53 protein-coding genes and 2 pseudogenes (2 of these 55 only partly in view) are annotated in these 55,190 nt (G+C 70.4%); 26 read left to right on the top strand and 29 right to left on the bottom strand.

Annotation, left to right across the window (positions count from 1 at the left end):
• From ACGFRG_RS03605 to ACGFRG_RS03565, 9 genes and pseudogenes are all read right to left on the bottom strand, one after another.
• On the bottom strand, positions 1-1,235 hold the 5' portion of the coding sequence (locus ACGFRG_RS03605; RefSeq protein ID WP_393261000.1) for a tetratricopeptide repeat protein. The gene continues 1,015 nt to the left of window position 1, outside the view; only the first 1,235 of its 2,250 coding nucleotides appear in the window; it begins with the start codon at positions 1,233-1,235; its stop codon lies off the left edge, out of view.
• Positions 1,232-1,942 (bottom strand): hypothetical protein, encoded by a 711-nt coding sequence (locus tag ACGFRG_RS03600; protein ID WP_393260998.1) that lies wholly within the window; start codon positions 1,940-1,942, stop codon positions 1,232-1,234. The genes ACGFRG_RS03605 and ACGFRG_RS03600 overlap by 4 nt, the downstream gene beginning before the upstream one ends.
• Before the next feature lie 50 nt (positions 1,943-1,992).
• The gene (locus ACGFRG_RS03595) at positions 1,993-2,622 is read right to left on the bottom strand and encodes a hypothetical protein (protein WP_393260996.1); all 630 of its coding nucleotides are present in this window, start codon (positions 2,620-2,622) and stop codon (positions 1,993-1,995) included.
• Between the two features lie 186 nt (positions 2,623-2,808).
• On the bottom strand, positions 2,809-3,186 hold the full coding sequence (locus tag ACGFRG_RS03590) for a hypothetical protein (protein ID WP_361418020.1): 378 nt from the start codon (positions 3,184-3,186) through the stop codon (positions 2,809-2,811).
• Positions 3,187-3,528: 342 nt separating this feature from the next.
• The gene (locus tag ACGFRG_RS03585) at positions 3,529-5,013 is read right to left on the bottom strand and encodes a peptidoglycan D,D-transpeptidase FtsI family protein (protein ID WP_393260994.1); all 1,485 of its coding nucleotides are present in this window, start codon (positions 5,011-5,013) and stop codon (positions 3,529-3,531) included.
• A gap of 174 nt (positions 5,014-5,187) precedes the next feature.
• Positions 5,188-6,420, bottom strand: a complete 1,233-nt coding sequence (locus tag ACGFRG_RS03580) for a cytochrome P450 (RefSeq protein ID WP_393260991.1) — start codon at positions 6,418-6,420, stop codon at positions 5,188-5,190.
• Complete coding sequence (locus tag ACGFRG_RS03575; RefSeq protein WP_393260989.1) at positions 6,417-7,010, bottom strand: cupin domain-containing protein; 594 nt, start codon at positions 7,008-7,010, stop codon at positions 6,417-6,419. The genes ACGFRG_RS03580 and ACGFRG_RS03575 overlap by 4 nt, the downstream gene beginning before the upstream one ends.
• Positions 7,011-7,053: 43 nt before the next feature.
• The gene (locus ACGFRG_RS03570) at positions 7,054-8,283 is read right to left on the bottom strand and encodes a cytochrome P450 (RefSeq protein ID WP_393261809.1); all 1,230 of its coding nucleotides are present in this window, start codon (positions 8,281-8,283) and stop codon (positions 7,054-7,056) included.
• A 51-nt stretch (positions 8,284-8,334) separates the two neighbouring features.
• Positions 8,335-9,381 (bottom strand): annotated as a pseudogene (locus tag ACGFRG_RS03565) (type III polyketide synthase); the annotation flags it as partial.
• Between the two features lie 282 nt (positions 9,382-9,663).
• Between ACGFRG_RS03565 and ACGFRG_RS03560 the strand changes: the two are divergent.
• The gene (locus ACGFRG_RS03560) at positions 9,664-10,485 is read left to right on the top strand and encodes an SDR family NAD(P)-dependent oxidoreductase (protein ID WP_393260987.1); all 822 of its coding nucleotides are present in this window, start codon (positions 9,664-9,666) and stop codon (positions 10,483-10,485) included.
• Between the two features lie 13 nt (positions 10,486-10,498).
• On the opposite strand, the gene ACGFRG_RS03555 is transcribed toward ACGFRG_RS03560, so the two are convergent.
• A complete protein-coding gene (locus ACGFRG_RS03555; RefSeq protein WP_361418008.1) occupies positions 10,499-10,915 on the bottom strand; it encodes a MerR family transcriptional regulator in 417 nt (138 codons plus the stop codon).
• 154 nt (positions 10,916-11,069) lie between these two features.
• Here ACGFRG_RS03555 and ACGFRG_RS03550 point away from each other — a divergent pair, with 154 nt between their 5' ends.
• Both ACGFRG_RS03550 and ACGFRG_RS03545 read left to right on the top strand, forming a co-directional pair.
• Positions 11,070-11,921, top strand: coding sequence for a MerR family transcriptional regulator (locus tag ACGFRG_RS03550; RefSeq protein ID WP_393260985.1), 852 nt, complete (start codon positions 11,070-11,072; stop codon positions 11,919-11,921).
• The gene (locus ACGFRG_RS03545; RefSeq protein WP_393260983.1) at positions 11,884-13,125 is read left to right on the top strand and encodes a glycosyltransferase; all 1,242 of its coding nucleotides are present in this window, start codon (positions 11,884-11,886) and stop codon (positions 13,123-13,125) included. The genes ACGFRG_RS03550 and ACGFRG_RS03545 overlap by 38 nt, the downstream gene beginning before the upstream one ends.
• A gap of 14 nt (positions 13,126-13,139) precedes the next feature.
• On the opposite strand, the gene ACGFRG_RS03540 is transcribed toward ACGFRG_RS03545, so the two are convergent.
• The 3 genes from ACGFRG_RS03540 to ACGFRG_RS03530 all read right to left on the bottom strand — a co-directional run bounded on the left by ACGFRG_RS03540 (position 13,140) and on the right by ACGFRG_RS03530 (position 15,073).
• Entirely contained in the window at positions 13,140-13,703 is a 564-nt protein-coding gene (locus ACGFRG_RS03540) for a PadR family transcriptional regulator (RefSeq protein ID WP_393260981.1), read from the bottom strand.
• Between the two features lie 88 nt (positions 13,704-13,791).
• On the bottom strand, positions 13,792-14,619 hold the full coding sequence (locus ACGFRG_RS03535; protein WP_361417996.1) for a VOC family protein: 828 nt from the start codon (positions 14,617-14,619) through the stop codon (positions 13,792-13,794).
• A 127-nt stretch (positions 14,620-14,746) separates the two neighbouring features.
• A complete protein-coding gene (locus ACGFRG_RS03530) occupies positions 14,747-15,073 on the bottom strand; it encodes a DUF2087 domain-containing protein (RefSeq protein ID WP_393260978.1) in 327 nt (108 codons plus the stop codon).
• A 248-nt stretch (positions 15,074-15,321) separates the two neighbouring features.
• Here ACGFRG_RS03530 and ACGFRG_RS03525 point away from each other — a divergent pair, with 248 nt between their 5' ends.
• Positions 15,322-16,290: a helix-turn-helix domain-containing protein gene (locus ACGFRG_RS03525; RefSeq protein ID WP_361417990.1), complete on the top strand. Its 969-nt coding sequence runs from the start codon at positions 15,322-15,324 to the stop codon at positions 16,288-16,290.
• On the opposite strand, the gene ACGFRG_RS03520 is transcribed toward ACGFRG_RS03525, so the two are convergent.
• Complete coding sequence (locus tag ACGFRG_RS03520; RefSeq protein WP_393260976.1) at positions 16,250-17,587, bottom strand: AMP-binding protein; 1,338 nt, start codon at positions 17,585-17,587, stop codon at positions 16,250-16,252. The genes ACGFRG_RS03525 and ACGFRG_RS03520 overlap by 41 nt on opposite strands.
• A 357-nt stretch (positions 17,588-17,944) precedes the next feature.
• Here ACGFRG_RS03520 and ACGFRG_RS03515 point away from each other — a divergent pair, with 357 nt between their 5' ends.
• The 4 genes from ACGFRG_RS03515 (at position 17,945) to ACGFRG_RS03500 (ending at position 20,909) form a co-directional block, all read left to right on the top strand.
• Positions 17,945-18,301, top strand: coding sequence for a hypothetical protein (locus ACGFRG_RS03515; protein ID WP_361417984.1), 357 nt, complete (start codon positions 17,945-17,947; stop codon positions 18,299-18,301).
• A 310-nt stretch (positions 18,302-18,611) separates the two neighbouring features.
• Positions 18,612-19,505 carry a peptidoglycan-binding domain-containing protein gene (locus tag ACGFRG_RS03510; RefSeq protein WP_361417981.1) on the top strand — a complete coding sequence of 298 codons (894 nt, stop codon included), beginning with the start codon at positions 18,612-18,614 and terminating at the stop codon, positions 19,503-19,505.
• 163 nt (positions 19,506-19,668) lie between these two features.
• Complete coding sequence (locus ACGFRG_RS03505; protein ID WP_393260972.1) at positions 19,669-20,391, top strand: hypothetical protein; 723 nt, start codon at positions 19,669-19,671, stop codon at positions 20,389-20,391.
• Positions 20,388-20,909: a histidine phosphatase family protein gene (locus ACGFRG_RS03500; protein WP_361417976.1), complete on the top strand. Its 522-nt coding sequence runs from the start codon at positions 20,388-20,390 to the stop codon at positions 20,907-20,909. The genes ACGFRG_RS03505 and ACGFRG_RS03500 overlap by 4 nt, the downstream gene beginning before the upstream one ends.
• 7 nt (positions 20,910-20,916) lie before the next feature.
• Here ACGFRG_RS03500 and ACGFRG_RS03495 read toward each other — a convergent pair whose 3' ends face one another.
• On the bottom strand, positions 20,917-22,857 hold the full coding sequence (locus ACGFRG_RS03495; RefSeq protein WP_393260970.1) for a glycoside hydrolase family 5 protein: 1,941 nt from the start codon (positions 22,855-22,857) through the stop codon (positions 20,917-20,919).
• A gap of 155 nt (positions 22,858-23,012) precedes the next feature.
• Positions 23,013-23,543 (bottom strand): FBP domain-containing protein, encoded by a 531-nt coding sequence (locus ACGFRG_RS03490; RefSeq protein WP_393260968.1) that lies wholly within the window; start codon positions 23,541-23,543, stop codon positions 23,013-23,015.
• A 153-nt stretch (positions 23,544-23,696) separates the two neighbouring features.
• On the opposite strand from ACGFRG_RS03490, the gene ACGFRG_RS03485 reads away from it, so the two are divergent.
• Positions 23,697-23,864 carry a hypothetical protein gene (locus tag ACGFRG_RS03485; RefSeq protein ID WP_361417970.1) on the top strand — a complete coding sequence of 56 codons (168 nt, stop codon included), beginning with the start codon at positions 23,697-23,699 and terminating at the stop codon, positions 23,862-23,864.
• A gap of 200 nt (positions 23,865-24,064) precedes the next feature.
• Entirely contained in the window at positions 24,065-25,702 is a 1,638-nt protein-coding gene (locus ACGFRG_RS03480) for a phospholipase D-like domain-containing protein (RefSeq protein WP_393260965.1), read from the top strand.
• 7 nt (positions 25,703-25,709) lie between these two features.
• Here the strand turns inward: ACGFRG_RS03480 and ACGFRG_RS03475 are convergent.
• The 3 genes and pseudogenes from ACGFRG_RS03475 to ACGFRG_RS03465 form a co-directional block, all read right to left on the bottom strand.
• A pseudogene (locus tag ACGFRG_RS03475) lies at positions 25,710-25,889 on the bottom strand (lipase maturation factor family protein); the annotation flags it as partial.
• Positions 25,890-25,911: 22 nt separating this feature from the next.
• The gene (locus ACGFRG_RS03470) at positions 25,912-26,115 is read right to left on the bottom strand and encodes a hypothetical protein (RefSeq protein WP_393260962.1); all 204 of its coding nucleotides are present in this window, start codon (positions 26,113-26,115) and stop codon (positions 25,912-25,914) included.
• A 4-nt stretch (positions 26,116-26,119) separates the two neighbouring features.
• The gene (locus ACGFRG_RS03465; protein ID WP_393260959.1) at positions 26,120-26,755 is read right to left on the bottom strand and encodes a hypothetical protein; all 636 of its coding nucleotides are present in this window, start codon (positions 26,753-26,755) and stop codon (positions 26,120-26,122) included.
• A gap of 217 nt (positions 26,756-26,972) precedes the next feature.
• Between ACGFRG_RS03465 and ACGFRG_RS03460 the strand changes: the two genes are divergently transcribed.
• Positions 26,973-27,641, top strand: coding sequence for a pentapeptide repeat-containing protein (locus ACGFRG_RS03460; protein WP_393260957.1), 669 nt, complete (start codon positions 26,973-26,975; stop codon positions 27,639-27,641).
• Positions 27,642-27,645: 4 nt separating this feature from the next.
• Here the strand turns inward: ACGFRG_RS03460 and ACGFRG_RS03455 are convergent, their stop codons facing one another.
• Entirely contained in the window at positions 27,646-28,518 is an 873-nt protein-coding gene (locus ACGFRG_RS03455) for an aKG-HExxH-type peptide beta-hydroxylase (protein WP_393261807.1), read from the bottom strand.
• Positions 28,519-28,613: 95 nt separating this feature from the next.
• Complete coding sequence (locus ACGFRG_RS03450; RefSeq protein WP_393260955.1) at positions 28,614-28,787, bottom strand: hypothetical protein; 174 nt, start codon at positions 28,785-28,787, stop codon at positions 28,614-28,616.
• Positions 28,788-29,665: 878 nt separating this feature from the next.
• On the opposite strand from ACGFRG_RS03450, the gene ACGFRG_RS03445 reads away from it, so the two are divergent.
• The gene (locus tag ACGFRG_RS03445; protein ID WP_393260953.1) at positions 29,666-30,679 is read left to right on the top strand and encodes a DNA-binding protein; all 1,014 of its coding nucleotides are present in this window, start codon (positions 29,666-29,668) and stop codon (positions 30,677-30,679) included.
• Here ACGFRG_RS03445 and ACGFRG_RS03440 read toward each other — a convergent pair.
• The 3 genes from ACGFRG_RS03440 to ACGFRG_RS03430 all read right to left on the bottom strand — a co-directional run bounded on the left by ACGFRG_RS03440 (position 30,676) and on the right by ACGFRG_RS03430 (position 34,171).
• Positions 30,676-31,689 carry an NAD-dependent epimerase/dehydratase family protein gene (locus tag ACGFRG_RS03440; RefSeq protein WP_393260950.1) on the bottom strand — a complete coding sequence of 338 codons (1,014 nt, stop codon included), beginning with the start codon at positions 31,687-31,689 and terminating at the stop codon, positions 30,676-30,678. The two genes, ACGFRG_RS03445 and ACGFRG_RS03440, sit on opposite strands and share 4 nt — an antisense overlap.
• A 241-nt stretch (positions 31,690-31,930) precedes the next feature.
• Positions 31,931-32,347: a GNAT family N-acetyltransferase gene (locus tag ACGFRG_RS03435; protein ID WP_393260948.1), complete on the bottom strand. Its 417-nt coding sequence runs from the start codon at positions 32,345-32,347 to the stop codon at positions 31,931-31,933.
• Positions 32,348-32,560: 213 nt separating this feature from the next.
• Entirely contained in the window at positions 32,561-34,171 is a 1,611-nt protein-coding gene (locus tag ACGFRG_RS03430; protein ID WP_393260945.1) for a lipase maturation factor family protein, read from the bottom strand.
• A gap of 182 nt (positions 34,172-34,353) precedes the next feature.
• On the opposite strand from ACGFRG_RS03430, the gene ACGFRG_RS03425 reads away from it, so the two are divergent.
• From ACGFRG_RS03425 to ACGFRG_RS03415, 3 genes are all read left to right on the top strand, one after another.
• Positions 34,354-35,493 (top strand): DUF5954 family protein, encoded by a 1,140-nt coding sequence (locus tag ACGFRG_RS03425; protein ID WP_393260942.1) that lies wholly within the window; start codon positions 34,354-34,356, stop codon positions 35,491-35,493.
• A gap of 233 nt (positions 35,494-35,726) precedes the next feature.
• Positions 35,727-36,077, top strand: a complete 351-nt coding sequence (locus ACGFRG_RS03420) for a VOC family protein (RefSeq protein WP_361417940.1) — start codon at positions 35,727-35,729, stop codon at positions 36,075-36,077.
• Positions 36,078-36,205: 128 nt separating this feature from the next.
• Positions 36,206-36,367, top strand: coding sequence for a hypothetical protein (locus ACGFRG_RS03415; RefSeq protein ID WP_361417937.1), 162 nt, complete (start codon positions 36,206-36,208; stop codon positions 36,365-36,367).
• 15 nt (positions 36,368-36,382) lie between these two features.
• Here the strand turns inward: ACGFRG_RS03415 and ACGFRG_RS03410 are convergent, their stop codons facing one another.
• Positions 36,383-36,844, bottom strand: a complete 462-nt coding sequence (locus ACGFRG_RS03410; protein WP_393260938.1) for a pyridoxine 5'-phosphate oxidase C-terminal domain-containing protein — start codon at positions 36,842-36,844, stop codon at positions 36,383-36,385.
• A gap of 612 nt (positions 36,845-37,456) precedes the next feature.
• Here ACGFRG_RS03410 and ACGFRG_RS03405 point away from each other — a divergent pair.
• Positions 37,457-37,990, top strand: coding sequence for a hypothetical protein (locus ACGFRG_RS03405; RefSeq protein ID WP_361417932.1), 534 nt, complete (start codon positions 37,457-37,459; stop codon positions 37,988-37,990).
• Positions 37,991-38,081: 91 nt separating this feature from the next.
• On the opposite strand, the gene ACGFRG_RS03400 is transcribed toward ACGFRG_RS03405, so the two are convergent.
• The gene (locus tag ACGFRG_RS03400) at positions 38,082-39,191 is read right to left on the bottom strand and encodes a substrate-binding domain-containing protein (RefSeq protein WP_361417929.1); all 1,110 of its coding nucleotides are present in this window, start codon (positions 39,189-39,191) and stop codon (positions 38,082-38,084) included.
• A 552-nt stretch (positions 39,192-39,743) separates the two neighbouring features.
• Here ACGFRG_RS03400 and ACGFRG_RS03395 point away from each other — a divergent pair.
• The 6 genes from ACGFRG_RS03395 to ACGFRG_RS03370 all read left to right on the top strand — a co-directional run bounded on the left by ACGFRG_RS03395 (position 39,744) and on the right by ACGFRG_RS03370 (position 46,841).
• Positions 39,744-41,978, top strand: a complete 2,235-nt coding sequence (locus tag ACGFRG_RS03395; protein ID WP_393260934.1) for an RICIN domain-containing protein — start codon at positions 39,744-39,746, stop codon at positions 41,976-41,978.
• Between the two features lie 220 nt (positions 41,979-42,198).
• Positions 42,199-42,726, top strand: coding sequence for a hypothetical protein (locus ACGFRG_RS03390; RefSeq protein WP_393260931.1), 528 nt, complete (start codon positions 42,199-42,201; stop codon positions 42,724-42,726).
• A 235-nt stretch (positions 42,727-42,961) separates the two neighbouring features.
• Complete coding sequence (locus ACGFRG_RS03385; RefSeq protein ID WP_361417923.1) at positions 42,962-43,807, top strand: DUF4097 family beta strand repeat-containing protein; 846 nt, start codon at positions 42,962-42,964, stop codon at positions 43,805-43,807.
• A gap of 93 nt (positions 43,808-43,900) precedes the next feature.
• Positions 43,901-44,893 (top strand): ATP-binding cassette domain-containing protein, encoded by a 993-nt coding sequence (locus tag ACGFRG_RS03380; RefSeq protein ID WP_361418344.1) that lies wholly within the window; start codon positions 43,901-43,903, stop codon positions 44,891-44,893.
• Positions 44,890-45,672 carry an ABC transporter permease gene (locus ACGFRG_RS03375; RefSeq protein ID WP_361417920.1) on the top strand — a complete coding sequence of 261 codons (783 nt, stop codon included), beginning with the start codon at positions 44,890-44,892 and terminating at the stop codon, positions 45,670-45,672. Before ACGFRG_RS03380 ends, ACGFRG_RS03375 begins: the two co-directional genes overlap by 4 nt.
• Positions 45,673-45,833: 161 nt before the next feature.
• The gene (locus ACGFRG_RS03370; RefSeq protein WP_361417917.1) at positions 45,834-46,841 is read left to right on the top strand and encodes a helix-turn-helix transcriptional regulator; all 1,008 of its coding nucleotides are present in this window, start codon (positions 45,834-45,836) and stop codon (positions 46,839-46,841) included.
• A gap of 26 nt (positions 46,842-46,867) precedes the next feature.
• Here the strand turns inward: ACGFRG_RS03370 and ACGFRG_RS03365 are convergent, their stop codons facing one another.
• Positions 46,868-47,686 (bottom strand): SDR family NAD(P)-dependent oxidoreductase, encoded by an 819-nt coding sequence (locus tag ACGFRG_RS03365; RefSeq protein WP_393260925.1) that lies wholly within the window; start codon positions 47,684-47,686, stop codon positions 46,868-46,870.
• Positions 47,687-47,858: 172 nt separating this feature from the next.
• Here ACGFRG_RS03365 and ACGFRG_RS03360 point away from each other — a divergent pair, with 172 nt between their 5' ends.
• On the top strand, positions 47,859-49,415 hold the full coding sequence (locus tag ACGFRG_RS03360) for a cellulose binding domain-containing protein (RefSeq protein ID WP_393260922.1): 1,557 nt from the start codon (positions 47,859-47,861) through the stop codon (positions 49,413-49,415).
• A gap of 33 nt (positions 49,416-49,448) precedes the next feature.
• Here the strand turns inward: ACGFRG_RS03360 and ACGFRG_RS03355 are convergent, their stop codons facing one another.
• Positions 49,449-50,072, bottom strand: a complete 624-nt coding sequence (locus ACGFRG_RS03355) for a histidine phosphatase family protein (protein WP_393260919.1) — start codon at positions 50,070-50,072, stop codon at positions 49,449-49,451.
• Positions 50,073-50,601: 529 nt separating this feature from the next.
• On the opposite strand from ACGFRG_RS03355, the gene ACGFRG_RS03350 reads away from it, so the two are divergent.
• Positions 50,602-51,372, top strand: a complete 771-nt coding sequence (locus tag ACGFRG_RS03350) for a helix-turn-helix domain-containing protein (RefSeq protein WP_361417905.1) — start codon at positions 50,602-50,604, stop codon at positions 51,370-51,372.
• A 62-nt stretch (positions 51,373-51,434) separates the two neighbouring features.
• On the opposite strand, the gene ACGFRG_RS03345 is transcribed toward ACGFRG_RS03350, so the two are convergent.
• On the bottom strand, positions 51,435-52,220 hold the full coding sequence (locus tag ACGFRG_RS03345) for an alpha/beta fold hydrolase (protein ID WP_393261804.1): 786 nt from the start codon (positions 52,218-52,220) through the stop codon (positions 51,435-51,437).
• Positions 52,221-52,424: 204 nt separating this feature from the next.
• Here ACGFRG_RS03345 and ACGFRG_RS03340 point away from each other — a divergent pair, with 204 nt between their 5' ends.
• Both ACGFRG_RS03340 and ACGFRG_RS03335 read left to right on the top strand, forming a co-directional pair.
• A complete protein-coding gene (locus ACGFRG_RS03340; RefSeq protein WP_393260915.1) occupies positions 52,425-53,570 on the top strand; it encodes a serine hydrolase domain-containing protein in 1,146 nt (381 codons plus the stop codon).
• Between the two features lie 121 nt (positions 53,571-53,691).
• A protein-coding gene (locus ACGFRG_RS03335) for an amidohydrolase family protein (RefSeq protein ID WP_393260913.1) crosses the window boundary here: on the top strand, positions 53,692-55,190 show its start. 1,699 nt of this gene lie beyond the right edge of the window; only the first 1,499 of its 3,198 coding nucleotides appear in the window; the start codon lies at positions 53,692-53,694; the stop codon falls past the right edge of the window.

Here is a 55,190-nt window from a genome sequence, read left to right as displayed (position 1 = left end):
CCGAGGTTGTTGAAGGCCACGGCGACGCGGTGCTCGACGGCCCGGCGGTACCAGCGTTCCGCACCGGCGAGATCACCCCGGTCGTGCAGCAACTTGCCGGCCATGAAGGCGGCTTGGCCGCTGCCGGCCTCGGCAGCCGCCGTGTACGCCTCGACGGCCTCATCGAGCCGGCCCGCCGCCGCGTGCCGGTCGCCGAGCTCCCGGTGGTGCAGGCTCTCGCGCGGCTCGGGGTCCGGGCCGGACCGTGAGGGACCTCGCATGAGGCCGGTGCCGTCCCTCGACACATGGGCGGCGATCTCGAAGTGCCGTTCCCCCTCCTCCTCCCGGCCCGGGCCGCTGTCGGGGGCGGCCGGGTCCCAGTGGTCGGGGAACTGTTCGTGCACCGACGCCGGGGTGCGGGCGCCGCCCGGGTGGAAGGCCGACAGGCCGGTCTGGGCGGTGACGGTCAGGCTCCAACTCGGCGTGTACGTACGGCCGTCGCAGACGATCTCGGCCGTCAGCCGCCAGTGCACCCAGTGCTGAGCCCCGGTGACGGGTGCGAGCACGACGGTGGCGGCCCCGCCCGCCGGGACCGTCAGCGGCAGCGCGGGCGCGGTGTCCCCGAGACGGCGTACGGCCCCCGGATCGCCGTCGAGCAGCACGTCGAAGTCCGGCCGCGCCAGCGGTTCGTACGCCTCGACCGAGCGCTGGATCGACTCCAGGAGGTCGGGGCTGAAGACCATGTCCGGTACGCGTCGGTGCGCCATGCTGATGCCGTCGACCGCGAGCGGGCGGTGCTCGGTGACCTGTGCGTCGAGGCGTACCAGCGTGACGTCGCGCGACCCGTCGGCGGTCAGGGAGAGCACCACGTTGTGGCCGGTCAGCGGGATGTGGACGGCTTCGGCGCCCGTCCCCGAGCCGGGCGCCGCGACGAGGGCGAGATGGGTGCGCGTCACCACCCGCAGGGCGAACGGCGCGTCCCCGGCGAGCCCTTCGGCGGGTACCCCTCGGACCGGCCGCTGCATCGCGTAGACGGCGGTGCCGCCCTCGTCGGGCGCGGGCTCGGCCCGCCGGGGAGGGTGTGCCGCTCTCGCGGCCCGGCGCAGCGCCAGGGCGCCGGACGCGGCGGACACCCCGGCGACGGCTGCCCACGGCGGCCACTCGGACAGCCCGCCCGCGAGCAGCACCGCGCTCCCCAGGACGAGCGGGACACCGGTGGTCAGGGCCGCGCCGCGCAGCGCGCGTGCCGTCGTCATCGGGCGGCCGGACGGGGGTGGCGGGCGGCGGTCCGCAGCGGACGGCCGTCGAGGTCGACCCGGACGCTGCCGCTGCGGCCGCCGCAGGACCAGTCGAGCCACAGCACCCACCGCACGTCCCCGGCCTCGGTCCTGACCTCCAGATCCAGCACCTCCACCTCGTCCGTGCCCACCTGGTACGGGAAGTCGCTGGACGACAGGGCCCGTACCCGCGGCGGCTCCTCGTCGAGCAGCACCACGAACCGCCGCACCGGGATTTCCGCTGCGTGCCGCGACAGATCGCCCGACCGGTCGGCGCGGGAGACCACCTCGACGCGCAGGTCCGTCAGGACGACGGGAAGGGGCCCGGCTCCGGTGACGACCAGCCGGACGGTGTGGCCGCTCGCGGGGATCTCCAGGGTCTGCTCGCCGTCGTCGAGCACGACGTAGTCCTGGTTCCTGATCGTCATCGAGACGAGCAGCGGCTCGGAACTGTCCGACTCCCGCCCCGCCCGGCGCCGTTCCAGCCGGGCGCCGAGCTGCCGGGGCAGGTCCTGGCTCAGATACGCGGCGGCCGCCGCGGCGGCGACTCCGCCCGACCACGACAGCACCCCGCCCGGCGCCCAGAGCAGGACCGCGCCCGCCGCGCCCGCTCCCGCCCCGCCGATCAGCCAGGCGCGAGCGCGCCCCCCGAGCCCCACCATCGCACCCCGTTCCGGACCGTCCACACGGTTTCGCCAGGACACGGTAGCCGCGCGGTGATCGCGGTGTCAGGGACTCAGGGAATCAACTCCTTCTTGACATCGGCGACGTGCGGGCCGGAGTCCGTGGCCGGGACGGTCCAGCGGTCGGCGGACGCGGTGCCGTCGATGTAGTCGATCCGGCCGCCATTGGCCTGGGCGGGGGTGAGGTCGAAGACCTTGGCGCGGAGCTGGTGGGCGCCCGGCACGATGGCGTCGCCGTGCCGGAACCTGGCCAGCGCCACCCGGCCGGCGTTGCCCGAGTCCTCGGCGATGCGGTGTCCGTCGGGGGCGATCCAGTGCCAGCCGCCGCCCTTGGCGAGGCGCGTCTCGCTCGCGGGGTTGGCGCTGAGCGACTTCTCGTCCATGGTGACGATCGCGAACGTGCCGTACTTCGCCGTCTGCCCGCCGCCCTTCTTGACGTAGACGACGGAGTTCGGCGTGATCTCCAGGATGCCGACGGTGCCGGCGCCCACGGTCCGGGACGGCTCACCGAAGGCCTGGGCGGCCGGCCCCGTGTCCGGCGCTGTGGGTGACGGCGCGGGGGTGGTCGGCGAGGGCGCGGTGGGCGGCGGAGTCGTCGGCGACTTGGTGGCGTTGTTGTCGCTGTGGCAGGCGGTCAGGGCGAGGCAGGTGGCAGCGGCGGTCGCGAGCAGGATCTTGCGCATGGTTCGTCCCCCCAAGGTCTGGTACGCACTGTGAACGTACCGCCACACAGTGGTCATCAGGGGTGCCGGTCATCGAACCGGGACGAAGAGGGGACGGGGTTGGCGCAAGGGAATCCACCCGGTGCCACCGAGGGGTGGTACCGGGCGGTGTCGCGCCTGTCCTCCGTGCCTATCTCCCGCGCGCGATCAGCACTGCGGCAGCCCCGCCGGCGGGTCGTGCGGCGTGTTGACGTTGCCGCCCCACACGTACACCTCGTCGAGGTAACGGCTGCCCGTCCACACCGAGCCCTCGTACCAGACGCTGGTGTGGAACCCGCCCGAGTCGACGTAGTCGCCGCGCACCCAGCACTCGACGTCCATCGGGCGGCTCTGCGTGGTCGTGTAGACGACCGTGCCCGCGCGGACGTGCGGGGTGGTCCGCACATTGCTGTTGCCGTCGACGCTGTACGTCCCGCTCAGCGCGGGCCGTTGGGTGGCGGCGGACGCCTGTCCGACGCTGAGTCCCGTCACCGCGCACACCGCCACCAGGGCGCCGGCGAGCGCGCTCCTGCGCACATTGAGCATGGTGTTCCCCCTCGTATCCGTACGGCGTGGCGGGTCGGTGCCACGTGAGCCCCATGGTGCGCCGGGCGTACGGCCGCGCGCGTCCACCCAGCGCGGTGATGGGGGTAAACCTGGGCGGTAGTCGCGACGGATCGAACACCCCGCCCCGGCCGCCTAGGGCCTGTCCGGTGGATCTTGCCTGGGACGTGGGGGTGTGGCATGCCCATCTGCGGCGTTGTCGTCGGTTGCCGACGCTCCGCGTCGCCGCCCTCCTCCGCCTTGCAGTTGGACGCACCACACCCCCACTCACCAGCACCGAAACGGCGTCCTGGACCGAAGGCGGCCAGATCCACCGGACAGGCCCTAGTCGAGCACCGCCTGCATCACCTTCTTGGCGATCGGCGCGCCCAGCTTGCCGCCCGAGATGTCCTCGCGGGAGATGTCCATCGCGGTGGGGTCGATGAACACCGCGACCGCGACCACGGGTTCGTCGCCCTTCTTCGCGTAGCTGACGAACCAGCCGTACGGGACTTCCTTGTTGACGTCGACGCCCCGCTGGGCGGTGCCGGTCTTGCCGCCGACCGTGACCCCGTCGATCAGGGCGCGCTTGGCGCTGCCCTCCTTGGCGGTGAACTCCATCATCTCCTGGACCTTGCGCGCGGTCTGCGGCGAGACGGGCTTGCTCATCTCCTTGGGGTGGTGCTTCTCGATGGTGGAGAGGTCGGGGGCGCGCACCTCGTCGACGAGGTACGGCTGCATCAGCCTGCCGTCGCCCGCGAGCGCGGCCGTCACCATCGCCATCTGCATCGGGGTGCTCGTGAGGCTGCCCTGGCCCATACCGGTGAGCGCGACGCCCGGCTTGTCGAGCTTGTCGGGGTACAGGCTCTTGGAGGCGAGCAGATCGCCGAGTTCCTTGTCGTACACGTCCTTGTTGAAGCCGAACTTCTCCGCCGTCTCGCGCATCTTCTCCGCGCCCACCTTCGACGCCGCGTCCAGGAAGACGTTGTTGCAGGAGTGCTGCATGGCGGTCTTCATCGACGCCTTGTCGCACACCTCGTTCCCGGCCTCGCTGCCGACGGTGGTCGTGGAGAGCGGCAGACGGTACGGGGAGGCCGCGCCGGAACCGGCGTTGATGTCCGTGACCGCGCCGGACTCCAGGGCGGCCGCGGCGGTGAGGATCTTGAAGGTGGAGCCGGGCGGATAGGTCTCCCGCAGCGCCCGGTTGGCCAGCGGCTTGCTCTTGTCGGCGCCCAGCGCCTTGAACTTGTCGCTCTCCTTGAAGGACTCGCCCGCGAAGACCGAAGGGTCGTACGAGGGGGCGGAGGCCAGCGCCAGGACCTTGCCGGTCTTCGGGTCGAGCGCGACCACCGCGCCGCGCGCGCCGATGTCCGTCAGCCCCTTGTACGCCGCCTCCTGGGCCTTGGCGTTGATGGTCGTGAGCACATCCGCGCCGCGCGGTTTGGTGCCGGTGAAGAAGTCGGTCGCGCGCTGGAGGGAGAACCGGTTGTCCGTACCGGCCAGCGGCTTCTTGTAGATGGACTCCAGGAAGGTCTCGCCCTGGGTCTGGGAGGCGTAGCCGGTGACGGGGGCGTACATCGGGCCGTTCTTGTAGACCCTCTTGTACTTGAGGTACGAGCCGGACGGCGACTCGACCGAGCCGGTGATCGGCTTGCCGTCGACGATGATGTCGCCCTTGGGCTGGGCGTACTGGCGGATCTTCACCCGGCTGTTGTGGGCGTCGTTGTCCAGGGAGTCGCCCTGGACGAACTGGACCCAGGTGGTCCGTACGAGCAGGGCGAGTATGAGGATCCCGCAGAATACGGCAACGTGCCGCAGCGGCTTGTTCATCGTCGTGTTCACTCCGTACCGGCGATTGCTGTGCGTCTTCCTTGTGAGGAGGATGTGAATGCCGGTACGCGTGGTTCCTCGGAGATGAACTTTAGTTCGGAATTGCCCGATATCAGAGAACGCCGTTCAAAGGCAACGCGGACGGGCGGCCTCCGGACCGCTCGTCGTCGTTCCTCACCAGGTGAGCGGCAGTGCCTGCGGGCCCCGGTTGATCGAGCCCCGGCGCCAGCGCACCTGCTCCGGCGCGACCGCGAGGCGCACGTCCGGCGCGCGGCGCAGCAGGGTGGCGAGGATGACCTCGCACTGCATCCGGGTGAGCGCCGCACCGAGGCAGTAGTGCGCTCCGTGGCCGAAGGCCAGGTTGGGCGACTCGTCGCGGGACAGGTCGAACCGGTCCGGCTCGGTGAACACCTCCGGGTCGCGGTTGGCGGCGAGATACGAGACGTACACCGCCTCCCCGGCCCGGATCACCACATCGCCCACCGGGACGTCCTCGGTCGCGATCCGGGGCAGCCCCACCCCGTTGCGCTGCGGGATGAACCGCAGCAACTCCTCGATGGCCGTCGGCAGCAACTCCGGATCCGCCCGCAGCCGCGCCAGCTCCTCGGGGTGGGTGAGCAGCGTGTACACCATGGTGGAGCACTGGTTGCGGACCTGGTCGAGCGCGTTCAGCACGATCATCACGGCCAGCGAGATCAGCTCGGGGGTGCTGAGTTCGCCGGTGGCCCGGGCCGCGACCAGCTCGCTGAACAGGTCGTCGCCGGGGTGGTGCAGCCGGTGTTCGGCGAGCTCGCGGAAGTACCCGGCGATCTCGGCCTTCACCGCGTTGCTCTCCTCAAGGGAGTGGTCGCTGGAGAGGATGACGGCTCGCCAGGCCTGGAGCCGGCCGAGGTCGTCCTCCGGCACACCGAGCAGCTTGCCGATCACCCGCTCCGGCATCGGCCCCGTCACGCACTGCGTCAGATCGGCGGGCGCCCCCCGCTCCAGCATGGCGCCGACCAGCTCCTCGGCGATCGCCTCGGCCTCCACCTTCAGCGCCGCCACCCGCTTGCGGTTGAAGGTCTGGGCGAGCAGACGGCGCAGCCGGGTGTGGTCGGGCGGGTCGGTGCGGCCGATGCCCCCGGCGGGCGCCACCACGTGCGGGGTCATGCTGGTCACCGGCCGGTCGACGGTCAGCGCCCGGCTGAACCGCGGGTCCGAGGTGACCTCCTTGACGTCCTGGTACCGGGTGACCAGCCAGGCGCTGCCCTCGCCGAACCGCATCCGCACGAGCGCGATGGGCTCCTCGCGCAGCAGCCGGTGCAGCAGCGGGTCGAACTCCAGGGCGTCCAGGTGCTCCACCGGCCAGAAGTGCGGGGTGGCGCAGTCGGCGGAGCGGGGCGCGCCGGTGCGTACGTCCTCGGTCATGAGGTGATCCCCGCGTTCACCGTCGGCGCCTGTACGGGAGGCGTGTGCCGCAGCGGGGTCAGCTGCTCGATGTCGTACCGCACACGCAGCTCTTGCACCGCGGCCGGGTCGATCTCGCCGCCGCTGTTGAGGAGTTCGAGCAGCTCGTCGAAGTAGCGCTCGTGGTCCGGGGGAGGGGCGGCCTGGAAGAGCATGCGGGCGGGGCGGCCGGTCGGGTTGGCGAAGGCGTGCGGGCAGCCGGGCGGCACCAGGATCATCGTGCCCGCCGTCGCCCGGATGTGGCGCTCGCCGGAGCGGGACTCCCACTCGCGCCAGTCGTCGCGGGTGCGCACCTTCGGCTCGAACGCCATGACGTCCAGCTCGCCTTCGAGGAGGTAGAACAGCTCCTCGCTGCGGCTGTGGGCGTGGGCGCCCACGTCGAAGCCCGGTGGCACCACCACCTCGAAGGTGGAGGCGACCGTCGAGTGGGCGCCGGTGACCTTGAAGGTCACCTGCTGCGCGGCGGTCCGGACGGTGCGGCCGCCGCCGGGCGGGATCACCAGACCGTCGGCGGGGCGGGTGCGACGGGAATGCGGATCGAGGTCGTCCACGGCTGTCTCCTCTCGGATGGTCACTGACGGTCCGTCGGATCCGTCACCACGTCACCGGCAGTTCCTTCGGTCCGCGGATCAACGCCCCGCGCTCCCACACCAGTTCGTCCTCGGGCGCGGCGAGCCGGAGCTCCGGGAAGCGGTCCCACAGCGAGCGGAGCAGGATCTCGGACTCCATCCGGGCCAGGGTGGCGCCGGGGCAGTAGTGCGGGCCGTGGCCGAAGGCGACATGGGGGTTGTGGGTGCGGTCGAAGTCGAGCTGCTCCGGGTCGGCGAAGACCTGCGGGTCGCGGTTGGCGGTGAGGTACGAGACGTATACGGGGTCGCCCTCGGGGATGAGCACCCCGCCCACCTCGACGTCCTCCAGGGCGATCCGGGAGAGGCCGACCGCGTTGCGGTGCGGGATGTAGCGCAGCAGCTCCTCCACGGCCTGCGGCAGGAGTTCGGGCTCGGCGCGCAGCCGGGCGAGGTGTGCGGGCTTGGTGAGCAGCGCGTACACCATGTTGGCGCTGTTGTTGCGCACCGCGTGCCCGCCGCCGATCTGGATCAGCACGGCGAGCCCGACGGCCTCGTCCAGGTCGAGCGTGCCGTCCTCGACGGCTCCGGCCAGCGCGCCCGCCAGGTCCTCGCGCGGCTCGGCCCGGCGCCGGGCCAGCAGGTCGTGGAAGTACGCGGCCATCTCGGCCTTGGCCTCTTCGCTCGCCTCGCGGCCGCGTCCGGCCGAGATGATGGTGTCCGACCAGTGCGCCATCCTGGACTGGTCCTCGTCGGGCACGCCCATCAGCGCGCACACCATGGCGAGCGGGAAGGGCCGGTTGAGGTGGGCCACCAGGTCGAGCGGGCCGCCCTTGCGCTCCATCCGGTCGAGCAGACCGTCCATCACGCCCTGCGCGTGCTCGTGCAGTCGGCGCATGGAGCGGGCGGTGAAGGCGCTGGCGACGACGCGCCGCATCCGCGTGTGGTCCGGCGGGTCGGCGAATCCGACCGCCCCGGCCATCGGGATGAAGTGCGGGGCCAGCCTGGTGACGGAGCGTCCGACGACGGCCTGCCGGCTGAACCGGGGATCGACCGACACGAACCGGACGTCGTCGTAACGGGTCGCCAGCCACGCGTGCCCCTCGCCGTTGGGCAGCCTGACGCGGGCGACCGGCTCCTCGTGCAGCAGTCGGTGCAGCATCGGGTCGAAGGCGAGGCCGGGCAGATCCGGCGGAGCCCAGAAGTGGACGGTCGATTCACTCGCCGTGTCGCCCTGTCGGGTCTTGTCGTTCTGCACAGCCCTCTCCTCCACGGCCGGTTGCCTCTCCACGGATTTCTTCGGCACCGCCGTCGACGTCCAGTGGCCCAGCGCCACTTCGGCGGTGATACCGGGCCCGAACCCGGCGATCAGGCCCTTGGCCCGGTGCTCGGCGCCGCCCTCGTCGAACAGGCGGCCCAGCGCGTCGAGGACGACGGCGCTGGCGATGTTCCCGTACTCGGTGAGCGTGGCCCGGCTGAAGCGGAACGCCTCCGGTGGGACCCCGAGGTATTTGCACAGGTCGTCCAGGATGCGCGGGCCGCCCGCGTGGACGATGTAGAAGTCCAGGTCCGACGCGTTCCAGCCATGTTCGTCCGCGAGCCTGCCGAGGGCGGGCGCCAGCGCTTCCATGGTGCCCGGGACCCGTTTGTCGAGCAGGAAGTGGAACCCGGTCTCGCGCACCGCGTACGCGATCCAGTCCTCGGTCCGCGGGATCAGATACGAGCCGTTGCGCTCAAGGCGGATCCCGGTGCCGCCCGAGCCGCGGACCACGGCGGCGGCCACGGCGTCACCGAACAGGCCGTTGGAGAGCAGCGTGCCGACGCCCAGGTCGGTCGGCTGATAGCTCAGCGAGCAGAACTCGCAGGCCACCACGAGGACGTTGGCGTCGGGGTAGGCGGTGCAGAAGTCGTGCGCCCGGTTGATCGCGCTGCCGCCCGCGGCGCAGCCGAGCTGGGCGATCGGCATCTGGCGCGTTTCCGGCCGGAACCCCATGGTGTTGATCAGCCAGGCCGTCAGGGACGGCATCATGAACCCGGTGCACGACACATAGACGATCAGATCGATGTCCCGTGCCGTGAGCTCCGCGGTGTCCAGCGCCTGCCGCACGACCTGCGGCACCCGTGCCTTGGCCTCCGCCTCGTACAGCTTGTTGCGCACCTCGAACCCGGGGTGGCGCAGGGTGTCCTCCAGCGGCTGCACCAGATGCCGCCTGGCCACCCCGGTGTTCTCGATCAGGCGTAGCGCGAGCGCGAGCTGGGGGTGGTCGGCGTGCACGCTGCGCACCAGGTCGAGCGTCTGCTCTGCGGTGATCACATGCTCGGGCACGGCGACGGCAGGTCGGCACAAGACAGCCATGGGCGGAACATCCTGGAGGGGTAGACGACACCGGCCTCGTGACGCGGGGCGGGTGGGCTGCCGGACAGCCGTGGGTGATCATTCCAGGCCTATGCCGCAGGAAATCCCAGATCCATCTGAAAGTACACAAAAGTGTCATTCGGATGGTGCGTGTGACGCTTGACGGTCGCGGACGCGCGGTGTGGCGCATCCGCGACGGTGCTCGGCCCCGGGCGCGCCGACGTGTGCGATCTTGGGACGGCGGGGGCGCGGAACGACCGGGGATTACGAGGGGGAGGCGTCATGTCGTCGTCACTGCTGGCGGGCCGGGTGGCTCTGGTGACGGGTGCGAGCCGTGGTATCGGCGCGGCCGTCGCCCGTGCCCTGGGCGCGCACGGCGCGTCCGTGGCCGTCAACTACCTCCGCAGCGCCGAGGCCGCCGCGCGCGTGGTCGCCGACATCGAGAAGTCGGGTGGCCGGGCGGTCGCGGTCGCGGGCGACGCGAGCGATCTGGCGCAGGTGCGGGCGATGGTGGCGACGGCCACGGCGGAGCTCGGCACCCCCGACGTCCTGGTCTGCAACGTCATGGTGGGCGCGGACCGGATCGGCGCGAAGGCCGGGGCGGCGCGGGCCGGGGCGAAGGCCGGGACGCCGGGCGGGAGCTTCATCGACACCCCCGACGGCATCGCCTCGGTACGGGACGCGGTCGCCTCCCAGCTCGACGCGACCCTCGCGTGCTGCCATGCCGTCATCCCCGGGATGCGCCGGGCGGGCGGCGGTTCGATCGTCCTGATCGGCGCCTCCACCACGCACAACCCGTACCCGGTACCCGTCGAGATAGCGGCGGCCAAGAGCGCCCAGGACGCCGTCGGCCGGTCCCTGGCAAGGGAGTTGGCGCCGGACAACATCCGCGTCAACACCCTCGCCCCGGGCTTCGTCCCCACGGACGCCAACGCGGGCCCGTTCCAGGCCACCCTGATCGCCCACACGGCCGAGGTCACCCCCTTGCCGAACCCGATCACGCCCGAGGACGTGGCGGACGCGGTGGTCCTCCTGACCAGCGACCTCTCCACCAAGATCACGGGCACGTTCGTGCCGCTGGACGGGGGCAGGACGCTGATCTGAGGGGCGCGTGCGGCTACCGGGTGGACGAAGGGGCGGTTGAGGGGGTTCCGGTGGCGTCCTGCGCCGCGGCGTCGCCAGGTCGGAGCGTGGCCAGGTAGTTCGCCACCGCGTCGCGGTTGCGGGTCAGGCAGTTGATGCGAGCCGTCATGCGGTCGCGGTGGAGTTCCAGGCCGGTGATCGTCTCCGGGGTCATGTCGGAGAGGTGGACGGTCCCGGGGTCGTCCAGGCACGGCAGGATCTGCTTGATGATCCTGGTCGGGAGACCCGCGTCGAGCAGGCCCCGGATCTGCAGGACCCGGTGGGGACTGGCGTCGTCGTACTCGCGATAGCCGTTCGGCGTGCGGTCCGCGCCGAGCAGACCCTGCTCCTCGTAATAGCGCAGCAGCCTACGGGGCGTGCCGGTGCGTTCCGACAGCTCTCCGATGCGCATTCCGCTCACCCCGTGTCCGTGTCCCGTCGCCCGGCTCCCGGGCGCTCCAACCTTCACATCCATGTGATGGTTCAAGCGTAACGCGCGCCGTGTGATCGGCTTGACCCTCACGTCACGTGAGGCAGCACGCTCGATCACGACGAAAGGCACCGCGATGAGTTACTCCGTCGGCCAGGTCTCCGGGTTCGCCGGGATCACCGTGCGCACCCTGCACCACTACGACACGGCGGGGCTGCTCACACCCAGTGAGCGCAGCCCCGCGGGCTATCGGCTCTACAGCGACGCCGACCTCGCACGGCTCCAGCAGATCCTCTTCTACCGGGAGCTCGGGTTCTCCCTCGACGAGATCGCCACGATCCTTCAGGACCCGGAGGCCAACGCCCTGGACCAACTGCGCGCCCGCCACAAGCGGCTGAGCGAGCAGATCGGCAAGCTCCAGCGGATGATGGACGTCGCCGAGCAGGCCATGGCCGTGCAGCAGACCGGCGTACGGCTCACACCGCAGGAGCGGTTCGAGGTCTTCGGGGAGATCGCCTTCGATCTCAGTTACGCCACCGAGGCGCAGCTCAAGTGGCAGGACAGCGAAAGCCACCGGCAGTCCATGGCCAGCGCCGCCGCCCACACGAAGGAGGACTGGGCGCGGATCATGGCCGAGGCGGCGGCGTGGCGCGAGAACCTGCTCGCCGCCTTCGACGACGGCCGTCCCGCCGAGTCGAAGGCGGGCATGGACCTCGCCGAGGAACACCGCCGCCACATCGCCCGCTGGTTCACCGCCTGCCCGCCCGAGATGCATCGGCGCATCGCCGACGACTTCGCCCGGGACCCGCGCGCCTTCGCGCTCATCGTGCCCGCGTCACAGCAACGGCCCGGCCTCGCCACGTATCTGCGTACCGCCGTGGAGGCCAACGCCGCACGTCATGCCGCCTCCGAAGGACACCTCACGTCCGACGGACACCACAAGGACAGCCATGAAGATTCTGATCACCGCTGCCGGATCGTACGGTGACATCGCCCCGTACACCGGTCTCGGCGCCCACCTCCGGCGCGAGGGACACGAGGTCGCGCTCGCGGCCCCGGCGTCGTTCGCTTCTCTCGTGAAGTCCGCCGGGCTCGAATTCCGGTCCCTGCCCGGCGACCCGCGGGCGACAGCCGTACCCGGGGACGGGGACGAGGGCGGGGCCGCGTCCCCGCCCGGCAAGCGTGCGCTGATGCGCGCGGCGGGCGCGTATGTGAAGGAGCTGGCCGGCGGGCTGGCCGACACCGTCGAGCAGGGCACCGAACTGATGCTGCTCTCCACGACCACGGCTCCGCTCGGCTGGCACATCACCGAGGCCACCGGGATACCCGGCCTCGGTGTCTACCTCCAACCGACCCACCCGACACGGGAGTTCGCCCCGGTGGTCGCGGGCGCCAAGTCGCTCGGGGCGTGGGGCAACCGGGCGATGGGACGCTTCTCGCTGCGGATGGTCGACCGCGTCTTCACCGAAGCCGTCAAGGACCTGCGCGCACGGCTCGACCTCCCCGCCGCGACGCCGGGCGAAGCGCGCCGCAGGGCCGAGTCCGACTGGACCGTACTGCACGGCTACAGCCCGGCCGTCGTGCCGCAGCCGGGCGACTGGCGCGACGGCCTCGAAACGGTGGGCAACTGGTGGCCGTACCACGCCCCGGACGCCGAACTCCCCGCATCCGTCGAGGACTTCCTCAGCTCGGGCCCGCCCCCCGTCCTCATCGGCTTCGGCAGCATGGCGGCGGGCGAGGGCGAACGCCTCGGCGAACTCTCCGTACGGGCCCTGCGCTCCGCGGGACTGCGCGGCATCCTCCAGACGGGCCAGGCCGGACTGCACGCCTCGGGCGACGACGTGCTCACCGTCGGCGAACTCCCGCACGCCCTGCTCTTCCCGAGAGTGGCGGCGGTCGTCCACCACGGGGGAGCGGGCACGACGGCGGCTGCCCTGCGCGCCGGGGTGCCCGCGGTGCCGGTGCCGGTGACGGCCGACCAGCCGTTCTGGGCGGCCCGCCTCACCGCCCTGGGCGCGGCGCCGTGCGCCATCCCGTTCAAACGCCTCACCGCCGAGCGCCTCGCCGACGCACTCGGCCGGGCCGTGCGCGACCCCGCCCACTCGCGTGCGGCGGGCGAGCTGTCCCGCCGTATGGCGGGGGAGGACGGGGCGGGCCGAGTGGCGTGGGCGGTGGCCCGGCCGGCCGGGTGACGCCCGGCTCGTGACTACGTGAAGTGGTGCGCGCGCCGTTCCAGAACGGCCAGCGCCCGCTCCGCCCAGCGGATGTTCTCCTGCTCGAACGCGCGGCCCCGCATCAGGGTCAGATACGGGCCGACGCGTTCGGCGCCCGCGAGGAAGTCGTCCTCGGTCCGCCCGTCGAGCAGCCGGGTGCGCAGCCGGTCGTAGCGGGCCAGCTTGGCCCGTGCCCACTCCAGTCGTTCGGCGATGGAGGCACGCACGGCCTCGGCGTCACCCGCGTCCACGGCCTGCACTTTGACCAGGAGTTCATCGCGGATCGCGCTGGGCCTCGGCGGCTCGGCGGTGAACGACCGCAGTGCCGCGTACCCGGCGTCGGTGAGGGAGAACAGGCGCTTGTTGGGCCGCCGTTCCTGCTGTACGACCCGGGCCTCGATCAGGCCGCCGGACTCCATCCGGTCGAGTTCGCGGTAGAGCTGCTGCGGGGTCGCCATCCAGAAGTTGGCCACGGACGCGTCGAACCCCTTGGCCAGGTCGTACCCCGAGGCCTCGCCTTCAAGGAGCGCGGCGAGGACCGCGTTGCGCAATGCCATCGCGCCAAGCTATCACTTGTATGAATAGGTGAGTATGCGAGTAATCAACTTGATGACCGATTTTCTCGTGATTGCCTTGTGTCTTTGCCTACCGTGGGTGCGCCGGTGCGGGTGCGGCCCGTGTGTTGATCGTGAACGTGGCGCCGTCGGGGTCCCGGACCGTCGCCCACGGGCCGGTGGTGCCGGTGCCCTGGTCGATCACCACGCCGCCGTGCGCACGGGCGGTCGCCGTCTTGGCGGGGACGTCCGACGTCACGAAGTGGACCTCCCAGTGCGGACGGAGCGTGGGGTCCGGTGCCGCTTCGAGGGCGCCGGAGCTGAGGCGGGCGACGATGTGGCCCGCGTGCCGCAGCACGACCTCGTCGGCCTCGTACTGGACGTCGCAGCAGCCCGGCCGCTCGTTGGCCCAGTCCAGGACCTCTCCGTAGAAGATCGCCGACTCGAAGGCGTTACGGGTGCGCAGCCGCAGCCACGCGGGCTCCCGGTCGCGCCAGGACTCCCAGTCGGCGACGAGCTTGCCCTGCCAGATGCCGAACACGGCGCCGTCCCGGTCGGCGGCGAGCGCGCCGCGGCCGGTCTGGAAGGAGACGGGGCCCACGGCGACCGTGGCGCTCCGCTCGCGGATGCGTCCGGCGGTCGTGTCGGCGTCCTCGACCGCGAAGTAGGGCGTCCAGGCGACCGCCACCTGCAGTTCCGGCGCCAGGGCTCCGATACCGGCCACCGGCTGGCCGTCGTCGAGGGCCACCCGGAACTGCTCGCCGAGCCGTCCGGTCCGGAACGTCCAGCCGAACACGGCCCCGTAGAAGTCGAGTGCGGGAGTGAGGTCCCGTGCCATGAGGCTCACCCAGCACGGCGCCCCGAACACCGCCGCGCTCGATGAGGCCTTGGAATCCGGGACTGTGGTTGTCCTGTCCATCGCTGATGCCGATCGCTATCGCTTGACGGCTTCCTGCCTCACCATCTTCCCGCAAAACGGACGTCTCGCATCCAGTCACCTCAGATGTCGACTACGTTGCGTGATGAATGGGGTGGATCGATGACTTTCAGTTACTTTCGAGGGCTCGCTCGGCGGGGACGCGGCCGCGGGCGGCGCGCTGGTAGCTGGCGCCGTCCCTGGTCCGGGTCAGCAGGCCTGCCGTGATCAGGTAGCGGCGCAGCGCCGGGTAGTCGTCGTGCACGGTGAGCAGCGCGTCGTTGACCTCGCGCTCGGTGTAGGTGACGTCCGGCTCGAACAGCGTCTCCTGGAGGTGCGCGAGCAACTGCTCGCGGCGGGCCGCCTTGCGGGGGATCGCCGTCAGGCGCCCCTGCGAGAAGAGCGCGGCCACACCGTGGGACGCCGCTCGGGAAGTGCTGGTCGTGTTCTCGGACATGGCCGGAAGCCTGACGTACCGGTTGTCGGCCCGGCAACGTATTTTTGCCGGGAGGGGGCGGTGCCGGGGGCTCGGTCGGTATGCGCGCGAGGGTCGGCGGCGGGCGGTGACGGCCGCGAAATAGCGGGCCCCGTGCGACAGTTGAAGAGAAACGGGGAGCGGGATGGCCGAAGCTTTGCTCGACGCCGTACGAACATTTGTGCCATGCTCGCGCCCCGGTCGGACGTCTGGCACGGCGGGGGTGTGAGATGGGGCTGGTGAGCGAGTTCAGTACCGCGTCCGTGCCCGCGGCGGAACGGTTCGCGCTCTGGACGGAGTTGGCCGGACAGACGCACGTACGCAACTGGCTGCGCAGTGAGTCGGCGCGGGACTTCCATGCCTCGCTGCGCGTGCTCGACCTGGGCGATGTGCGGGTGTCGACGTTGACGTACCCCAGTGTGGAGATCAGCCGCACACCGAAGCTGATACGGCAGGACGACCCCGAGGTGTACCAGGTGAACGTCCTCATGTCGGGGCGCGGCCGGGTCTCGCAGGGCGGGCGCGACGGAGTGCTGCGGGCCGGGGAGCTGGTGGTCGTGGACAGCGGCCTGCCGTTCGAGGGCGGGTTCGACGGCGAGTTCTCGTCCATGACGGTGGTCCAGCTGCCCCGGACCCGGCTGCCGCTGCCCGGGGACGTCGTCCAGCGTGTGACCGCGACGCCGATCGCCGCTGACCGCGGGATGGGCGGCGTGTTCGGGCGCTGGCTCGCCGACCTCGACGCCCGCGCGGACGAGTGCGCCGCCGACGACATCCCGGCCCTGGCGTCGGTGACGATCGACCTGCTGGCCGCCGTGCTCGGCCGTCGGCTGGCCGTGGAGGACCAGATGACGCCGGAGTCGCGCAAGCAGGCCCTGCGCGTCGAGGTCTGCGACTTCATCGACCGGCATCTGAGCGACCCCTCCCTCACCCCGGCGACCGTCGCCGCCGCGCACCGGATGTCCCTGCGCCAGCTCCACCAGATCTTCGACTCGCGCGGCATGACCATCGCCGCCTGGATCCGCTCCCGGCGGCTCGAACGCTGCCGCCGCGACCTGACCGACCCGGGCCTGCGCCGACGGCCGGTGTACGCCATCGGCGCCCGCTGGGGCTTCATCGAACCGGCCCACTTCAGCCGGGCCTTCCGCACCGCCTACGGAATCAGCCCGCGTGAGTATCGCGAGGCAGCCCTGAACCGCTGAGCGGGCCGCCCGTGCGGGAGTGGTAGTAGAGGAAGCCGTACTCGTCGCACCAGCAGGCGTCGCCGGTGAAGTTCCAGCCGTTGCGCACGTAGTCGCGCTGGCGCTCGTCGTCGAGATAGCGGCAGCCCGTGGGCCCCTTGACGGCCAGGGCGCCGACCTCGCCGTGCGGGAGCGGGCGCCCGGACTCGTCGACGATCGCGATGAGATAGCCGGGCACGGGCCGGCCGATCGCGCCGGGACGGATCCAGGCCTCCTCGCCGCGCATCGCGACGAAGATGTGGAACATCTCGGTGGAGCAGAGCCCGTCGACGAGTCCGCTGCCGGTGCGCCGCTTCCACATCCGGCGGGTCTCGGTCGGCAGCGGCTCACCGGCCGACACGCTCTCACGCAGCGAGGACATGTCGTAGGTGCTCCGCTCGGCACAGACCGCGCGATAGACGTCCGGGGCGCCGAAGCACACGGTCGCCTTGAACTTCGAGATGGAGCGGGCGAGTTGGCGGGGCGTGGGATCGTCGAGGAGCACCGTCGTCGCGCCCACGTACAGGGGGAACAGGAGCAGCCCGCCGAGGCCGTACGTGGAGGTCAGCGACGCGGAACCGATGAAGCGGTCTTCGCTGGTGGCGCGCAGGGTGTGCCGGGGGAAGGAGTTGCACGCGGCCATGACGTCGCGGTGCGAGTGGACGGTCGCTCTCGGCGTTCCCGTGGTGCCGGAGGTGAAGGCGATCAGGCACGGATCGGTCGCGGCGGTGTCGACCGGGAGCGACCAGTCCGGCTTGGCCGCCATGGCCTGTTCCAGCGTGGTGTCGGCGCCCGCCTCCGTCTCGTCGGGGTCGCCGAGAAAGTACATCGTCCGGGGCGCCCGGCCCGCCGCCGGCTCGGAGCGCAGCGCGGACTCGCACAGGACATGCGTGACCCGCGCCTTGTCGATCACGTGGGCAAGCGCTTCACCCCGCAGTGACGGGGGCGCGGCCACCACGATCCCGCCCGCCCTGACGACCGCGAGCCAGATCGCCGCCAGCATGGGGGTGTTTCTCCCGCGCAGCAGCACCCGGTTGCCGGGCACGAGGTCCATCTCCTCGGTGAGCACATGGACGATACGGGAGACCTCGGCGGTGAGCTGCCCGTACGTCCAGTGCACGCCGTGCGGCGACAGCACGGCGAGACGCTTCGCCCGGTCCAACGACCCGGCGCCGTCGAGAAGTTCCCACGCGCAGTTCAGCCGCGCCGGGAAGCGCAGGTCGGGCATCCCGAGGAGCAGGTCGGGCTGGAGCGGGGCGGGCGGTAAGTTGTCCCGCACGAAGGTGTCGGTGTGGGCTGATCCGTGGTCTGCTGGCGATGGGGTGTTCAACTGCCTGCCCCTCCTGGTCGGCTTGTGCCTCATTCAACGAGGCCCGACTTGAGATGTCCTTGACGATGCGTGCACGCACGTTGCCGGATCGTGCACGCCCGCCCGGCCGCACCTGGTGGGACGCGTGGCGACTCGTCCGGGCGGCGGCAGGTGCCCGTGGTCGTGAAAGCGCAAACCACGCTTTCCGGTAGCCGTGAGGAAACGTTTGATCACGGTGGGTGACCTCTAATGTGATCTTCGTTCGCGCCTTCGCGCGTCCGTTTCCTGTCCTGTTCCTGCCTCGAAGCTCTCCGAAAGGCTTACTCCATGCGCTTTCGCACCTCTGCCGCAGCTGTCGCGGCCGCTTCCTTCGCGTTCCTGCTCGCCGTGTCGGGCACGGCGAACGCCGCGACGGGCGACTTCTCGTACAAGTACGTCGGCCTGAACGGCCAGCCGCAGTCGGTCACGTTGCACGGCCCGGTGAGCGGCGACTGCATCACGCTCGCGGAGGTCGCGGACCCGAACGCCACCGAGCCCGCTTTCGCTCCGCACAACGACACCGACGAATGGGCGATCGTGTACACCAACACGGACTGCACGGGCGACTCCTGGACGCTGCGTCCGCACGGCAGGCCCGCCTCCGACCGCCTCAAGCTCCGGTCGGTGTTCCTCTCTCAGCGCTGAACAGCCCGGCCCGCGGGCCTGAGTGTGCCCAGGCGGACTCGGGCCTGCGGGCCTGCGTGCCTGCTTCGTCGAGCGCGGCTCCGGGTGGGCGCGTCGGGAAGGTGCGGACCCGGCGCGGCGGTCTCGCAGTTCGAATACTTGAACTTCCCTCGAACGGTGGGGAGTCGACCCGATTCCCGCCGGGAACACCTTTCAGTACAGACCGACTCACCGGTTCCCCGCACGCTGATCCCCAGCGCGAGTCATCCCCCCAAGGCTCATCCCCCCACACGCGAGCCCCGCCCCCAGGGGCTCAGCTCTGGAGACCCCCATGCCCGAACTCTGGCTTCCCGGTGCCCAGCGCATCGACGTGGGCGACCACGCCCCCACCGACTCCGGATATCCCGCCAAGGCGATCGCCCACATCACCTGGGACAAGAACGCCACCGCCGCCCACCCACAGGACCAGGTGCCGTACGCGAACCTCCAGGACTGGTTCGGCCGCAACCCCGACGGCAAGTCGTCCGCCCCGCACCTGCTCTGGTCACCCTTCACCGGGGCATTCACCCAGTTCTTCCCGGCGAACTCACGCTCGAAGTCCCTCGTCGACTTACCCGGCGGGACCCGTACCAACAGAGCGGGCTCGGTGGTCATCCAGATCGAGGCGCACTTCTTCCCGTACTGCCGGGTGAACGGCAAGGTCTACGCCCGGCTCGTCGACACCCCGTGCGTCGGCTGGGCGGGGCTGAACGCGTGGGTGCGCTCCTGGGGCGTGCCCGACACCTGGCCGATGGGGCGGCCGGTCGACTTCACCTCGAACCGCGACGAACACATCTGGGAGACCCGGGGCGGGTGGTACGGCCACCAGCAGGTTCCGGAGAACGACCATCAGGACCCCGGCTCCTGGCCCTGGTTCATCGGTGGGCCGCCGCCCCCGGCCGGGCAGGTGTCGCTGGCGCACGTCATCGCCGCGGCTCAGCGCGATCCGGGCCTTCCGCAGGGCGGGACCACGTACAAGGCGGACGTCCTGATCGTGGAGCGCGCCCTCAACGCGGAAGGGCTGCTCGACGCGGCCTGGGTGGACGGCTCCTTCGGGACCAAGACCAGGACGGCGTACGCCGCTTGGCAGAAACGTTGCGGCTACTCGGGTCCGGACGCGGACGGGATCCCCGGCCGTGACTCCCTCACCCGGCTGGGCGCGCGCCACGGCTTCACCGTGGTCTGATCCGGCCCCGCGCCGGGGATCCCGGGGGTGACGGCCCCGTCGGCGGCCACCGCCACCCCCGCTGCCCGGCCCCGGCCGGGCGACTGCCCCGGACGGGATCAATTTCGGCCCCTCAGCCGTACCGGACCTGCCGTCGACGAGCCGAGCGCCTAGGCTCGTGGCCGTGCTGCGCATCGTGGATCATCTGGCCGGACCGGGACCGCTGCGGGTCTGTGCCCATGTGCCGGTGGGCGAAGGACCGGGTGAGCTGACGGGGCTGCGGGTGCTCCTGGCCGCCGACGTGCTGGGCCGTGTGGTCGAGCTGCGGGGCAGAGCCGTGCTCACCGGCTGGACCGGCCCCGACGTCCCCTCGGCCGACGCGGCCGGCATCCGTCCGGCCGACGCCACCGGCACCCCCGAGGAGATCGCCGAGGCCCTGCACGGCCCACCGGCCGTGCAGTTGACCAGCCGGGCGTACGAGGGCGGGGGCGGCGCGTGTCTGCGGATCGCCGAGGCGCGCATGACCGAGCCCGCGACCGGCCCGGCGGACCCGGACGCGCTCGCCGTACGCCTCGTGCTGCTCGGCAGTCCGTACCACGAACCCGTCGAGGTCACCGCCGAAGCCCTCGACGAGGCGGATCTGCGGCTCTCGCGATGGCGGCGCGCCGTGGCCGGGTGGGCCGAGCACCCGTCCAAGCCCCTCCACGCCGACCTCGTGCGCACCGCCCGCGCCGCGCTGGAGGACAGCCTCGACGCGGCCGCCGTGCTGCGGCTCCTGGACGAACTGGAGACGGCGGCCGACGTGGCGCCGGGTGCCAAGTTCGAGACGTTCGCCCGGCTCGACCGTGTCCTCGGCCTCGAACTGACCCGTGAGATCGGCCGCTCGCCCGCCGGGGCCCGGGCATGAGGCCGCTGCGGCGGCTCGTGGTCCTGCGGCACGCCAAGTCGGCCTGGCCGGAGGGCGTGCCCGACCACGAACGGCCGCTGGGGCCGCGCGGGCTGCGCGACGCCTCGGCGGCGGGCCGATGGCTGAGCGCGGCGGACTGCCTGCCCGACCTGGTGCTGTGCTCCACCGCCCGCCGCACCCGCGAGACGTGGGAGCTCGCGGCCGCCGAACTGGGCAGCCCACCGCCGGCCCGCCACGACCCCCGCCTCTACGCGGCCGAGGACCGCGACCTCCTCGATGCCGTGCGCCAAGTCCCCGACATCATCGGGACGTTGCTCCTGGTCGGGCACAACCCCGGTGTCCAGGACCTGACGCTGCTGCTCACCGGCGAGGCGCTGGGCGACACCCTGGACCGGGCCCGGACCAAGTTCCCCACCTCGGCCATCGCGGTGCTGACCTGGCGCGGGCCCTGGGCGGTGCTGGCCCCCGGCACCGCCCTGCTGACCGACTTCGCCGTCCCGCGCGGACAGCGGCCCTGAACGCCGGTCAGACCAGCGAGCGGCACAGCAGCGCGTCGGGGCGGCCCCGGTGGCCGATGGCGTTGGTGTAGGCGAGCCCCGCCGCGTACTCGTCGGACGCGCACTGCCCCTTGTAACTGCCGTACGCGAAGTCGCCGCCGGGACCGCCGGGCGGGCGGCTGTCGCCCCGGTCGAACCAGACCGTACGGGACGTGCCCGCGAGCGTCCTGCGGGCGGGCGCGCAGAGCGCGGCGGAGACCGCGTCTGCCCGCAGGCTGTAGCCGAGCAGGAACTGGCCCTGTGGACACTGGAGTTTGCTGTACCCCGAGGCCCAGTCGCCGCCCGGAGGTACGTACCGCTCGTCGCGCACCACGCTCTGGACGGGGTCCGACGTGCGCAGATCCCCGCCGGTCGCGGTGTCCGTGCACAGCCCCCGGCCCTGGGTGTGGCTGATGCCGATGAGCCGTTCGCCGTCGGGGCAGACCGCCTTGCGCGCCCCGCTGTCCCAGTCGCCCAGGGCCCGTACGCGCAGTGATTGGACGGCGTCGCTGTGGTCGGTGGTGAGCATGTGCCAGGCGGCAACGGGTGGGACGTAACCGGACTTCTGCGGGGCGGTCATCAGCCCGTGCCATGCGTCGGCCCGCCAGTCGGGGCCGTCCAGGAGCCCGGAGCGGTGCCCGTCCCGGTCGTAGCGGAGCAGCGCCCAGCTGTCCCCGCCCGGCCGCCCCTGGCCGTCCGTGCTCCAGCCGACGAGCGGCCAGTACGCGAAGTCCGCGTCGGCGGTGGTGAGATAGCCGGTGAGGTGTCCGAACCAGGCGCGCGCGGCCGCTCCGCCCTCGTCGGAGCCGACACCGAACTCGCTGATCCACACGGGCGCGGTGAAGTGCTGCCCGCTCTCGGCCGAGACGTAGAACGCCTCGTCGTGCAGGGCGGCTTCCAGCTGGTCGGGGGTGAGGTCCTGGTAGCGGGGGTCATGGGTCTCGCCGAGGCCGGTGGCGCCGCTGTGGTGGGGGCCGGTGTAGCCGTAGAAGTGGGCCGAGTAGACGAGTTTTCCGGAGACCACGAGGGTGTGCGAGAGCGTGCGTACGGGGGTGAGGAGCGGGCGGCCGTGGGGGAGGCCGTCGGCGGGGATGCCGGTCCAGTTGATGCCCTCGACGATGATGAGGAGGTTCGGATCGGCCTCGGCGAGGATGCGGTCCCCGGCCTCCTGCGCGGCGGCGAACCAGTCGTGGCCGTCGCCCAGGCCCCAGTTGGGGTCGTCGAGGATGTCGCGGCGCACCTCGTTGTAGAGGTCGGCGCCCACCACACGGCTGTTGTCCCGGTAGCGGCGGGCCATGAACACCCAGTCGTCGGCCCATTGCCGGGTGGTCTGGCGGCTGTTCCAGCGCTCGTTGCCGTCGACGCCGCAGCACCAGCGGGTGGTGTTGGTGTGGTTGTTGAGGACGACGGCGAAACCGTCGGCGGTCAGCGCCGCCACCACCGCGTCGTAGACCTGCAAGGGCGTCTTGCCGCGCAGCCCGGGGTTGGCGGCGACGGCGGAGTCCGGCACCGGGGCGGTGGTGTGGATCATCTCGTTGGAGAACGGCAGGCGGACGCTGTTGATGCCCAGGGCGTGGAAGTCGCCCAGGAGCGAGGGGATGGCGACGCGGTCCAGGCCGAGCGGGATGCCGTGGGAGTCCTGGCCGCTGTGGTGAGTGGCCGGGTCGTTCACATCGCCCGAGCCGGTCCAGGAGCCCTGCGCCCCGTCCCAGTTGGCCGATTTGAGCCGGAACCGCTTGCCGTCGGCGTCCACGATGTAGCGCCCCCGGGTGGACAGCGGAGCGGTCCACGCCCCGGCCTCCTGAGTCGCGGCGGACGGGGCGGGGCGGGACGAGGCGGAGGTCGCGGCCGCGCCGGGGACGGCGACGCCCGTCAGCACCACCAGGCCTGCCACCAGTGCGCGGCACACCGCGCGTACGAACGTCTTCACGTCACCTGCCTGGTCGTGGGCGGCGGTGCCCGTCGGGGGCCGCCCGGCGAGCAGCCCCTCGGCGCGGTCGCCGCCGACGAGGGCAGGGACAAGTTACCGGCGAGTCGGTGAAGCGGCCAGACCCGTGCGCCCCCGAACCTGCCCGGGACCGCCGCTCACTGGTCGACGGCCGCCGGGGCGTCGGCGGTGGCCACGACCTTGGCCACGAACGCGTCCAGGTTCTCCATGGTCCGCGCGACCTTCTCGGCGAGCCCGATCGTCTCGTCGTGCCGTCCCGCGCGCAGCTTCGGCCGGCGCTTGCCGCGTATGTAGAGGGAGCAGGCGAGGTCGGCGCAGAAGTAGATGCCCACGGTGTTGCCCTCGCGTCCGCGCGCCCCGGCGAGCGGGGCGGCGAGCAGGGAGACACCGGAGGAGGCGTGGGCCGTCAGACACACCTGGCAGATGCTGGACTTGAAGGCACTGGTGCGGCCGACGCCGGGCACGCGCAGGGTGATGCCGAGGGGGCCGTCGGGCCGGGGGATGACGAGGTGCGCGCGCAGCGGCGCGCCCGGGTCCACCCAGCCGAGGAAGTCCAGGTCCTGCCAGGGCAGCTCGGCGAAGTCGAGTGGCAGCCGCAGTCGGCGTGCCTCGCCCTTCGTGCAGTTCACGAAGGACGAACGGATGGTGTTCTCGGTCAATGGCTCCACTCGGTGGACCGTACACAGATCTCGTCGGGCGGGCATCCGAATTCGAGCTCGGCCATCGGGGTGATGAATCGTTTCGCTGTACGGGTCCACGGTGGTCGGCGTGATGGAGTTGCCCGCACCGGCAGATCACCCCGCGCGAGAGGACAGACGGCGATGCAGTACGGCTGTCCTGGCTGTGACGCCCTGCGCGCGGAGGCCCGTAAACCGGGAGCCGACCTCGCCGACCTGCTGCTCCGCACACAGCTGCACGAAATGGAGCCGCACCCCGCCCGCCCGGGCGCCCCGGCGAAGAAGGAGCGGGGCGGGACGAAGCGGGACTGACGGCGGCCGGTCCGGGCATCCGGATCGATGGCGCACCATGCGGTGGTTTTCGGCCAGGGGAGCGGGCGGCAGGCCGGGGCGTTTGTGCCGGATTGGTAATCTCGGCGTGTTGATCTTGGTGATGTCCTCGACTCACCCGCCCCAGCACTCCGGAGCGGCGTTCCCCAAACGCCCCTGCCCCGACCAGAATGCGAAAAGAATTGGCTCACCGTCAGCTTCGCCGTCGTTTCCGCCTCGCGGGTCACCTGGTGGCCGGCTCGGTCGTCCTCGCGGTACTGCCCGCCGCCCCCGCGCTCGCGGACTCCGGCACCACGCCGTCCGCCCCGTCGGCGACCCCGCACCTCGACGCCGTGGAACAAGCCCTGCGCCAGGTCTCGCCCGGCCTGGAGAACAGCGTCTGGGAGCGCACCGCCGGCAACCGGCTCGACGCCTCCGCGGGCGACCCGTCCGACTGGCTGCTCCAGACCCCCGGCTGCTGGGGCGACGACAAGTGCGCCGAGCGCGTGGGCACCGAGCGCCTGCTCGCCAAGATGACGCAGAACATCTCCCAGGCGACGCGCACGGTCGACATATCCACCCTCGCACCGTTTCCCAACGGCGCGTTCGAGGACGCGATCGTCGACGGCCTCAAGGCCTCGGCCGCGTCCGGCAACAAGCTGAAGGTCCGCATCCTGGTCGGCGCCGCGCCGATCTACCACCTGAACGTGGTGCCGTCGAAGTACCGCGACGAGCTGACCGCCAAGCTGGGCAAGGCGGCCGAGAACATCACGCTCAACGTGGCGTCGATGACCACCTCGAAGACCGCGTTCTCGTGGAACCACTCCAAGCTGCTCGTGGTCGACAACCAGTCGGTCGTCACCGGTGGCATCAACGGCTGGAAGGACGACTACATCGACACCGCGCACCCGGTGTCGGACGTCGACCTGGCGCTTGCGGGACCCGCCGCCGGGTCCGCCGGCAAGTACCTCGACACGCTGTGGTCGTGGACGTGCCAGAACAAGTCCAACATCGCCAGCGTCTGGTTCGCCTCGTCCAACGGCGCCGGCTGCATGCCGTCGCTGGCCAAGGACGCCCCGGCCGCCGCCCCGGCCGACGGCGACGTCCCGGTCATCGCCGTCGGCGGCCTCGGCGTCGGCATCAAGGACAAGGACCCCGCCTCGGCGTTCCGCCCGACCCTGCCCACCGCCGCCGACACCAAGTGCGTGATCGGGCTGCACGACAACACCAACGCCGACCGCGACTACGACACGGTCAACCCCGAGGAGAGCGCCCTGCGCGCACTCGTCGCGAGCGCGCGCGACCACATCGAGATCTCGCAGCAGGACCTCAACGCCACCTGCCCGCCGCTGCCGCGCTATGACATCCGGCTGTACGACGCGCTCGCCGCGAAGATGGCCGCCGGGGTGAAGGTGCGTATCGTCGTCAGCGACCCCGCCAACCGCGGCGCCGTCGGCAGCGGCGGCTACTCGCAGATCAAGTCGCTCAACGAGATCAGCGACACGCTCCGCGACCGCCTCGCCCTGCTCACCGGCGACAAGGGCAAGGCCCGCACCGCGATGTGCTCCAGCCTCCAACTGGCCACGTTCCGCAGCTCGGCCAACCCCACCTGGGCCGACGGCCACCCCTACGCCCAGCACCACAAGCTGCTCTCCGTCGACGACTCCGCCTTCTACCTCGGCTCGAAGAACCTGTACCCGTCGTGGCTCCAGGACTTCGGCTATGTGGTGGAGAGCCCCGACGCGGCCGCCCAGCTCAAGGCGAAGCTCCTCGCCCCGCAGTGGCAGTACTCGCAGGCGACCGCCACGTTCGACTACGAGCGCGGTGTCTGCCAGGCCTGACCCTGCATCAGATCCTGTCGTCCATCGCCTCCAGCCGGGTGGGCGGCAGGAACTCGCGTACGTACGTCCGTTTCCAGCACGCGCCCGTCGTCCGCAGCTCGTGCCAGCTCGTATAGCGGTAGCGGAACAGGCGGGCCCGGATGTAGCGGGGCGGGCTGTCGGGCGGGAACGGGGAGCGGCGCAGCCTTTTGGCGTTTGAGCAGCGCCGCTCACGCAGCAGTGGTGAAACCCGCCAAGTCCACGGCCGTGATGCCGGACAAGACGTTCACCGATCGGTGAGCGATCATGCAGCGAGTCCGCGGATCGCCGAAGGGGACATCGACGAGCCCCTTGCTCACCGCCCGCAGTGTCTGAGGGTCGTAGATGACGCCCGAGACTCCCCAGGAGTGGTTCCACTCCGCATAGGCGGCCACGTATCTATTGATGAGGCGAGGGCAGCTCATGACTGGCCTCGGGGGCACATGACCGGCACACAGGCGGCGCCGTGGTTCGTTCGCCCTCCCGGATCGGCTGACCGCGAGCGCTGTTCATGACATAGAGCTGCCTGGTGTCACTCTCCTCGATGGTCAGTCCGCCGTAGACCTGGCACAGCAGGTCGTACATCGCGCGCCGCTGACGGTAGGCGTGGACGGTCGGGAACAGGGCCTTGCCCCGGCCTCGACCGAGGCCCTGACGCACCCACAGGATTCCGTGTTGGTCACGGTCCATCGGGCCCTCGTCGGCGAAGTAGATGCTGGGGCCGGCGCCGCTCACCCGGACGCCGAGCCGGGGCACGGTGATCCTCTCCGAGTCCCAAGCCGTGATGAACGGGACGGTGAGGCCGCCCTGCCTGTAGCGCACCTTCGCTGAAAGCAGTGCCATCGAAGTCTGCCGCCCCGACGCGTGGTGCGTGCGGACATGGCCGCGCTTGATCGGTCGGTAGATCAGATGGTTCGTCGTCATCACCCACGGGCCGAAGCCCTCCAGCATCAACACGCGCTCCGTGGCACCGCCCCTGTTGCACATGTCGTTCACGCGTCGGTAGCGGCCCGCTACGAGGACGTAGTCACCCACCGCGATGCCGTTGGGTGTGCAGTGCTCCGGCTGCGTGTTGGGCGGAGCCGGAGGGCGGTGCTCGGTCCCCTCAGCCTTGGCCGTGCCTGCGAGTGTTCTCGCGTAATCCTGTGCCATGGAATTTGTCGTCCTAACGGATGGCGAGGGGGCCGTTCTGTTGGTTGTTTTGTGGCTAGAATCGGGGGCTCCGAGACGCCTCGAAGAATGGAGATCTCCCATGCCTCAGATCGCCTGTCAAGGTGGAAAGATCAAGGCGCCGGAGCCTCCTCGGATTTCCTCAGTGCTGCGGCCGGCGGACGGGGCTGAGCTGGAGGACGACGCGATCCTCAAGAGCCTCCACTTCGACGGCGACACCTTCGTGGGCCTAGAGGCCGAGGCGGTAGAAGCAGATGGCTGCGCCTTCGCCAACGTCCGCTTCACCGGTACCAGCCTGCGCCAAACCCAGTTCAGCGACAGCGAGTCGGACACATGTGACTTCTCTCAGCTCACTGCCGCGGATGTGTCGTTGATCCGTTGCGCCGTCTCCGGCAGCAGGCTCACCGGGTCCTCGTGGAAGTCCGGCACGTTCCGAGACGTGCGGCTCTCGGGCTGTGTCGCAACCCCGGGAATGTTCCGGCACATGAAGATCTACGCGACGGTATTCGAGGACTGTAGGCTAACCGGTGCTGACTTTCAGTTCACCGAATTCCACAACGTCAAGTTCATGAATTGCGACATGACTGGTGTGCAGTTCGGAAACGTGAAAGTCGGTTCCATGCGATTCGAGAATTGCACGCTGCTCGACGTGGGAGGCGGGGCGAACCTGAAGGGAACCACCGTGGCAGGCCCGGGGTCGATGGAGCTGGCCCTGAGCCTGGCACGGGAGGCCGGCATCGCCTTCGAGTAGCAGCTCAGGCGGCGACGGCTGGACGGTAGCCCGCGTACTCGCGGCTGGTGAGGGCGCGGGCTACCTGGTCGAAGTCGAGCGGTTCCTGCTTCACCCAGTCGCTCATCTCGTCCAACAGGAGTTGGCCGTACGGGGTGAAGAACGCCCGCTTGCTGAGCATGTCGGTGCAGGCGTCACGCATCGAGTCCGTGTACTTGCTGACGAGGTCGTTCCCGCCCTGGTGGTTCTCCATGAACATGAGCGGGACCGCGACGGCCGCAGCGTGGAAGGCGGCATGAAGGGGGCGCTTCTGACCGATCTTCACGGCCGACAGAGCGCGGTACTCGTCCTTCTCCAGCTCGGTCGGAGGCAGGGTGAACATCGGGTACACCGTGTCCAGGATGAACAGGCCGCTGTGCAAACCCTCGTGGACGATGCACTGCGCGTAGTTCAGAACGCTCCAGTCCGGCCCTGGGCTCATGAGCACTACGCCGGGCATCTGGTTGGCGCTGCCGCCCCCGTCCACACCCGAGTTGAACACCACGATGTCCGTGACAAGCAGATCGACCATGCGACGGAGATCAGGGTGGATGTGGTGGATCATGTCGAGGGCGAGCGTGGTCTTCGTATCCCACTCCTCACGGGCGGGACCGTCAGACGAGGTCGCGGGCCCCACGATGTGGGCGAAGATCCCGCTCACCTTGCAGAAATCTGCCCACCCGCTGTCCTCGTAACCGATCTTGATCCCGGCCTCATCGGCCTGCAAGACGGCGGGACGGAGGGTGTTGATGGCCTTCACGTACTCCGGGTGGAGCGTCTTCGGGTTGCCGGGGTGAGACCCGTTCACCGCGTTGGCGAAGCGGGCCGTGGTCTCGTACAGATGTCCGAGGTTGAGCATGTGCACGGCTGTCTGTCCTTCCGGGTGAATGGGTGCGCGCCCGGAGCGGAGCTGATCCGCTCCGGGCGCTCTGTGCAGGGGGAGTCAGCCGCGGACTAGTCGGTCCAGCCGCCCATCATCACGACCGTGCCACTGTTCTGGGCGGCCTCGACGCGCGCCTTGATGCCGGTCGCCACGCTGGACGGGTCCTGCCGGACCGCGTCCATCAGCTCGTTCAGCGTGCCGGTAGGCGTCGCGGCCGTGTCAGCCGCAATCTTCACGGGGCTCATAGGAACCACTCCTTGTCTCGATGGACTTGAACGGTGGAGCAACCCGCCCCGGAAGGGACAGGTGTCTTGGGGTCAGCCAGAGGCGATCCGGCTGACGCAGAGGGCGACGACTGCGGCCCAGATCGTTCCGAGGGCTATGTCGCCCATCGTGGGGCGCCTCCACTTCACGCCGTGCGCCTCTCCTGGGCGTTGCTGGCGCGGTGGATGGGGCACTTGCATGGAGGCCATACGAACGTCACCAAGGGGACGGGGGGTTTCGTCCTGTCGATGTCGAACGTGGTCTCCTGGTCGAAGCTCTGGCCGTTGTCACGGGAGACTCTGATGGTCATGGCCACCGGCATCACCAGAGGGAGACGGGACGGCCCCAGTGGGGGTGGTGCAGTATCACGCGGTTGCACTCACCCCGTCGGCGGAGATCGCCTTCCTCGATGGCGGTCGAGCGGTCTTCGTCGGCGCTCGCGCAAGTCAGGCACCTGGTGTGCGGAGGGGGGTCCGTCGGGGGTGGCGCCGCCTCCGGTATCGGCTTCTGGTTGGGGCTCATGAGCGTCACCACCGTCTGCACCTCCGTAGTCACCTGCCGTGTTGGCGTGACGTAAAGCATCGAAGCGCTGGAGTGACTTCGCCACGACTTACAGGCGACATCTGAGGCATCGTCATTGACGTAGAAGTCGTCCGGAGGACTTCGAGCCGACTTCGCTCCGCCTCACGCCAGAACGACCCCTAACCAATGGCAAGTTGGTGATACTCCAGAAGGGACGCTCGACAAGACACGGGAGAGCCGGCATGGCGGAAGAGCAGGAAACACTCCTGCGCAAAGAGGAGCAACATCCTCTCTGTCGGTAGTGCAGCACCCGCACATTACGGAAGAAGACCTGCTCATGACTGCACACGACGCCGCCTCGCACGCGGGCGACGCCGCTTCCAGGGCCCTGACTCCCGAGACGATCGCGATTCTCCGCACCCAGCTCCGGGGCCTGGCGCGTAGCTACCACCAGAAGCCCGCTGCCGAGATCTTCATCAAGGCCAGAAGCATCCGCGACACCATCGAGCGCCGGATGCCGCTCACGCACCGCCCGAACCAGTCGTCCGACCTGTTTCTCCTCGCCGGACAGGTGTGCGCGCTCCTCGCGTCCGCCGCATTCGACCTCGGCTCGCAGGACGCTGCCGAGACCCTGACCATGGCGGCCCTCGCCTACGTCAGGCCCATCGACCACGCACCGCTGATCGCCTGGTGCGGAGGGAACCTCGCCCTCCTCGCCTACTGGGACAGGCGGCCGGCCGAAGCCCTGGAGCACGTGAAGTCGGCACAGGATCTGGCCACGTCCGGTACGGCCAAGCTCCGACTCCACAGCATCGCGGCGCGCACCTACGCGCACCTCGGGGACCCGGACTGCGTCCGCTACGAACTCGAAGCGGCCCAGCAGGTGGATCAAGACATCCGCGACGATCACCACGACGACATGGGTGGGGAGTTCGGCTTCTCCCGCGAGCGAGCAGCTATGTCAGCCGGAAGTTCGTGGCTGCTGATCCAGGACGGAGCGAATGCCGTGGAGGCGTCCTCCCGCGCGCTCGAACTCGTCCAGGCCCGTACCGAGGAGCAGAGGTCTGTGAAGGTCGAGATGGAGGCCACCGCGGACCTCGCGCTCGCGCAGCTCCTGAACGCCGACCTGGCGTCTGCGATCGCGACCCTCGGGCCGGTGTTCGAGCTGCCGCCCGAACAGCGTGTGGACGGGCTCCTCCTGCGCCTCAACGGTGTTCGGAGCCAGCTCACCGTTCCCGCGCTCCACAGGCAGCGTGAGGCCGTCGAGCTGGGACACCACATTGAAGGGTTCAGGCGGGACTCCGCCAGGTCGACCCTGCCCGGAGCCCCGCGCTACCAGCTCGGGAGCTAGCGAGCGTCCCACGCAGCGAGCAGGGCGGCTTCCTTCTCCTCGGAGAGCCCGATGTGGGCCGCCCTCTCGTTCTCCACGGCAGTCTCTCCGGAGGACAGCCACGCCCAGGTATCAGCGATGGTTTCCAACAGAGGCCGGCACCTGAGACCAGCCTCCTTGGCGCGCACGCCAGAGACGGCCCACGTTCCCGGGTACGTCCTCCAGAGTGGAAGCTCCGTCCACTGCTTTGCCCCCTGGTCGAGTAGGAAGTCCCCGTCCACCCACTCCAGGGTCGCGTCCGACCCGGTCACCTCGATGCAGGTCCGGAGGAAGCTCTCCATCGTTGCGTGGGTCTTCGGGGCGGTCAGGTTGAAAACCTCGGCCCCACTGGCGACCTGGGCTCGATCGCAAGCGAAGGTGGCGACATCCCGGGCGTCCACGGGGGCGATGGTCTGGTCCGGATTGCCGGGCGCGAGGACGCGCCCACCCTGCTCGATCCGGCGCAGCCACCAGGGGAGCCGTCCTACGTACTCCTCGGGGCCCAGGATCACGCCAGGGCGCAGGATGGTCAGCGCACGTCCAAGGTTTGCCCGTGCGGACTTCTCGGCATTGGCCTTGTCCACCCCGTACGACACGACTACGTCATCCGGCATACCTGACACCGGATCGGCCTCCGCGAGAGTCGGAAGATCCTCTGTGAGGGGAATTAGCGGCCATCCCGCATAGACCGAGACGGTGGACACGTAGACGTACCTGCTCGTCGCCTCGGCCAGAGTCCGAGTCGCCAGGTCCACTACGTCGGCGGACATCCCGGAGGTGTCGATGATCGCGTCCCACGGACCGATGCCGGCCAGGCGCACAAGGTCGTCCTGATTGGTGCGGTCTCCCTGGATGGCATGGGCGCCATCAGGGTTTCTGCCGGTCTTGCCACGGTTGAAGACGGTCACGGACCAACCGCGCCGCAGGGCCTCTGCCGCGACTGCGCGACCGAGGAAGTGGGAGCCACCCATCACCAGAACGGAACTCGTCATGAGGTCTGATCCTGCCGTCTCGGAAGCAGCGGTGCCAGCTCCGGCTGAGGGTGATTGCATGAACTAACTAACTGTCCACCACCTTCGCGAGGGCTAGTGCCGTGCCTTCGTCGCCATCGATCTTGCGGACCTGTACGCGTTCAGCCACCAGGACAGCTTGACGGAAACCGCACGTCCCAGGCAGCAACCGGGCGGCAGGCCGCCAGCCGTCCGGTGCGGGAAGGGGAACCGTTGCGTCGGTCTACAGCTGATCGAACGTCCAGGTGAGTATGACCTGTCCCGTTTCCGCGACGCCGCCAGCGCGGCGGTACGTCGCCAGTGCCGCCGCATTCTCTTCGTCCGTGATCGTCCACACGCCGTAGCAGCCCCGTTCACGTGACAGGTCCGCAAGCGCCGACACCAGAGCCTGGCCGATGCCACGCCCACGGAACGAGGCGTCCACGCCCAGCTCGTACAGGAACATCTCGGTTCCCTTGTCCGGATGGGTCATCTCGACACCGGTGACCATCCCCGCCGGGATGTCGTCCACGTAGGCGATCAGGAGGTGATGGCACTCGTCCGTCAGGAACCGTTCAGTGGCCTCCCGCCCTGGGGCGGTGTCGAAGAGGTGTCCAGCGGCGTTGACTGCCTCAACCTGAGTGGCACGACGGATCTCCATTCGAGGATCCTGACACGCTCCGGTCTCGGGGGTCGGCCATTTTGCCGCGGAGTGATCCCGACGCCGAGTCCAGCTCCACGGCCTTCGGAACCCCACCGCACTGACCTCAGCCGTTTTCTCAGCAGGGCGAACGCTGCCTGATGCGGCACTAGTTCCTGCGATCGAAGTTGGGATGCGGCGTGCCGGACCTCGCGCCTGCGGACGTTCGTTCGGTCACTCGAAGTTGGAATGTGACTCAGGTGGTGGGATGAGGCGCACGGGAGGGAGCAGGTCCCGTACGTACTCGCGATGCCAACACGCCCTCGTTTCTCGCAGCTCCCGCCATGTCGTGAACCGGTATCGAAACACGCGAGCGCGGACGTAGGCCGGGGGCTGGTCCGAGAAAGGGTTGTGTCGGATCAGACGAAGCGTGTCTCGGTCATTCAGCAGCAGCCGTAGGACGAAGCCCTCGAACCACGAGCCGCCGTAAGCGGGGGAGAGGGCCACAAACCAGAGCAACCAATCAAGCCTCAAGTGGAAGGGCGCGAACTGTCGTGGCCACCGCTGTGGCTCGCTGGGCTTGCCGTGGAAGCCGTACTCCTGCCACACCGCATCGGCGGGAACTTCCTGGTCAGCGCGTTGTAGCACCGCCTGACCCACGCTGCTACGCTGCTTGTACCAATCCGCTTGGTGCCAGTCGAGCCGCAGATGGTACGGCGCGAACTGGCGCGGCCAGTACCGCAGTTCGCCGGGTTTCCCCTTGAACTCGTACTCCCGCCACTCGGAGTCCATGAGCGGCACCGGATCGTCGGTCCCCTCGACGACCACCTCGAACCGCAGCCGGCTGACGCTGCCGAACGCGCCGTAGGTGTTGACCAGGTGCAGCGGGTCGAAGGAGTAGTTCATGATCTGGCGGCGCGAGACCATGTTGCGGGCCGGGCGGTAGCTCAGCGCGAGCAGACACCCGGCGACCACCAGCGCCACGACCTCGTACCAGACCGGTGTGCCCGCGAAGTGGTGGGCCGAGGTGAGCGGGGAGAAGTCGACGGCGGTCACGGCCAGCGCGACCGTCGTCCAGTTCAGCCACGAGAAGTTGCCCGACAGGATCAGCCACAGCTGGGTCAGGATCATCAGCGACGCCGCCGCCGTGGCGACGGGCTGCGGAGTGAACAGCAGGACCGGTACGAGAAGTTGGGTGACGTGGTTCGCGGCCGCCTCCACCCGGTGGAACGGCTTGGGCAGATGGTGGAAGAACCAGCTCAGCGGGCCCGGCATCGGCTGGGTCTCATGGTGGTAGTACAGACACGTCAGCCTGCGCCAGCACTCGTCGCCGCGCATCTTGATCAGCCCGGCCCCGAACTCCACGCGGAACAGCGCCCAGCGCATCAGGAACAGCACCACGATCGGCGGCGCCACCTCGTCGTTCCCGAGGAACACCGCGAGGAAGCCCACCTCAAGGAGCAGTGACTCCCAGCCGAACGAGTACCAGGTCTGCCCCACGTTCACGATCGACAGATACAGCGCCCACGGCAGCAGCCACAGCAGCATCGCGCCCCACAGCGGCACCCTGCCGTCGACCCCCGCGAGCAGCCCCGCCGACACCAGCACACCGGCCCACGCCCAGCCCGCGAAGAACCGGTCCGAGTAGTGGAAGTGGAACACGCTCGGGGCCCCGCGGAACGGTATCCGCTCGACGTACCAGGGCACCGGCAGCATCCCCCGCTCGCCGATCAGCGCACGGAACTGCAGCGCCGCGCCGAGGAACGCGACGAGGTAGATCGCGGCGAGCGTGCGCTGGAAGACCAGCCGGCTCAGCCAGTAGTCGGGTGCGACGAACCACTCCACGGTTTCATTGTGACGCTGAGTGACGTGTTGTGCCTGCGGGGCGGTCGGACGGCGTACGGGGCGGGGGCGTACCGCCGTTCCCCGCCAGGGTCACCTCGATCAGCCGGACGTCGGCGAGCACCGGCTCGGCCGATTCGTCCGTTGCCGCACGCGCGACCCGCCGGATCGGGCACAGTCGGTACATGAACGGCTACGAAGACGGAGTACCGGCCTTTCTGCAGATCCGTGTGACGCCGCAGGAAGGCCCGATCGCCGCATTCGCCGAACAGGAGGCGTGGCAGGCGCGACAGCGCTACCCGGACATCCTGGGCGTCGGGGTGCCGGAGTTCTTCCACGCACGCGAGTGCGAGCAGGGCGGCTGGGAGCTGAGCGAATACAGCACCGACACACCGCAGGGCGCACGGGACTCGCTCGGCCATCACTTCCGGATGGCGGCCAAGGAGGCCGAGGAGGCCGGGGACGACAAGGCGCGGCGCAAGTGGCTGGCGGCGGCGGGGCGGATGGACCGCGAGGTGATCGACGACGTCCGCGTCCTGGGGGAGCGGTTCCGGATCGTACGGGCCTCGCGCTTCATCCGGATGGGTCCGGCGGGTCCGGAGCCCCCGCGCCCGTCCGACCCGGACGCCGCCGAGGTCGGGGAGGCCCACCGCTTCCCCTCCCGGACCAAGGGTTTCGTCATCGACCCGTACACCGGGACGGGCCTGGCGGACGGCATCCTCCGCCTCGACCTCGTCCACTTCGTCGGATCGGCCCCCGGCGCACCCCGGGAGGTGACGGAGGACGCCTGGCGGGCCGCCGAACGCTATCCCGGCGGGGTGCTGTTGCCCGCCGTCTTCATGGTCTCCGAACGGGACGACGGCAAGTGGCGCGCCCATGACCCCGGGGCGGCACACTCGACCCCGCAGGGCGCGCGGGACTCGCTGGCGGCGTGGCTGCGGGTGATGGCCCCGTTCATGTACCAGCTCGACGAGGCCGAACGTGTGGCGTTCGCAGAGGCCGCGGACCGTCTCGACGCCAAACGCTCCAACTCCCTCACGGTGGACGGCCACCGCCTCCGCGTGACCCGAGTGGAACGCCTGGTCCGCATCGGCCCCGACGGCCCCGAGGGCCCCCGACCCTCCGACTTCGACCCCCAACCACCCGTCGAGGTCCACGTACGCCAGCTCAAGGAACAGGGGCTCTGGAAGGAGGAGGACGAGGAGGACGACGAAGAGTCACTCGAACTCAAAGAGAACGCCCGCGAGTTCGCCCGCCTGTGGGAGCAGGAGCAGGCTCGGGCGGCCGAGGCGAAGGAGCGGAGGAGGCTGGGGGAGGGGGTGTGAGGCGGAGGCCGTGCTCGCCGTCGCGCGAACGGCCTGCGGGCTTGCGGGGGAGCGGCCTGCGCGGGAGCGGTGCTGCTCCAGCACCGCTCCACTGCGCCCCCACCGGATGCGGCTAGCCTCCGCTCGGACTCCGGCCGTATAGGCCGTATAGAGCGTGTCGACGGGGTGCCCTCGGCTCGGCTGCGAGGATGCCGGGACAAGCCGATGCGGGAGAACGACGAAGCGAGGGCAGCATGTTCAGTGGCACGCACGCCATCTTCTACAGCACGGACGCCGATGCCGACCGGGCCTTCATCCGGGACGTGCTGGGCTTTCCCGGCGTGGACGCGGGCGAGGGCTGGCTGATCTTCAGACTGCCCCCGGCCGAACTCGCCGTCCACCCCACGACCGACGAGCCCAAGCACGAGCTGTACCTGATGTGCGACGACATCGCGTCCCAGCTGGCCGAGTTCTCCGCGAAGGGCGTCGAGATCGTCCGCCCGGTGAACGACCGCCCCTGGGGCCGCATCGCCTCGATCCGCCTCCCCAGCGGATCGGAACTCGCCTTCTACGAGCCCCGCCACCCGGTCGCACACAGCCTCTGAGCGGGCGCCCCACGAGCCGTACGCAAACCCGCGACGTGTGTACGTCGGCGTTGTCACGCGGTCGGACACTCACCGCTCAACAGGGGAGCACCGGGAGCCCGGCGACGCGGTGACGCTACGGTACGCGCATGCGTATGCATTTTATCGGTGCGGGTTTCCGCGCGCTCATGATGGCACTCATCGACGGTGATCCCCTGTGGCCCGCGGTGACGCTCTTTCTTGCCTCCATCGTGATCGCGATTGTCGTCGCCATGGTTCGTGCCTCCCGTAGGAGCGCGTCAGACCACTGAGCGGCCTCCCTTTGCTCACGGCCAGAGCAGGTGACGCTCCCACTCCGCCTCCGGGCGTGCGCGTTCGTAGCGCAGTCGGGTGTGGACGCGGGTTCCGGCTGCCTGCCAGAACTCCACCGCTACGGGGGCGAGCGTGTACAGCGTCCAGTCCTCGGCCACCAGATCGGGGTTCTGTTCGACGCGCCGGGCCGATTCCGTGATCGATGCGTCGCGGTGGGCGAGGTTGTCGAGATGCCGGCTCTGGTGGCCCAGCAGGGCCTCCGCACGGGCCGCGGGGGAACGGGCCAGGGAGTCGGCCGTGTTGGCGTCGGCGGACCCGGGCGTCACCGCGCCCCTGATGCGGATCTGGCGGCCCCGGCCGGGCCAGTAGAAGGTCAGTGCGGCGCTCGGGTGCGCGGCCAGTTGCCGCCCCTTGGGGCTGCCCGCGTGTGCGGCGAACTGCCAGCCCGCCGCGTCCACGTTCTTCAGGATCAGCACCCTCGCCCTGCTCGTCCACGGTCGACAGGGTCATGGCGTGCGGGCCGGGCTCGCCCGCCTCCACCGCCTCGGTCAGCCACGCCAGGAACAGCTCGACCGGCTCGGCCGGAGCGGCTGCCGGGTCGAACGTCGGCAGTCGACTGGGGAAGGCATCCAGGCTCCGCAGCCACGTCCGTACGCTGGTGGTGTCCTCGCTCGCAGCCATCGCGCTCCTCTTGTCGTTCGCTCCTCTTGTCGTTCGCCTTCCTGCGAACGTATCACCGCAGGGGAAACGTGTTTCCAGATAGCGGAATTGTAGTTCCGTTGTGCGGAATCCTGATTCCGTGCCCTTGAGCGCCCCGGCAGCGCATACGGGCTTGCCGTGCGGACGGCGGGGTACGGGCTCGCCGGGTTGCGAAGCGGAGCGCTTCGTACCGGTAGTCGTAAATCCTTTCCGGCCAGGGGGTCCCTGATTCATACGAAGCCCTTACCCTTGGGCGGGTAGCCTCGGTAAAGAGAAGCCAAAGAGGTGCGTGAGGCCACTGCCGTCCTCACGCACCACAGCGAAAGGCACGGCTTATGGCCCTCACCTTTGCGCACAGGGTCACCGCTCGACGCGCGTCCCTGCAGGATGTGAACGCCATCGTTCGCCTGCTCTCCGGTGACAACGGACTGCCGCCCGAAACCGCCGCTCTCGTCTCGGCCTCACAGGCCCAACTCCGCCTCATCCTGGCCCACTTCGGCCTGGAGACCGGCAAGGTGTGGGTCGCCGAGACCGGTTCCGGCGCACCCGAGGCGGCGGCGGTGTGGATACCGCCCGGTGTCTCCATCGACGAGGACGAGCACCGGGCCCTGTTGCGGCTGCACGGGCTGCGGCCCGCGCTGGTGCCCGCGCGCGACCATGAGGACCGCATACCGGGCGAGGAGGACCACTGGCTCCTCGCGGCCGTGGGCATAGCTCCCACGGCCCACCCGGGCGCCCTGGAAGCCGTCCTCGACCCGGTGCTGCGCACGGTGGACGCGGCGGGTCTGCCCGCCTATGCCACCGCGCCCGCGTCCTTCCAGGCGGAGCTCCTGGCGGCCTTCGGCTTCGAGCCGTGCACCTCGGGGCCGACGCGCCCGGAGCCCCGGCTGCGTCGCCCGCCCAAGGCCACGTTCGCCGACTGAGGCCTCCAGCCTGGGACGAATTGGACGAAGACGGCCGCTGCCCGGACTGCGATCGCAGTCCGGGCAGCGGCCGTTACGGTCGGGCGAAGCGTTACTGCTGCAGTCCGGCGGCCTTGCACGCCGCCTTGTACTTCGGCGTGCAGATCTCGTCGATCGTGTAGAGGCCGTCGCTGACGACGGTGGAGCGGATGTTCTCCTTGATCACGGCCACGACCGGGACCAGTGCGGTGGGGATGTCGCTGGCGGTCGGACTGTTGGACTTGGAGTTGGCGATCGGCGTGACGCTCTGGCCCTTGGCGAGCGCCACGGCCATCTGCGCGGCGATCGGGCTCTCCTCCGCGTACGACTTGTAGACGCTCATGTACTGCTCGCCCGCGACGATGCGCTGGACTCCGGCGAGCTCCGTGTCCTGGCCGGTGACCGGCGGGAGCTTGGAGACGCCGGCGGCCTTGAGAGCGGTGATGATGCCGCCCGCCATGCCGTCGTTGGCCGAGTAGACACCGATGATCTTGTCCTTGCCCAGAGCCGAGATCGCGGTCCGCATGTTCGCGGCGGCGTTCTCCGGCTTCCAGTCCTTGGTGTCGAACTCCTTGCCGATGTTCACCTTGCCGTCGAGCTCGGTGTGCGCGCCCTTCTTGAACTGGGCCGCGTTCGGGTCCGTGCGGGCGCCGTTCATCATGACGATCTGGCCGTCCTTGGCCGTCGCGCCCAGCTTGTCCAGCAGGGCACGGGCCTGGACGTGGCCGACGTCCTCGTTGTCGAACGAGACGTACGCGTCGACCGGGCCCTCGGCGAGCCGGTCGAAGGCGACCACGGGAATGCCCGCGTCCTTGGCCTTCTTGACCGCTCCGCCGATGCTCTTGGAGTCCACGGCGTCGATGATCAACGCGTCGACCTTCTTGGCGATCATGTCATCGACCTGCTGGTTCTGCCGCGCCGCGTCCTGCTCCGCGTTCGCGTAGATGACCTGACCCTTGTTGCTGGTCAGCTCGCCGACCATCTTCTCGATCAGCGGCTTGTCCGACTTCTCGTAGCGAGCAGCCTGCTTCTCCGGCAGCAGCAGACCTATCTTGAGGTCCTTCTTCTTGCCGGATCCGGCAGCCTTGTCGCCGGACTGGCTCCCACCGCCGCATGCGGCGAGGGTGACGGCCATCGCGACGACACCTACGGTCATCGCTCCACGGCCGGTACGCGTGCTCACTTAAAAACAACCTCCCTGACATGGCCGCTTAAATATCGGCCGAGGTGGCTGGAAGCCAACCCTGCCTTCGCGATGCCGTCAAGAAGTTAGCTCTTAACGAGATGACAACGGAATTATCCGATACGGGCCCGACAGCCCAAATCTGCCTGGCAATTCGGGGTGAAACGGTCGTACGGCAGGATTTCGTTTGCCCGGATATTTGGTGATGGTTCGTCAGTTTGACACCTCGCGGGATTGCTACTCCCCAGTCCAGGGGCGGTTGTGTCGTCGAGTGGTGTCCAGGTGGTCTGATCATGGTGGTGCCGCTTCACCTTGAATACGACTGAGAGGATGGATCGGCTGGAACCGTTCATTTATTGAACGAATGGGAATGTTGATCATGGCGAAAATGGTCTATACCTCAACTCCTTGCGTTTGAGTTCCTGGATCAATCGGTCATGCGGTTATTGGTGGTTGTGAAGGTTCTGGTGCAGACCAGGTGTTCGGGGTCTGAAGTCTTGACGTGTCCATGTATGACTCTTAGCTTCACGCCTTGAAGAAAGGTGGGAGCCCATGACGATGCTCGGAACATCCGCCTCCGCTCCGCGCGGCCCTCGGCGAACACGCGCGAGATCCAGGTCCCTGGTGGCCGTCGTCGGCGCGCTCGCCGCCGCACTGGCCCCCGTCGTCGCCTTCGCCCCCGGGGCCGAGGCGGCCGCGCCGCCCACCGGGTGGGTCACCGTGTCCGCGCGGCACAGCGGCAAGTGCGTGGACGCGGCGTCGGCGGCCACCGCCGACGGCACCGCCGTCCAGCAGTACGGCTGCAACGGAACCGCCGCCCAGCAGTGGCAGTTACGGGCCACCGACAGCGGCTACGTACAGATCGACAACCGCAACGACGCCACCAAGGCGTGGGACGTCACCGACGTGTCCACGGCGGACGGGGCGCCCGTCCAGCTCTGGGCGTACGGCGGCGGCGACAACCAGCAGTGGCGGCCGGTGCAGGAGGCGGGCGGTGCGTACCACTTCGTCAACCGGCACAGCGGCAAGTGCCTCGACGTGCCCGGCGCCTCCACCGCCGACGGCGCGCGCATCCAGCAGTACACCTGCAACGGCAGTGCCGCCCAGTCCTTCGACGTGAGCCCGGTCGACACCACGCCGCCCACCGGTGACACCCCGGACCTGGGGCCCAACGTCTCGGTCTTCGACCCGTCGATGTCCTCGGCCGCCATCCAGAGCCGTCTCGACCAGGTCTTCCGCCAGCAGGAGACCAACCAGTTCGGCGCGCAGCGCTACGCCCTGCTCTTCAAGCCGGGCAGTTACGACGTCGACGCCAACGTCGGCTTCTACACGCAGGTGGCGGGGCTCGGTCTGTCGCCGGACGCGGTGACGGTCAACGGAGCCGTGCACGCCGAGGCCGACTGGTTCCAGGGCAACGCCACCCAGAACTTCTGGCGCTCCGCCGAGAACCTTTCGGTCACGCCGAGCGGCGGCAGTGACCGCTGGGCGGTCTCCCAGGCTGCCCCGTACCGCCGTATGCATCTGCGCGGCGACCTTCAGCTGGACGACGGCGGCTGGTCGAGCGGCGGGTTCATCGCGGACTCCAGGATCGACGGGCAGGTGCGCTCCGGCTCGCAGCAGCAATGGCTCTCCCGCAACAGCCAGTGGGGAAGCTGGAGCGGCGCCAACTGGAACATGGTCTTCGTCGGCGACACCAACGCCCCGGCCAACACCTTCCCCAGCCCGCCCTACACCACGGTGGCGCGGAGCCCCGTGACGCGCGAGAAGCCGTTCCTCTACGTGGACGGCGCGGGCGCGTACAAGGTGTTCGTCCCCGCTCTGCGCACCGACACCCAGGGCACGACCTGGGCGAACGGGAACCCGGCCGGCACCTCGCTCCCGATCGACCAGTTCTTCATCGTCAAGCCCGGCGCCACGGCGGCGGACATCAACGGCGCGCTGGGGCAGGGCAAGAACCTCCTGTTCACGCCGGGCGTGTACCACCTGGACCAGACGATCGACGTGAACCGCCCGGACACCGTCGTGCTCGGTCTCGGCCTGGCCACCCTGGTCCCGGACAACGGGATCACCGCGATGAACGTCGCCGACGTCGACGGGGTCAAGGTCGCCGGACTGCTCATCGACGCCGGCCCTGTCGACTCCCCGCTCCTGATGCGGGTGGGCGCCCCGGGCTCGACCGCCCGGCACACCGCCGACCCGACCTCGCTGCACGACGTCTTCTTCCGGGTGGGCGGCGCGGGCGTCGGCAAGGCCACCCGGACCCTGGTCGTGAACAGCTCGGACGTCATCGGCGACCACCTGTGGCTGTGGCGCGCCGACCACGGCGACGGGGTGGGCTGGGGCGGCAACACGGCCGCGAACGGGCTGGTCGTCGACGGGACCGACGTGACCATGTACGGCCTGTTCGTCGAGCACTACCAGCAGCACCAGGTGATCTGGAACGGGGACGGCGGACGTACGTACTTCTTCCAGAACGAGATGCCGTACGACCCGCCGGGCCAGGCCGCGTGGATGAACGGCTCGACGCGCGGCTACGACGCGTACAAGGTGGCCGGTTCCGTGACCCGCCACGAGGCGTGGGGTCTGGGCAGCTACTGCTACTTCAGTGCCGACCCCTCGGTGGTGGCCGACCGCGCCTTCGAGGCACCGGTCGCGCCGGGCGTCCGCTTCCACGACTTGGTGACCGTTTCCCTGGGCGGTAAGGGGACCATCGGCCATGTCATCAACGACGCGGGTGGAACAGCAGATTCCGGTACGAATGTGGTGGATCTCGTCTCGGGTCCCTGAGTTCGGACTCAGGTGGCACCGGGTGGCACCGCTTGGTGCCACCCGGTGCCATGTGGTGCCATTTCGCGTCACGCAAGACGTGTGAGCCAGTGTGGCGTCATGGTGGCGCAGCGGGCCCCCTTCTTGTTTCCGCAGGTCATGTGGGTTGACTGCAAACTCGACCCACGTGTGGTGTCACTTGCGCTTGCGTGTGGCGCCATAGTGGTGCCATGATGACGTCATGGACCTCACGCCGTATGTCGACACCCTTCGCCGCGAACTCGCGGTGGCCGCCGAAGCCGGCGGGGACGATGCCCGCGAGCTGGCCGAGCGGCTGACCGCTCCGCTGGAGTCGGCGACTCGTCTGACCATGCTCAATGTTCTGTCCGCCGCGATGGACGAGATCACCCGCGACCTCGCCCCCGGCTCGGTCGACGTACGGCTGAGGGGGCTCGACCCCGACTTCGTCGTGATGCTGCCGCCGGCCCACGGCCTTCCCATGGATGCGGTGGAAGCGGTCGCCGCGCCCGTCGAACCGCTCGCGGCGCAGACGCCCGTCGAGGGTGACGAGGGCGGCACCGCCCGGGTCAATCTGCGGCTGCCGGCCCACCTCAAGGCGCGCGCCGAGGAGGCCGCGTCCCGCGAGGGCCTGTCGGTCAACGCGTGGTTGGTGCGGGCCGTGTCGGCCGCGGTCGAGGGTCCCTCGCGGCCGCGTACGACGGAGAAGAGCCACACCTTCGGACAGAGCTTCACGGGCTGGGTGCGGTAACGCTCCGCTGGAAGCGCGGGTATTCGACTGCGGGCCGTCCGTGGCTGGTCGCGCGCACGCGACGGAGTCGCATATCGACTCAGCCCCGCGCCCCTTTGGGGCACGCGGCACCGCATCGGACTTTCACAAGACCGCTCAGCCCGCGCCCCATCCGCACCACTTCACCCGCAACATCTCACCCACACCACGTCCCACCTGCGGGGACGATCCAAAGACCCAAGAGGACGGAACAGCCATGCCTTCTTTCGACACTCCTCAGCCGATCTCGGTCAACGCCAACGTGGCCGCCGGTTCCATCCAGTTCTCCGCGGGCGACCGCCTCGACACGGTTGTCGAGGTGAAGCCCCGCGACCCGAAGAAGGACAAGGACGTGCGGGCCGCCGCGCAGACCGAGGTCATGTACTCGGGCGGCGAGCTGAGCGTCAGGACGCCCAAGGGGCGCTACCTCGTCGGGCCCAGCGGCGTCGTCGACGTGGTGGTCGAACTGCCCACGGGCTCGCGGATCGACCTCACCGGCGCCTGGACCCAGGTGCTCGGCGAGGGCCGGCTCGGTGAGGTCCGTGTGAAGACCTCGTCCGGCGACGTCCGCCTCGACACCACCGGGCCGCTCCAGCTGACCGCCTCCCACGGCTCGATCACCGTCGACCGCGTCGAGGGCTCCGCCGAGATCACCACCAGCTCCGGCAGCCTGCGCGTCGGCAGCGTCGACGGCACCGCCGTCCTGAAGAACTCGCACGGCCACACGGCCGTCGGCACCGCGACCGGTGACCTGCGGGTGAGCGGCGCCAACGGCGACATCGACATCGCGCGCGCCGAGGGCTCGGTCACCGCCACCACCGCCCACGGCACGCTGCGCGTCGCCGATGTCGCGCGTGGCACCGTCCAGTTGGAGACCTCCTACGGCGCCATCGAGATCGGCATCCGCGAGGGCACCGCCGCCTGGCTCGAAGCCAGCTCCGGCCTCGGGCAGGTGCGCAACACGCTGGCCGCCTCCGAGACCCCGGACAAGACCGAGGAGACCGTCGAGGTCCGCGCCCGGACCCGCTACGGCAACATCGACATCCGCCGCGCCCGCGCCTGAGCGCTCACTTCAGTCCACGGTCCCCGTCTCCACTGTCCCCGTCTCACCCTTCAACCGGGAGAGCCCATGCCTTCTTCTGACATGCCCATGTCCATGCCCACGCCCAGGCGGAGCGGTGGTACACAGTCGCCCGCCGCCGTCTCCACCATCGGTCTGCGCAAGTCGTACGGTGACAAGACCGTGCTCGACGGCATCGATCTGCGCATCCCGGCCGGGTCCGTGTTCGCGCTGCTGGGGCCCAACGGTGCCGGCAAGACCACCACCGTGCAGATCCTGTCCACGCTCATCGCCGCCGACGGCGGCCAGGCCCAGGTCGCGGGCCACGACGTCGCCACGTCGCCGGACGGGGTGCGCGCCGCGATCGGCGTCACCGGGCAGTTCTCCGCGCTCGACGACCTGCTCACCGCCGAGGAGAACCTGCTCCTCATGGCTGACCTGCTGCGGCTCGGCAAGCGTGAAGGGCGCTTGCGTGCCCGGCAGTTGCTGGAGCGGTTCGGTATCGCCGACGTCGCGGGCAACCGGGCCGCCACCTTTTCCGGCGGTATGCGGCGCCGGCTCGACCTCGCCATGACGCTGGTCGGCGACCCCCAGGTGATCTTCCTGGACGAGCCGACCACCGGGCTCGACCCGCGCAGCCGCCGCACCATGTACGACATCGTGCGCGAGCTGGTCGCGGGCGGCACCACCGTCTTCCTCACCACCCAATACCTGGACGAGGCCGACCAGTTGGCCGACCGGATCGCCGTCCTCGACGGCGGCCGGATCGTCGCCGAGGGCACCGCCGACGAGCTCAAGGCCCGCATCCCCGGCAGCCACGTACGGCTGCGGTTCACCGACCCCGACGAGTACGAGCGCGCGGCCGCCGCCTTCCCGGGCGCGGCCCGCGACGACGAGAACCTCGCCCTGCGCGTGGCGGGCGACGCCGGTCTCGACGCGCTGCGCACCCTGCTCGACCGGCTCGACGCCGTCGGCATCCGGGCCGCCGACTTCTCCGTGCACACCCCCGACCTCGACGACGTGTTCCTCGCCCTGACCGGCGACGGCACCACCGGCGCGTCCCTCCACGTCAAGGAGACCCTGCGATGAGCACCCTCACGTACGCCGTGCACGACTCGATGACGATGCTGCGGCGCAACCTGAAGCACGCGATCCGCTATCCGGCGGTGGGGTTCGGCAGTGCGATGACGCCGATCCTGATGCTGCTGCTGTTCGTGTACGCCTTCGGTGACTCGATCGGCGCCGGGATGGGTGGCGGCCGGGACGCGTATGTGAACTATCTGACGCCCGGAATCATCGTCATGGGGGTGGCGGCGGGCTCGATGTCGACCTCGATCGCGGTCTGTTCCGATATGACCGAGGGCATCATCAACCGCTTCCGCACCATGAACATCACCCGCTCGTCGTTCATGACGGGCCATGTCCTCGGCAGCGTCGTCCAGACCATGGTGTGCATGGTCCTGGTCGTGGGCGTCGCGCTCGCCGTCGGGTTCCGGTCGTCCGCGAGCCCCGTGGAGTGGCTGGCCGCCGCCGGACTGCTCGCGGCCATCGCGTTCGCGGTGACCTGGCTGGCGGCGGCGCTCGGCCTGATGTCCAAGACCGTCGAGTCCGCGAGCAACAAGCCGCTGCTGATCCAGTTCCTGCCGTTCCTCGGCTCGGCGTTCGTGCCGGCCGACTCGATGTCGCCGGGGCTGCGCTGGTTCGCCGAGAACCAGCCGTTCACGCCGATGACCGAGACGTTGCGCGGGCTGCTCTCCGGGTCGGCGATCGGCGACAACGGCTGGATATCCCTGGCCTGGTGCGCCGGCATCACGCTGGTCGGCTACGTCTGGTCGCGCTCGCTGTTCAACAGCACCACCAAGCGCTGAGGGCGCACGCGTACCAACCACCAGCGGTTCGGCCACGACTTGTCCGAAATCCGAGACATGGGCCGCTGACGTGCGAGGGGAGGCACAGCATGTCCTCAAATAGGTGTGGCCGGTGGGAAATTCACCCGAGTGGGCGAACCGGTGCGGGCTACGCTCGTGTGGTGACCGGGGGAGTTGAAACGATCGGCCGCGCCCTGCTGGGCGAGGCGACGGACGCGGTGACCGTGCCGGATCTCGGGCGCGCGCTCTCGGACGAGCTCGGCCGGATCGTGCCGCACGACGGATATGTGCTGGCCGGGCTGGATCCGCTGGCCAGAGCCAGTTGTCTGTTCACCAAGGAGCACGGCTACAACGAGGTGTCCGAGCGCCGGATGACGGCCGCCGATACCGAGACCCACGACGTCGAGCGGCTGCTCGCGGGTTCCCGGGTCGGGATAAGAGTGGGGCACGGGCATCGCGTGAGACTGGGCAATGTCACGGTCCCCGAAGGGTTCGGCGGTGAGCTGCGGATCGCGCTCACCCAGGCCCGGCTGGCGTGGGGCGGGCTCATTCTCGTACGGGAGAAGGGCAGCCCGCAGTTCTCGGCGGCCGAGGCGGCCGACGCGGACGCCCTCGCTCAGCCGCTGGCCGCGGCCCTGCGGCGGTTCGTCGCCGCGATGCCGCTGCGGCCCTCGCGTTACAGCCTGTCGCCCGGCGTCGCCGTCGTCGGCGCCGACGACAAGATCACCTCGGCGACGCCCTCGGCCCATGAGTGGATGCGGCTGCTCGCCCCCGTGGCCACCACGACCGACGAGGACGATCTGGCCGCCACCGTCTGGAACGTCGCCCACCTCGCCCGGCGCGCGGGCGGGCAGGCGCTGAGCCGGATCCCGACCCGCGACGGCTGGATAGCCCTGCACGGCCAGCTGCTCGAAGGCCCGGAGGCGGGTGCGGTGGCCGTCACGATCCAACCCGCCCCGGGCCGCCTGCTGTTGCCGGCGGTCTCGGTCTGGTACGGGATCACCGCCAGGGAGCGGGCCGTCCTCCAGGAGGTTCTGGAGGGTCTGCCCACCAAGCACATCGCGCGCCGCCTCGACCTCTCCCCGCACACCGTCAACGACCATCTCAAGGCGATCTACCGCAAGACGGGGGTCAACAGTCGGGAAGAGCTGCTGACGGGCCTGGCCTGACGGCCGCCCCGGCGGTCCTCAGCCGGTCAGCCCGTCGTGTCGCGGCGCTCCACCCGGAATCGGAACGGCACGGTTCCGGGGTCGATCGCCGTCACCCCGCCGTCGACGGTGAGCACCGCGCCGTTGACGAAGGACGCGGCGGGGGAGAGCAACCAGGCGATGGCCTCGGCGACTTCGGCCGGCTCGCCGGGGCGGCCCAGCGGAAGCAGTCGGGTGGCCGCCTCGTACGCCGCGTCGACGTCGCCGTCCGCGAGACCCGCCTGCTCGGCGAAACGTGCCATGCGCCGGTCGGCCATCTCGGTCCGCACCCAGCTGGGGCACACGGTGTTGGCGCGCACCCCGTCGGGCCCGTAGTCGACCGCGACGGAGCGGCACAGCTGGGCGAGGGCCGCCTTGGACGTGGCGTACGCGGCGTTGCCCATCCCGTTGCGCAGCGCGGAGACGGAGGCGACGGCGACCACCGAGCCGCGCGCCTCCACCAGGTGCGGGACCGCGCTGCGCAGCAGCAGGAACGGGCCGGTGAGGTTGATGCGCATGACCTCGTCCCAGTCCTCGACGGAGGTGTCGCCCACGGCTCCGCTGCGTCCGGTGCCCGCGTTGAGCACGACACCGTCCAGCCTGCCGTAGGTGTCCACCGCCGTGTCCACGAGCTCCTGGACGGCGGCGGGGTCGCCGATGTCGGAGGGGTGGGCCAGCGCCCCGGTCTCCTCGGCGAGCTGCCGCAGCGGCTCGGGCCGACGCCCGGAGACGACGACCTGGTGTCCGGCGCCGCGCAACAGCCGTGCGGTGGCCGCGCCGATCCCCGTACCGCCGCCGGTGACGATGACAACTTGCCGTTCGGTCATGCCCGTTCAGCCTCCGTGGTCGCCTGCGGTCCCGCCGACCGGCAGTTGTTTCGATCATAGGCCCGCGTGGTCCGCACCCGGCCTGTCGGCTCCCGCGAAGCCTTGACACGCCGGCGCCTGGCACTTAATCACATACCGGACCGCTTTTGGTCCAGACCTTTAGGAGTCCGGTATGCGAAGACCCCTCACCCTGCTCCTGGCCCTGCTCGGAACAGTGATCCTGTTTCTCGCTCCACCGGCGGACGCGGCGGGCGGCGTGTCCGCGGCGTTCGTCAAGACCTCCGACTGGGGCACCGGTTACCAGGCCCAGTACACCGTCGCCAACGGCTCGTCGGCCGCTGTCAACGGCTGGAACGTCTCCTTCGACCTGCCGTCGGGAACGACGGTCGGCAGCTACTGGGACGCGCTCATGACGAAGAGCGGCAACCACTACTCCTTCACCAACCGCGACTACAACGGCGCGGTCGCCGCCGGTGCCACCGCCGCGTTCGGCTTCATCGTCTCCGGCGGTGGCACCCCGGCCAACTGCACGCTGAACGGCGGCTCCTGCGACTCCGGCTCCGGCGGCCCGGCGCCCTCGGTGCCGACCGGCGTCACGGTCGGCTCGGCCACCGGCTCCTCGCTCACCGTGCGCTGGAACGCCTCCACCGGCGGGTCCGGGGCGGTGTCGTACGAGGTCTCCCAGGGCGGCGGCGCCCCGGCGGCCGCATCCGGCACCTCGTACACGGCGACCGGGCTCCAGCCCTCCACCACGTACAGCTTCCGGGTGCGTGCCAAGGACGCGGCGGGCAACACCTCGGCGTACAGCACCGCCGTCAGCGGTACGACCTCCGGCTCGGGCGGCCCCGCGCCCGGCACCGTCCACACCGCGCCCTATGTCGACATGGGCGCCTGGCCCACGCCGAGCCTTCCGGCGGCGGCCTCCGCGAGCGGGCTGAACAGCTTCACCATGGCGTTCGTGACCGCCTCCGACTGCAAGGCGATGTGGTTCAACGCCTATGATCCGCGCAGCGGTTGGGCCAAGGACCAGATCGACGCCGTCCGGGCCGCCGGCGGTGACGTGAAGGTCTCCTTCGGCGGCGCCAACGGCGTCGAACTCGCCCAGGCCTGCACCGACGCCGACGCGCTGTACACCGAGTACGCGGCGGTCGTCGACGCGTACCACCTCACCTATGTCGACTTCGACATCGAGGGCTCGGCCGTGGCGGAGCCCGCCTCCGTCGCGCGCCGCTCGCAGGCGCTCGCCAGGCTCCAGCGGACCCACCCGGGCCTGCGCGTCTCGCTCACCCTGCCAGTACTGCCGGAAGGGCTGACCGGCGACGGTCTGGGTGTCGTCAAGTCGGCCCGGGACGCGGGCGTCGACCTGGACGTCGTCAATGTGATGGCGATGGACTACTACCGCGACACCGACTACGGGACGGCCGCCGTGCAGGCCGCGCAGAGCACCCAGGCGCAGCTGAGGACGCTCTATCCGGCGAAGAGCGACGCCCAGGCGTGGGCCATGGTCGGCGTGACGCCCATGCTCGGGCAGAACGACGACGGCCGGATCTACGACCAGGCCGCCGCCCGGCAGTTGGTGGGCTTCGCCCAGAGCCACCACCTGGGCATGCTGGCCTTCTGGGAGGAGACCCGGGATGCCAACGCCTGCAACGGCCCGCTCTACAAGTGCACCAACGTGACCCAGCAGCCGTACGAGTTCTCGAAGATCTTCGCGGCGTACACCGGCTGAGCCATGGCCGCCGGGCTCCGGGTCCCGGAGGTCTCAGACCCGGAGCTCCGGCGGGAAGCCGGTCCAGCGCAGCTCGGGCGGCAGATGCCTCATGTCGTTGTAGAAGACGACGGACGCGGGCCGGTCGGTCGCGTAACGGATCACGGTCAGCGCCGCGTTGGCGTGATTCAGGCCCATCCAGCGCCACGCGGGCGCGTCCAGCGCGGCGCGCACGAGCCAGCCGATCAGGAAGTTGTGGGTCACGACCAGCTCATGGCGCGGCTCGTCCCCCTCGACCGGCCCGGCGAAGCGTGCGAGCGCGGCGGGCGCCAACGCGCGCCCCCGCTCGCTCTCCTCGGCCGGGAACCGCGCCAGCCGGTCGAGCATGGCATCGGCGTACTCGGGCGGCAGCTCTTCCTTCGGCGGTACGTACGGGATGTAGTCCCCGGCGATGTCCGACGACTCCAGCGGGACGCCGTCGAGTTGGTCGGCGATGAGCCGGGCGGTCCGGGTCGCGCGCGGCAGCGGGCCGTGGCAGATCGACGAGAGCGGGCTGCCCCGGAGCCGCTCGCCGAGCAGTACGGCCTGCCGGCGCCCGGCGTCCGTCAGATCGCTCTCGTCGGACGTGGCCTCGCCGTGCCGCGCGAGATAGAGATACCGGGTGGCGGTGGGGGCCATGTGGGCTGTCCTCCGGCGGTGTTCATGATCGTGTGGATGTCCGGAAGGACGTCGGCATCCGCCGGTTCGGTTCCGTTTCCGCCGCCGGTGGGGGAGTCGTGCGGTGCGGTCCGGTTCCCTGCTGTCACCCGCCACCCCCGTGGGCGGGCGACAGCAGGAAACCGGACCGCGACGGTCCGGCCCGTCAGGGCCGGTCCGCACCCCCCCGTCCGATCGGCCGACCGCCGCACGCATATGCGGCAATGGCCGTGCGGTGGCCGATATTGAGCCAGGTCCGCTGTCCTGTCCTGGCCTTGACCACCTCTGCCGTCACAGACTGCTGCCGAGGCCGACCGCTGGTCTTGTAAGAAGGCGCACTGTCCTTCCGGATTCCGGTCGGCGGAACACGCGCAGGGTGAGGAGAGGGTTGCAGGTGGAGGCCAAAGCATCCTTGAATACCGAAGACCGAGGGGAGAGTGTGGAACGGGCGGCACCTGACTGGCTGCGGGGTCAGGTCGTCAAATACCGAGGCAGGCGCACACCGGCAGGAATGCCGGCCCGGCTGACGCTGCCCGCCGCGACGGTCACGCTGATCGTCGGCTGGGGAGACCCCCTGCATCTGTTCGGCGCCGGGGAGAAGGGGTCCGCGGGCGGAACCGGAAGCTGGCACGCGATGGTCGGGGGCCTGCGGACCTCGCCCGTACTCGGCGGCTATCGCGGCGCGGGGCAGGCGGTGGAGGTCGATTTCACGCCGCTCGGCGCCTATATGTGTCTCGGCATATCGATGCACAACCTGGCGAACGAGACCGTGCACCCGGACGAGTTGGTGGGCAAGCGGTGGACGGAACGGCTGACCGAACGGCTCGCCGCCGCGCCGGACTGGGAGGCGCGCTGGTCGGTGGTCGACGACGCGCTGGCACGGCTGCTGGCCGACGGCCCGGCGCCGTCGCCCGTGGTGGCCGAGGCGTGGAGCAGACTCAGCGCACGGCACGGCGGGATGACGCTCGGCGAACTGGCCGGCGCCACCGGCCGGGGCGAGCGCAGACTCCAGGTGCTGTTCCGGGAGCAGATCGGGCTGCCGCTCCAGTCCGTCGCCCGCATCCTGCGGTTCCAGCACGCGCTCGCGCTGCCGTACGGCTCGTACGCGTCGCTCGCCGAACTCGCGGCCGCGTGCGGCTACTACGACCAGGCGCATCTCAACCGTGACTTCCGGGCACTGGCGGGCCTGACCCCCGCGCAGCTGTGCGGACTGGCCAACCAGGCCGCCCTGGACGGCACGGCCCCGATCGAAGGGGGCCGCACGAGCGTCTTCAACCGCTGACGACCACAGGTGAACGAGGGGTGCTCGCGGACCGACCCGGGGGCACCCCTCCCGATGTCCGCTCACCCGCCGAAGAACTCCGTGAGGACCGGGGCCAGCACCGCGGCCGAGAACTGGTGCGACTGCCCCGGCAGAGTCAGCGCGCGGCCGTCCGGCACGGCCTCGGCGACCGCGACGGCCGGGGAGCGCAGCCACTCGGGGCTCGCCCCGCCCGCGATCGCGAGTACCGGCGCGGTGATCGCGGCCAGCCGCTCCACGGGCAGCGCGGCGTCGCCGAGCACGGCGTTCTCGTACGCGAGCGTGTGCGCCACGGACTCCATGCCCGGCCACATGGGCGACTGCCTGGCCTGGGCGATCTGCTCCGGGGGCGCGCCGACCCGGGTCATGAACAGCTCCACGGCGTCCCCCCGTCGTTCGGCGGCGAGCAGTTCCCGCAGCCGGGCGGCGTACGTCACGTTCCCGGCGCGCCGCTCGGCCGCGAGCGCGAACGGCGGCTCGTACACGGCGACCGCCGCCACCGGCAGCCCGCTCGCCGCCGCCTCCAGGACCAGCGCGCCGCCCGAGGAGAGCCCGTACAGGCCCGCTGTGCCGCCCGCCTCGGCGATGAGCGCGGCCAGGTCCTCCACCTCGCGGGCGACGGCGTACGGGAGGGTGTCGCCGCTGCCGCCCCGGCCGCGTCGGTCGTAGTTGTAGACGGTGAAGCGCGGGGCAAGGAGGCGCGCGAGTTCGCGGTGCGTCTCGCGGGTGCAGAAGGCGCCCCCGGCGAGGATGACCGGCGGTCCCTCGCCCAGCCGGTCGTAGGCGATGGGGGTGCCGTCCCGCGACGGGATCGTGTGGGTCTTTTCCATGTCGTTCACGTCGTTCGTGTCGTTCGTGTCGTTCGTGTCGTTCGTGTCGTTCGTGTCGTCCATGAGAGGTGGACCGCGCGCGGGCGTGGAAGTCATCGCGGTCCGCCGATGAATTTCCGTGGCGGCGGGAGTCTCCCTTTCAACCGCACTGGCCGTGCACCGCATGGGCTTCAACCGTACTGACCGGACAGCGAAGGTGGACCGATGACCAGCCTGCACACCCTCCTCAAGACGAACGTCGGTGACGGCCGGGCGCCGGGCGCGGTGGCCCTGGTGGCCCGTGGCGACCGGGTCGAGGTGGAGGCCGTCGGCTCGGCCGACGCCGAAGGCACCACGCCGATGCGCCGGGACTCGATCTTCCGGATCGCCTCGCTCACCAAGCCGGTGGTCGCCGCGGCCGTGATGATGCTGGTCGACGACGGCCGGATCGCGCTGGACGACCCGGTGGCGCCGTGGCTGCCGGAGCTGGCCGCGCCGAGCGTGGTCCGTACGCCGAGCAGCCCGCTCGACGATGTCGTCCCGGCCGCCCGGCCCATCACGGTGGCCGATCTGCTCACCTTCCGCGCCGGGTACGGCTTTCCGTCCGACTTCTCGCTGCCGGCGGTCGTGCCGCTCTTCACCGAGCTGCGGCAGGGGCCGCCGCAGCCGCAGCTCGTGGCGGCGCCGGACGAGTGGATGGCGGCGCTCTCCCGTATCCCCATGCTGCGCCAGCCCGGCGAGGCGTGGCTCTACAACCTGTGCTCCGACATCCAGGGCGTACTGGTGGCACGGGTTTCGGGGAGTCCGCTGCCCGACTTCCTCGCGGACCGGATCTTCGAGCCGCTGGGCATGAGCGACACCGGATTCGCGGTGCCGCCCGCCGACCTCGACCGGTTCACCGGGTACTACCGCGCGGTGGAGGGCGGTCTGGAACTCGTCGACGCCCCGGACGGCCAGTGGAGCGCCGTGCCGCCGTTCCCGTCCGGCGGGGGCGGGCTGGTGTCGACCGCGGACGACTGGTACGCCTTCGCCCGCATGCTGCTCGCGGAGGGCGCCGCGGGCGGGCGTCGTCTGCTGTCGCCCGAGTCCGTGCGGCAGATGACCACCGACCACCTGACCCCGGCCCAGCGCGCCCAGAGCACGCTGTTCCTGGAGGGACAGGGGTGGGGGTTCGGGGGCTCGGTCGACGTCGAGGCGGTCGATCCGTGGAACGTGCCGGGGCGGTACGGGTGGGTCGGCGGCACGGGGACGGCCGCGCACCTCGTTCCGTCCACGGGTGCGGTGACGGTTCTGCTGACGCAGCTGGAGATGTCGGGGCCGACGCCGCCTGGCGTGATGCGGGAGTTCTGGCGGTACGCGGCGGATGCGTGAGCCCGCAGTCGAACAGCGGTGTTTGCACGCCCAGTTCAGCCGAGGATCGGCGCGGACATACCCATTTGGCCAGAACGGCAGGGTTGCTGATGTGCCGTGAGGTGCGCGAGCGTTAAGCGTTATGGATCGTGATCGTAGCGCCGCCGCGTTCTCCCTCTCCCGTCGTCAACTGCTCGCCGCCGCAGGGGTGGCCGGGGCCGCCACCGCCATCGGGTCGACCCCGGCCCTGGCCCGTACGCGTACCGGGCCCGCGCTGACCTTCACCGAGGCCACCAACGGCTCGGCGACCCTCTCGCCCGCCGGGGACCGGCTGATCGTCGAGATCCAGAGCGTCCTGTGGTCGCTGCCGCGCCGTGGCGGCAAGGCCGTTCCCCTCACCCCGGCGGCCCTGGAGCCCAACCGGCCCACGTACTCCCCGGACGGCTCGCTGGTCGCCTTCGGCGCGTACGAGGGCGGCGGCTATCACATGTGGACCATGCGTCCGGACGGGTCGGAGGTGCGCCGCCGCACCGAGGGGCCCTGGGACGACCGGGGTCCGGCCTGGTCGCCGGACGGCACCCGGATCGCGTTCGCCTCCGAGCGCGGCGGCGACCCGGTGACGGGCGGCCCGTACCGCATCCACGTACTGGATCTGCGGACCGGTGAACTGACCCGGTTGACGGGACTCGCCGGACAGGAGGGGCCGTTGCAGGACGGGGCGTGGGAGGACTTCGACCCCAGCTGGTCGCCGGACGGGAAGCGGATTCTCTTCGTCCGGGCGCAGGCCGTCACCACGCCGACCGGTCCCGGTCTCGCGGCGCGGACCGTCGCCGCCGTCCCGGCCCGAGGGGCGGGAGCGGTCGTCGTCGAGCACACCGAGACCGAAGCCGCGCAGGTCATGACCCCGGCGCTGGCACCGGACGGGCGGCGCCTGGCGTACCTTCGGACCACCGCCGCGCCCAACGCCTCCTGCGTCCTGGTTGTCGACGGCAAGCCCGTCCCGGTCGCCGGGGACGTGGCCCCGGTGCCGCCGCGCTGGACGGCGGCGGGGGAGCTGCTGCTCACCGTGGACGGCCGGTTCACCCTGGTGCGCCCCGAGAAGCCGGGTGAGCCGGAGCGGGTTGATTTCGAGGGCGTCCTTCCCGTTCGACGGCCGCGCTACCGGGTCAAGGACTACGACCTCGGCGACGGGCGCGTACGCCCGGTGCGCGGCATCCATCTGCCCGCGCTCTCGCCCGACGGGCGGCGCGTCGCCTTCGCTGCGCTCAACTCGCTGTGGCTGGCGGACACTTCGGGTGCCCGGCCGCCCGAGCGGCTGCGTCAAGCCGAGCCCACCCGCTATCTGCTCGGACCCGTCTGGTCGGGCGACGGTCATTCCCTGCTGTACGCCGACGACCGCGACGGGCTGCTCGGTGTCTACCGTCGAGATCTGGCCACCGGCGACGAGACGGCGCTGGCGACGGGCGGCCGGGTCCATCCCGCGCTCTCGCCCGACGGGAAGCGGCTCGCGTGCCTCGACATGGCGGGCCGACTCGTCGTACGGGACCTGGCGGCGGGCACCGAACGCGTACTGGTGGCGGCCCTCGGCGCGGGCGGGCTGCCCGGTCGCCCGAGCTGGTCGCCGGACGGCCGCTATCTCGC

The organism is Streptomyces sp. NPDC048696, assembly GCF_043198895.1.
In the GTDB taxonomy this organism is placed as follows: domain Bacteria; phylum Actinomycetota; class Actinomycetes; order Streptomycetales; family Streptomycetaceae; genus Streptomyces.
Note: the sequence above shows the minus strand (reverse complement) of the source record. Positions and strands in the feature narration are given on the sequence as shown.

Excerpts from the sequence above, each read along its gene's own strand:
- ACGFRG_RS03365 (WP_393260925.1), bottom strand. The coding sequence starts at position 47,686 with ATGACCGAACGGCAAGTTGTCATCGTCACCGGCGGCGGTACGGGGATC.
- ACGFRG_RS03550 (WP_393260985.1), top strand. The coding sequence starts at position 11,070 with ATGAGTTACTCCGTCGGCCAGGTCTCCGGGTTCGCCGGGATCACCGTG.
- ACGFRG_RS03535 (WP_361417996.1), bottom strand. The coding sequence starts at position 14,619 with ATGGACAGGACAACCACAGTCCCGGATTCCAAGGCCTCATCGAGCGCG.
- ACGFRG_RS03380 (WP_361418344.1), top strand. The coding sequence starts at position 43,901 with ATGCCCACGCCCAGGCGGAGCGGTGGTACACAGTCGCCCGCCGCCGTC.
- ACGFRG_RS03425 (WP_393260942.1), top strand. The coding sequence starts at position 34,354 with ATGAACGGCTACGAAGACGGAGTACCGGCCTTTCTGCAGATCCGTGTG.
- ACGFRG_RS03375 (WP_361417920.1), top strand. The coding sequence starts at position 44,890 with ATGAGCACCCTCACGTACGCCGTGCACGACTCGATGACGATGCTGCGG.
- ACGFRG_RS03515 (WP_361417984.1), top strand. The coding sequence starts at position 17,945 with ATGCGCTTTCGCACCTCTGCCGCAGCTGTCGCGGCCGCTTCCTTCGCG.
- ACGFRG_RS03580 (WP_393260991.1), bottom strand. The coding sequence starts at position 6,420 with ATGACCGAGGACGTACGCACCGGCGCGCCCCGCTCCGCCGACTGCGCC.
- ACGFRG_RS03415 (WP_361417937.1), top strand. The coding sequence starts at position 36,206 with ATGCGTATGCATTTTATCGGTGCGGGTTTCCGCGCGCTCATGATGGCA.
- ACGFRG_RS03540 (WP_393260981.1), bottom strand. The coding sequence starts at position 13,703 with ATGGCATTGCGCAACGCGGTCCTCGCCGCGCTCCTTGAAGGCGAGGCC.
- ACGFRG_RS03595 (WP_393260996.1), bottom strand. The coding sequence starts at position 2,622 with ATGCGCAAGATCCTGCTCGCGACCGCCGCTGCCACCTGCCTCGCCCTG.
- ACGFRG_RS03340 (WP_393260915.1), top strand. The coding sequence starts at position 52,425 with ATGACCAGCCTGCACACCCTCCTCAAGACGAACGTCGGTGACGGCCGG.
- ACGFRG_RS03510 (WP_361417981.1), top strand. The coding sequence starts at position 18,612 with ATGCCCGAACTCTGGCTTCCCGGTGCCCAGCGCATCGACGTGGGCGAC.
- ACGFRG_RS03455 (WP_393261807.1), bottom strand. The coding sequence starts at position 28,518 with ATGCTCAACCTCGGACATCTGTACGAGACCACGGCCCGCTTCGCCAAC.
- ACGFRG_RS03525 (WP_361417990.1), top strand. The coding sequence starts at position 15,322 with ATGGGGCTGGTGAGCGAGTTCAGTACCGCGTCCGTGCCCGCGGCGGAA.
- ACGFRG_RS03445 (WP_393260953.1), top strand. The coding sequence starts at position 29,666 with ATGACTGCACACGACGCCGCCTCGCACGCGGGCGACGCCGCTTCCAGG.
- ACGFRG_RS03500 (WP_361417976.1), top strand. The coding sequence starts at position 20,388 with ATGAGGCCGCTGCGGCGGCTCGTGGTCCTGCGGCACGCCAAGTCGGCC.
- ACGFRG_RS03460 (WP_393260957.1), top strand. The coding sequence starts at position 26,973 with ATGCCTCAGATCGCCTGTCAAGGTGGAAAGATCAAGGCGCCGGAGCCT.
- ACGFRG_RS03530 (WP_393260978.1), bottom strand. The coding sequence starts at position 15,073 with ATGTCCGAGAACACGACCAGCACTTCCCGAGCGGCGTCCCACGGTGTG.
- ACGFRG_RS03590 (WP_361418020.1), bottom strand. The coding sequence starts at position 3,186 with ATGCTCAATGTGCGCAGGAGCGCGCTCGCCGGCGCCCTGGTGGCGGTG.
- ACGFRG_RS03390 (WP_393260931.1), top strand. The coding sequence starts at position 42,199 with ATGGACCTCACGCCGTATGTCGACACCCTTCGCCGCGAACTCGCGGTG.
- ACGFRG_RS03560 (WP_393260987.1), top strand. The coding sequence starts at position 9,664 with ATGTCGTCGTCACTGCTGGCGGGCCGGGTGGCTCTGGTGACGGGTGCG.
- ACGFRG_RS03440 (WP_393260950.1), bottom strand. The coding sequence starts at position 31,689 with ATGACGAGTTCCGTTCTGGTGATGGGTGGCTCCCACTTCCTCGGTCGC.
- ACGFRG_RS03585 (WP_393260994.1), bottom strand. The coding sequence starts at position 5,013 with ATGAACAAGCCGCTGCGGCACGTTGCCGTATTCTGCGGGATCCTCATA.
- ACGFRG_RS03355 (WP_393260919.1), bottom strand. The coding sequence starts at position 50,072 with ATGGCCCCCACCGCCACCCGGTATCTCTATCTCGCGCGGCACGGCGAG.
- ACGFRG_RS03350 (WP_361417905.1), top strand. The coding sequence starts at position 50,602 with ATGCCGGCCCGGCTGACGCTGCCCGCCGCGACGGTCACGCTGATCGTC.
- ACGFRG_RS03545 (WP_393260983.1), top strand. The coding sequence starts at position 11,884 with ATGAAGATTCTGATCACCGCTGCCGGATCGTACGGTGACATCGCCCCG.
- ACGFRG_RS03435 (WP_393260948.1), bottom strand. The coding sequence starts at position 32,347 with ATGGAGATCCGTCGTGCCACTCAGGTTGAGGCAGTCAACGCCGCTGGA.
- ACGFRG_RS03485 (WP_361417970.1), top strand. The coding sequence starts at position 23,697 with ATGCAGTACGGCTGTCCTGGCTGTGACGCCCTGCGCGCGGAGGCCCGT.
- ACGFRG_RS03345 (WP_393261804.1), bottom strand. The coding sequence starts at position 52,220 with ATGGAAAAGACCCACACGATCCCGTCGCGGGACGGCACCCCCATCGCC.
- ACGFRG_RS03385 (WP_361417923.1), top strand. The coding sequence starts at position 42,962 with ATGCCTTCTTTCGACACTCCTCAGCCGATCTCGGTCAACGCCAACGTG.
- ACGFRG_RS03555 (WP_361418008.1), bottom strand. The coding sequence starts at position 10,915 with ATGCGCATCGGAGAGCTGTCGGAACGCACCGGCACGCCCCGTAGGCTG.
- ACGFRG_RS03450 (WP_393260955.1), bottom strand. The coding sequence starts at position 28,787 with ATGAGCCCCGTGAAGATTGCGGCTGACACGGCCGCGACGCCTACCGGC.
- ACGFRG_RS03420 (WP_361417940.1), top strand. The coding sequence starts at position 35,727 with ATGTTCAGTGGCACGCACGCCATCTTCTACAGCACGGACGCCGATGCC.
- ACGFRG_RS03395 (WP_393260934.1), top strand. The coding sequence starts at position 39,744 with ATGACGATGCTCGGAACATCCGCCTCCGCTCCGCGCGGCCCTCGGCGA.
- ACGFRG_RS03360 (WP_393260922.1), top strand. The coding sequence starts at position 47,859 with ATGCGAAGACCCCTCACCCTGCTCCTGGCCCTGCTCGGAACAGTGATC.